Source organism: Sorangium sp. So ce321, from assembly GCF_051530195.1.
GTDB lineage: Bacteria > Myxococcota_A > Polyangia > Polyangiales > Polyangiaceae > Sorangium.
The window spans coordinates 2,818,334-2,874,115 of the sequence record NZ_CP150329.1 but is presented as its reverse complement, the minus strand read 5'-3'; the positions used below and the strand labels follow the sequence as shown (position 1 = coordinate 2,874,115).

The window sequence follows — 55,782 nt, the reverse complement described above, 5'->3', positions numbered from 1 at the left end:
GCGTCGTCGTGGCGAGCGAGACGTCCTCCGCGGGATCCGGCGCGATGAACTCGTGCAGGAGCGACCCCTGCGCATCGGCGAGCGGAGAGACGGCGCAGGCGAGCGCGAAGACGAGCAGGCTGCGCCCCCAGCCGCGCCGGCGCCAGGAGGCGGACACATCGGGCGAAGGAGCTGAGCGCTGGCGCGCGGCCGGAGGGGACATCGAGGGTGATTATGAAACCAGAAACCCCGGCGATGTTCCACGCCGGCCGGTCAATCGCCGGCGTTCCCCGCCATCCGCAGCCGTTCGCTCCATCCTCCATCCACCGCCGCGCACCGGTCAGCGCCGGTACTGCGCGGCGTCCGCGGGGCGTCGCGGCTGCGGGGCGGAGCGGAGCCGGTCGATGGCCTCGGTGGATTCACCGCGCGCGGTCAGCTCGGCGGCGAGCACGTCGAGGGCGGGCTGGAAGATGTCCGTCCGGGCGAAGCGGCCGGCGCGGCCGCCGGCCAGCCTCGGCAGGACGGCGACGATGCGCCGCATCCCGTCGGCGTAGCGGCGGGAGATGGCCAGCCGGTCGATGAGGGGCTCGAGGAAATCGGCGGCCGCCGCGGCCCGATCGCGGACGCCGTCGCAGGCCTCCTTCATCGGCTCGAGGAGCAGGAGCGTCCAGAGGACCGTGTCGTCGAGCGGCCGATCCGCGGCGGTGCGCCGGTCGACGTAGTCGAGCACGCGCCACAGGCGCTGGCCCGGCCCGTCGTCGCCGCGGTCGTCGTAGAGCAGCGCCGAGACCTCCGGCAGGAGGATGTCGAGCACCCCGGTCTCCCACGCGAGGTAGATGGTGCGGCGCGCCTGGCCGCCGCGCATGAGGCGCAGGATCTCCTCGGAGAGGCGCGGGCGCGCGGCGAGGGCGAGCGCGTCGCGGCAGTAGACGACCGCATCGTAGACGTCGGGGGTGATCGCGAAGCCCAGCCGGCCAGCGAACTTGAGCGCGCGCAGGATCCGGATCGGATCCTCGCGGAAGCGCGTCTCCGGATCGCCGATCGTGTGGACCACCTGGCGGCGCACGTCCTCCATGCCGCCGACCCAGTCGAGGATCTGCCGCGCCTCCACGTCGTAGAAGAGCGCGTTGATCCGGAAGTCGCGGCGGAGGGCGTCCTCGTGCGCGACGCCGAACGCGTTGTCGCTCCGGATGAGCAGCTCGCTCCCGTCGTCGGAGTCCTCCTTCGGGTTGCGGCGGAAGGTCGCCACCTCGATGACCTTCCCGCCCTGAAAGAGGACGTGCACCAGGCGAAACCGCCGGCCGATGATGCGCGAGTTGCGGAACAGCTCGCGGACCTCCTCCGGCCGGGCGCTGGTGGCGACGTCGAAGTCCTTGGGGCGCCGATCGAGCAGCAGATCGCGAACGCAGCCGCCGACCAGGTAGGCCTGAAAGCCGTGGCGGACGAGGCGCCGCACGACTTTCTGGACGTCCGGATCGATCCGCGCCTCGTCGAAGACGACCTGGTAGCGCCGCGGGGTGGGGATGTCCTCGGCGACGAACTCGACCCGGAACGGATCGTCGTCGAGGGCGCCTGTGTCCGTCGGCATGCGCTCGCCGTCGGACGCAGCGCGTAGCCCCGGGGCGTCGCGGGTCTCGTAAAGCGGGAGTTCGGCGTCGTGAAACGCCGCTGTGCCGTTGTCAGGAGATGGGGTCGTGCGACCCATAATCAGCAACCGAAAAAGCGGCCAGGCAGAGCCTGGAGGGAGTGGAGGACGACCGGCGCGCGGTAGTGGGATTCCAGTTTCTCCTGGAGAACCGACCCGCGCTGATGAGGCCCGCGCCCGCGGACCTCCGAACCATGCCGGATCGCTCGCCGTGCGTGAAACGGCCTGACGAGCGGATCCGGCGGTCGCCCGGAACAAGAGATGCTAACGGCCGTCTAGCAGGGCTTCGCCGTGAGAGCAAAGCCGAGGCGCAGGGAGGTCGACGGAAGCCTCCGGACCGAGCGGGCTTCACGGCTTGGCACCCCAGTGCCCGATGCCGGAAGGCGGTGCGGCGGCGTCTGGCTGGACGGCGAACGCCACGCCGGCGCCGGCCTCCGGCGTGGCGAGCAGCGCTTGCCGCAGCTCCGCCATCGAGGGGAACCGGCCGCGGGGATCTTTCACGAGCGCCTTGCGCACGACGGCGTCGAGCTCGCGCGACATGAGGAGCCCTGGGTGGACCCGGTGCAGCGGCGGCGGCGGCTCGCGCCCGTGCTGCTCTGCGATGGCCGGGTATGGGCCCTGAAATGGAACGCGGCCGGCGAGCATCTCGTAGAGCACGATGCCCAGGGAGTAGACGTCGACGGCGGGCGCCGCCGGAGCGCCCTGCGCCTGCTCGGGCGCCATGTACTCGGGCGTCCCCACGACGCGGGGGAGCAGCGAGCCCTCGGCGCCCGGCTCCTGGAGGGACGAGAGCCCGAAATCGAGCAGCTTGACGATCTCGCGCCCGTCGGCGGCGTGCACCAGGAACACGTTCTCCGGCTTCACGTCGCGGTGGATCACGCCGGCGCGGTGGGCTGCCTCGAGGCCCGCGGCGAGGTCGGCGGCGATCCGGACCGCGCGCGAGGGCACGAGCGAGCGGACGAAGGTCAGCGTGTCGGCGAGATCGAGCCCGACGAGCAGCTCCATCGCGAAGCACGGCGCGTCGCCGGCGCGCTCGAGCGCCTCGACGCAGAGGACGTTGGGGTGACGGACGCGCGAAGCCGCGGCGGCTTCCCGCTCGAACCGCGCGACGAGCAGCGGATCATCGCGGAGCTCTGCCCGGAGGACCTTGACCGCGAGGCGCGAGGGCGCGGCCTCGTGAGGCCTGCCGATGCGGTCCGCGAGGTAGACGTGCCCGACCCCACCGCTGCCGAGCAGCTGCACGACGCGGTACTTGTTGCAGAGGAGCTTGCCCACGAGCGCTTCTGCGGCGACGCGAGCGGGAGGCATGGGATCGATCGTAGCGCAGTCGCGCCCGCCGGAGGGCAGAGGCGCGCGGACGCGGCGCAGAAAGGGCGCGCGGACGAGAGCGCTGGCGGCCCGCGCAGCCCGGAAGGTTCGCGCCCGCACCGAGGGAGCCCGCTGCGCGCGAGCTCCTGGAGCGGGCCCTGACCGCGGCGACGGCGCTCACCGACGGGTCCGCTCACGGGAACCCGCGTCTGTCGGGGATGACGCGCAAAGTCATCACGGCCGCGCAGGGCCTGGCATGCCCGCCGGCGCTTCCCGGCAACGAGAGGAGGCGAGCGGCCCGCCCGGACCGCAAGAGCGCGCGGATGGCTTGAGCGGCGGCGAGGAGACGGCCACGCTTAGCGGCGCATGACCGATGATCGACTCTCCTCCCCGAGCACGCTTGACCTGGGGGCCGAGCTCGCGCCAGCGGCGACGAGCGCCGCGGGGCCGCGCGCTGCGGCCGCGCCGCAGCCGGCGCCGCTCCGCTGGAAGAAGAACCTCGCGCTCTTCTGCCTGACGGTCGTCTCCGTGTTCGTCGCTGGCACGCTGTGGGCCCCGATCACGACGGAGGACGACAGCGTGATCTCCCTCGTGAAGGCGCTGCCGCAGACGTGGCCGTTCGCCGTGCCGTTCCTGTCGATCTTGCTGGCGCACGAGTTCGGGCACTACTTCGCCGCGCGCGCGCACGGCGTCGAGGCGTCGCTCCCCTACTTCATCCCGCTCCCGGTCGTGAGCCCGCTCGGCACGATGGGCGCGGTGATCTCGATGAAGGGCACGATCAAGTCGCGCAACGCGCTGCTCGACATCGGCGCCTCCGGGCCGCTGGCGGGCCTCGCCGTGGCGCTCCCGGTCCTCTTCGTCGGCCTGATGTACTCGGAGGTGCACGCGACGTCGGGCCCCGCGCTGCAGGAGGGGCGGAGCCTGCTCTATCTCCTGCTGAGGCGGCTCGCGGTCGGCCCGATCCCGGAGAACCATGACGTCTTCCTGGGCCCCACCGCGATGGCGGGGTGGGCCGGGCTGCTCATCACGGCGTTCAACCTGTTCCCGGTCGGCCAGCTCGATGGAGGGCACGTCGCGTATGCGCTCTTCGGCAAGCAGCAGGACCGCTACAGCCGCGCCGCGCACTACCTGATGCTCGCGCTCTTCCTCGGCAACGTCGCCTACTTCACGCGGCACTTCATCGCCGAGGGCCTGTCCGAGGCGCTCCGCGCCGCGGTCGCGAACGGGATGCCGTGGCTCACGTGGTTCGGCGTGGTCTACGTGATGCTGCGCATCGGCGGGCGGGAGCACCCCCCCACCGAGCCCGGCGAGCTGTCGCCCGCGCGCAAGGCGATCGCGGTCGTGACGCTGCTCTTCTTCGTGCTGCTGCTGATGCCGACCCCGTTCGGGACCTACTGAGCGCGCGGGCGCTCAGGGCTTCGCGGCGGCGAACTTCGACCGGAGCGCGTCGCAGACGACGGCAGGGGCGTAGTGGCTGACGTCGCCCCCGTGGCTCGCGATCTCGCGGACGAGCGACGCGGAGACGAAGCCGTAGTGGGTGCGCGTCGGCAGGAAGACGGTGTCGACGCCGGGGAGCATGTCCGCGTTCGCGTGGGCGATCTGCAGCTCGTATTCGAAGTCGGTCGCCGCGCGCAGACCGCGGACGATCACGCGCGCGCCGACGCGCTGGCAGTACTGGATGAGCAGCCCCTCGAACGAGTCGATCCGCGCGTTCGTCACCTCGCTCGTGGTCTGGCGCAGCAGCTCCAGCCGCTCCGAGTAGGTGAAGAGCGGGTGCTTCGTCGGGTGCCGGCCGACGGCGATGATCACCTGATCGAACAGCTTCGACGCCCGCTGGATCAGGTCGAGGTGACCGAACGTGATCGGATCGAAGCTCCCTGCGTAAACGGCCAGCAGTTCCTTGGACATGGCGCTCACCGGTCCGGCGTCCGCTTGGGCGTGCCCGCGGACGGTGTCGCTCGGGGAGCGGCCGCGGGCGGCGCCGGCGCGGGGGCGGGCGGCGCCTGGATCGCGGGCGCCTGGGGTGCAGGCGCCTGGGGCGCAGCGGGCGCGCCGGGCGCGGGGCTGCTCCCGGCTGGAGGCGCGGCGGGCGCCTGCCCTTCGTCGGCCGGCGCTGGCGCGCCGCCCTGGAGCACCTTGTTCATGGCCGCGTCGTCCTCGATCCACATGAGCCGACCGCCGTCGCCGAAGGTGATGCGGAAGTAGGCGAGCAGCCCGGCGCCGATCACGCCGTCCAGATCCAGCTGGAGCTGCTTCTCGACCGCCTGGAGCGGCGCTCCGTACACGCCCGGGACCTTCGGGATCTCCAGCGTGCCGAGCCGCAGCATCGGCACGACGCCCTGCTTCAGCTTCTGCTCCGGATCCTGCTCGACCCGCTTCAGCCCGTCGGCATCGAAGCCGGCCTTCTTCCAGCCCTCCTTGTCGAGCGCGATCGGGAACGTCATCGACGTGTCGATGAGCATCGGGCCCTGCACCGTCTTGTCGGGGCCCACGCTGCTCCGCAGCACCATGCCGCCGCCCTTGATGAAGGCGAGGTCGACGCGCGTCGCGTCGGGCGGCGCCGGCGGGGAGAAGCTGCGCACCACGAACTGCCGGCCGCTGTAGTCGATCGTCGCGTTGAGGTGACGGAGCAGGTTCACACCGAGCAGCGCCTTGATCGGCGCGCCCATCTGCTTCGAGATGCCCGAGAGGTCCTGCGTGAGCGCGGGCACGTCGTTGATCTCGAGCTTCCTGTCGAACCGGAGGGAGACCCAGCTCGGCTCCTTGCGCGTGCTGCTGTCGAGGACCACCTCGCCCGTGCCGGTCGACACCATCGCGAGCGCCGACTCGCCGTCGATCTCGACCGGGACGACGAAGAACGGCGCAGCCGGGCTGACGTGGGGCATCTCGACCGCCGCCAGGAGCCCGCCCGAGATCGTGAACGGCACGCGCCCCGCCCCGCGCCGCGCCAGCTTGGCGATCGACTTCGCCCAGTCGTCGACCACATCGGGGTCGTCGAGCATCGCCTCGAGCTCATCGGCCGCCGCGTCGAGGTCGCCCTTGTACCAGAGCGCGCGCCCACGGAGCCCTGCCGCCTCGGACCCGGCGACGCCCTTGAGGAGGCGCAGCGCCTCGCCGTAGTCGAGCCGCGCCAGCGCGATGCGCCCTGCCAGCAGGCGGGCCTCGGTGTCGGCGGGGACAATCGTCAGCGCCTTCGCGACCGCGTCGCGCGCGTTGTCGAGGTCGGCGGACTGGAACTCCTGCCGAGCGCGGGCGAGCCACTTCTCCGCCGCCGGAGGGCGGGCGGAGCCCGGGCCCATCATGGTCGAGCACGAAGCGAGGAGTGTCGCGGCGAGCAAGCTGCCGAGGCGAGCAGCAAGGGAGCTCCTCGTCAGCGCGGTTCGGTTCGAGTGGATTCGCACGTGGATCTCAGGCCCTTCGCGCTGTGCCGTCGGGGTCGAGCTCTCCCGGCGAGACCGGCTCGATCGCCAGGATGCGATCGGCCCGTAGCTCGCGACGGCTGCGCGACGGGAGCAGATAGCCGAGAACCCGGGGTGGGTCGAGGTCCGTTCGCACCCCCGTTATCCGTACCACGAGCTCCTCCGGGCCCCGGCGCGCGGGCCGGTACCGCATGCGCACGGTGGCAGCCTGCTCCGCCGCGCGCACGGCCGCGGCGACCAGCGCCGGGCGAGCGTGGCGCTCGCCGATCCGGACGTGCCACAGGTCGCGCGGCGTGCGCGGCGCGAGGACCTCCACGATCTTGCGGAACACGGCGCGCAGGGCGTGGACGTCGTCCTCGGCGCGGTGGGCGCGCTCGCGCTGCACGCCGAGCTCCCGGCATAGCGAAGCGAGGCTGTGGCTCGGCAGGGCGAACGCCCGGCGCGAGAGGACGAGCGTGTCGAGGTAGTACGGGACGCGCCTCGCCCGGCCCGCCCGCGCGAGCTCGGCCTCGAGGAAGGCGACGTCCCACGCGGCCGCGTGGGCGACGAGCACCGCGCCCTCCGTCACCTGCTCGATGCGATCGCAGAGCTCGGGGAACGTGCGCGCGCCCGCGAGCTCCCGCGGATCGATGCCGTGCACGTGCGCGTTGCCGAACACGCCAGGCTCGGGCCGAACGAGCGCCGTGATCGCGTCCTCGCAGGTGTCCCCCCGCATCCGCTCGGCGCAGACCTCGATCACGCGGTCGCTCTCGGGGCGGAGGCCCGTCATCTCGAGATCGAGGAACACGAGCGGCGCGCGCTCGATCGGCTCGTCCCAGGGCGAGCCGGCGGGCGGCTCTGCGCCGGTCGTCCGCTCTGGCTCGGCTCCTTCGCGCTGCTCCGTCATCCGACCTGCTTCCCCACCACGGCGTCTCGACCCCGGAGGCGACCGTCCCTCGGCATGCATGCGTCTTAGCGAAACCCGCGCCCGACTGAAAGCGCTCCGCCGCGCGGCGTCGGGCGGCGCGCTCGGGAGGCGCGCACGCGCCCGTGGGCCAGCCTCCCGGTGTCGCGCTGGCCGCGCGACAGGGCGCCGGCGCCGGGCGTCGACGAAGTGGGGCCGGGTTTGAGGCGAGGCCCTAGGGGAGCGCGGCCCGTCGCGCGCGGACCGGGACCGCGCGCAGCGACAGCGGCAGCGGACAGCCAGCAGGATTTCTGCCGCGCGGCAGCGGATGTTCAAGGGAGCTTTCGTTGCTACACTCGTCGACGTGCCGAACGGGGTAGAGACAGTCCCGGGGGGCGCTCCTCACGAGGAGCCCGATCTCGGCGACGGGTTTTCTGGGTTCCGCCGCGACCGCAAGGCCGAGCCGCTCGATCTCCCGGTCCTCGTGGTCAACCGCTTTTTTCAGCCTGTGCAGATCACGACGGCGCGCCGCGCCTTCCTGCTGCTCTTCGGCGGCGCGGCCCTCGCCATCGATGAGGCTGGCGACCTTCACGATTTCTCAGCCTGGCGGAGCTTGCCGGTGCGAGAGAAGGACGATGGTCTCTCGGTGGTCGGCGGCTCGCTCCGCGTACCGCGCGTCCTGCACCTCCGCCGCTACGACCGCATGCGGCGCCCGACGATCCGGCTCACGCGGAAGAACGTGATGCTCCGCGACGCGCACCAGTGCCAGTACTGCGCGCGCCGCCCGCCCGTCCGTGATCTCAACATCGACCACGTGCTCCCTCGGTCGCGCGGGGGCGAGGATTCCTGGGAGAACCTCGTGACCGCCTGCCGCACGTGCAATCTCCGCAAGGGCTGGCGCACGCCGGACGAGGCCAGCATGCGGCTCATCCGGCAGCCGCTGCCGCCGCGATGGTCGGCGACCATGCAGATCCTGCTCGGCTTGCCGCACCCGTTCGACGAGTGGAGCCCCTTCCTCAAGGCTGGCTGACGCCCCCGCGCCGGGCTCACCGCGGCGCCGCGCCCGGCCGCCGGCAGCCGATGTCGGCGAGGCGGGCGCTCACGGCGCCACGGTGAGCTTCCCCTGCTCGTCGCAGTACGCGACGCCTCTCCACCCCTCGTCGGTGCAGAGGAAGAAATCGATACAGCCGGTCCGGCACGCGGTCTCCGCGCACGTCTCGGCGGCCTCCGCCGGGCAGTCCGGCTGCTGCAGCGCGGGCGTGCAGCGCGACGCCTCGCCGGTGTGATCGAGCGTCACCACCTCGCAGCCGCCGTCCGGACCGCCGCCCGCGCCTGCATCGGAGGAGGGCTCTCCAGGTCGATCGCAGCGCGTGACCGCCGTCCATGCTCCCTGGACGCAGTCATGAAGGGCGCGGCACACGGGATCGTCGCAGGTCCCCCCCCGGCCGATCGGGCACCCTCCCTCCGGGATCTCCCCGCAGAGCTGCGGCTCGGCCACAGGATCGCAGCCTGCCGGCGCGAGGGCGGCGCCTGCCATGAAAAGCAGCGGGATCTTCAAGACAGCCCCAAGGAGAGCTCGGATTGTCGTCACGAGGGGGAGAAAAACGCAAGGCGCCTCGCCTCCGCTCAGCCGAACCGTTTACTATGCGCGCCATGCGTCCTTGCGCCACCGCCAGCGCCGTGTTCACCGGAGTCCTCCTCGCCGCGACCCTGTTCGCGGCCTGCTCGAGCGGCACCACGCCGCCTTCGCCGCCGGAGAGCGCATCGCCAGGCGCGCCGCCTCCGCCTGCGTCGCAGCCGACCGGCGCGACCGAGTCGCAGCCGAGCGCCGCCGCCGCGCCGGGCGCCGCCGATCAGGGCACCGCCGCGCCGGGCGCCGCCACCCCCGCGCAGCCGGCGGCGGGCCGCAAGAAGGCCCCGGAGACGGTCGAGGACTGCAAGGCGATCGCCTCCGAGATCACGAACGAGCCGCCGGACGGCGGGGTCGTGATGAACAACGCGATGACCTCCGCCGACGCAGGCTCGAGCGATCGCTTGCAGCCGCTCGTCGACGCGATCAAGGCGAGGCGCGACGGCTTCCGCTGCTGCTTCGACCTGTACGCGCGCAAGAACCCGGGCGCGCAGGGCAGGATCACCTGGCAGCTCAAGCTGAAGCCCGACGGGACCTTCGAGGACGCCACCATCGTGCGCGACAAGAGCGACGTGACCGCGCCGCAGGTGGAGTCCTGCATGGAGGAGCTCGCGAGGTCGATCACCTGGGCGCGCTCGCCGAGCGGCAAGGAGACCGTGCTGACCTACCCGTTCGATTTCAAGCGACGCAACTAGCAGCGCATCGCTGGCGAGGAGCACGTCTGTGTCGAGCGACGCTTCGGGGATCCTGCGCGGCTCGGGCTACCCCGGCCGCAACGCCTACGCCGAGCTGCTCCGCGACACGCGCGGCCTGCGGCGCGAGCAGCAGCAAGCCCGCGAGGCGTGGTTCGCGCGCCTCGCGGCGGACAAGAAGGAAGAGACGCTCTTCGAGCTCGAGATCCTCCTGAAGGGGGTCGCCTGCTTCGCCAACCCGCGGAACCACCCTGGCGCGGGGCGTCGCCAGACGATCGTCAGCCACGACTTCCACGAGCACCTGCAGCACGCCCGCGATGGCATGGCGCGCGTCGTTCAGCTGACGCGCACCATGCTCGGCGATCGCGACCGCGCCCTGGTCTTCCAGCGCTACCTCGAGACGGTGCTCCCGGAGGACACCGCGCGCACGCGCCTGCTCCACGCGACGATGGCGCAGGAGTCGCCGGAGTCGAGCCTGTTCGTGCTGCGGCACGGCTTCACGAACCTCATCGAGGTCGCCGGCGGCCTGCTCCGGCTGCCGCGGGTCAGCTTCAGGCTCTTCTACGCCCACCTCGCGACGGCGATGCGCGAGATCGCCCAGAGCACGTTCTTCAACCCGCTCCACGCGCTCGAGTTTCGCCCGGAGTTCGATCGCATCGCCTCGACGCAGGTGCTCGAGCTGATCCACCGCGTGCCCGGCGAGCACGCGCACCGCCTCGTGGCGCTCACGTTCCTCGCGCTCTTCAGGATGCTCCGATACCTCCGGCTGCTCGACGCGATCGCGCTCGATCACTCGGATCACCGCGTCGCCGGCCGCGCGTACCTGGTGCTCGCGGTCCTTCGCAGCGACGCGCGCGCGCTCTCGAACTACCTCCGCCGCCGCGCGGGCGCGCTGCTCGCGGACAGCTTCGAGCGCGATCTCCTGCGCGTGCCCGCGAGCGACATCGTCGCGCGCCACGACGAGCTCGCCGCCGAGGGCCACCGCCTCCTGTCCACGAAGGCCGCGCTGACCGGCCTCGCCGCGAACCTGCGGCTCGAGATGCGCCGCGCGTTCGAGCACGACCTCCCGCCCGCCGACGCGCTGGTGAGCGAGTCCGAGTACCGCGTCCGCCTCCGCGCCGTCTCGCACGGCCTCCGCCCCGCGCTGCAGAACGCGATCCTGTTCCTCGGCCGGTCGCTCGGCGCGAAGCTCGAGGAGGGCCGCGTCTTCGACGACCAAGCGGCGCGGCGGGCGACGAGCGATCGCCTCCGGCGCGACGTCTGGATGTTCGCCCAGATAGCGCGCGCGTTCGCCAGCAAGGCGCGCACCACCGGCCCAGCGCCCGATCGATGGACGGGCATCGCGAGCTTCGCGTTCGTGCGCGAGTTCCTCTCGTACTTCCGGGCGATGGGCTACCCGCTGCTCCGCGTGGGCGACTATCCCCGCGTCGACGCGTTCATCTCGGCGATGACGGCGCTCGAGGACAGCGATCTACTCGACCCCCAGCGGCTCGACGCCGCCATCCGCGAGTGCGAGGCGTTCTTCGAGTTCCTGATGAAGCTGTTCGAGCAGATCTCGAAGCGCGAGGACCTCGCCGGCGTCCCGTTCGATCGCAAGGGCGCCGCCCGCGCCCTCCGGCTCTACCTCGGCGAGCGCACCTGAGCGCCCTTCCGGGCGCGGCGCCGGCCCTCTCGGCGCCGCGCCGCAGCCCCATCGCGGGGGCAAGGCAGGCGCCAGCGCCGCTCGCAGCGCGCGAGGTCCGGCTGCGCCGAGCGAGCGCACGCGCGTCGCGCGGCGGTCCAGCGTCGCGTTGATCCAGCGCGGTGAGCCGCGCGCCTGGGCCGGCCACCGCGGTCCTCGCGCGGCGGCGCCGTCGCGGGGACGTCATCAACCCGCGCGCGTCATCGGCCTGGACCAGCGCGCCGGAGCCGCGGCGTGCTCACCCTCGAGCATGCTGTGGAACAGATTGTCTCTTCGCGGCCGGCGAGCCCGGGCGCGGCGCCTCACCTGTCGAGAGGCGCGAGGCGCGCCCTCTGCGCCTTATTCCGACTCGTCGGACGGCCCGGTGCTCGCGGGCGCCGGGGCCGGCGTGCTCTTGCGCGCGCCGCGGGTGCTCGCGCCCTTGGACGGCGCGCGCTTGGCAGCGGCCCGCCCGCCGCGCGGAGCGGCCGCCTTCTTCGGCGCAGCCGCCCGCTTGCCGGCGGCCTTCGCCTTGCGCTTCGGAGCCGCCTTCTTGGCGGCGGGCTTCTTGGCGGCGGCGCGCTTCGGCGTCTTCTTGGCGACGGCGCGCTTCGGGGCGGCCTTCTTCGCTGCCTTCCGCGCCGGCTTCTTCGCGACCTTACCGGCCTTCGCGGCGGCCGGCTTCTTGGCCGACTTCGTCACCTTCTTCGCAGGCTTCTTCGCGGTCTTCTTAGCAGCCATTGGAAATCCTCCTGCATTCGCCCCGGCCCGGCGGACATCGCTCGACGTCCTCGCCACTACAATTTCCTAACCGAGGCAACAGATGTTGCACGACGTATATTGCCACGCATGGTGATGGTCAAGGAAAATCTTGCAGGCCCTAAACCGATGTATCCCGTGTGTTCCAGGCAAACTGGTCCGCAAGCGTTGCGAGGGTAAACGCCGGATCAGGCCGTGGTGAAAGAACCAGACCGAACCGGGCGCCAGATTTTCGTTGACAACCTCCGGAATGTCTGTCTTGGCCCTCTGCGCTTCTTCCCGGCGATCGCGCGCCTGCACGGCGCGGCGGACAGCGCCGGAGAGCTCATGGTCGCATGGAGCACCAGCGTTGCGCAGGCTCTAGAGAGCCTTGTGCGGCGCCATTCGCCTCGCTACGGTCGCGCCGCCCGCGCGGCCGCCGCCCCTCATGGGTCGAGCGCCGCGCCGCTCTAGGAGGAAAGGTATGTTGGTTCGTCGCTCGACGTCGTGGTTGTTGCTGGGCGCAACGCTCCTTGCCGGCTCGGGGGCGCTCGGATGCGGCTACTCGGAGGAGGAGATGCAGGCGAAGGTCCGCGAGATCGAGGGCCTGAAGACCCAGCTGAGCGCCGAGCAGGCGCAGAACAAGAAGGCCAGGAGCGAGCTCGACGAGGCGGCGGCCCGGATCGAGCAGCTCAAGTCCCAGCTCAAGGCAGCGGGCGTGGACATCTCCAACCTGAACGCGAACCTCGAGCAGCAGGCCCGCGCGCTCGAGGACTTCCGCCGCCGCGCCCAGCAGCTCGAGGACATCAAGAAGCGCTTCGAGGTCCTGCGCGACAAGCTCCAGGCCCTGACGAAGCTCGGGCTCAACGTGACCGTCCGCAACAACCGGATGGTCATCCAGCTGCCCGGCGACGTCCTCTTCGACTCGGGCCGGGAGACGCTCAAGAAGGAAGGCCAGGACATCCTGCTCAAGGTGGCCGAGGTCATCCGCAACGACGCCGGGCTGTCGACGCGCTCGTTCCAGGTCGCCGGGCACACGGACAACGCGCCGCTGGCCGGCGGTCGGTTCAAGGACAACTGGGGGCTCAGCGTCATGCGCGCCCGCGAGGTGCTCGCCTTCCTGCTCCAGCCCCAGGACAAGGGGGGCGGCGGCCTCAAGCCCGAGCGGTGGAGCGCCTCCGGCTACGGGGATACCGACCCGGTGAAGGCCAACGACACCCCGGAGAACAAGCAGGCCAACCGGCGCTGCGAGCTCGTGGTGCTGCCGAACGTCGAGGAGATGCTCGACCTGAAGACGCTCACCCAGTAAGGCCTGCCAGCATGAGCGTCGCGGCCATCGACATCGGGACGAACTCGGTCCTCCTGCTCATCGCCGAGCGCCGCGGCGGTGAGCTCGTCGCGCTCGTCGAGCGCGCGACGATCACCCGGCTCGGCCAGGGGGTCGACGCGTCCCGCGCGCTCGCCCCCGAGGCCGTGGAGCGCACGCTCGCCTGCCTCGCCCGTTACGGCGAGGAGATCAGGTCTCGGGGGGTCGAGCGTGTGGATGCCGTCGGGACCAGCGCGATGCGCGACGCCGCCGGCGGCGAGGCCTTCATCGCCCGCGCCCGCGAGCTGATCGGCGTCGCCCCGCGCGTGATCTCCGGGCCGGAGGAGGCGGAGCTCACGTACGCCGGGGCGCTGACGGGGCTCGACCTGCCGGCCCACGGTCCCAGGATCGTGTTCGACGTGGGCGGCGGCAGCACGGAGATCATCGTCGGCGGCGCCGGCGGCGCGGTGGAGCAGGCGGTGAGCCTCGACGTCGGGAGCGTCCGGCTGACCGAGCGTCACATCCGCGCGGACCCACCGGTCGGCGCGGAGATCGAGGCCGTCCGCGCGGACGCCCGGGCCGCCCTGGCGACGGTGCCTGTCGCGCCCCTGCCCGCCGTGCCCACCCTGGTCGGCGTCGCGGGGACGGTGACGACCCTCGCCGCGCTCGTGCGCGACGTGGACCCCTACGACGGCGCCCGCGTTCACGGGGCGCGCGTATCCGGGGCAGAGGTCGTGGAGATCACGTCCCGGCTCGCGTCCCTGCCGCTCGCCGCGCGCAGACAGCTGCGAGCCCTGGATCCAGCGCGCGCCGACGTCATCGTGGCGGGCAGCGTGCTGATCGAGGAGATCCTCGCGTGGGCCTCGCGGCTCGCCGGAGCGCAAGTCGATCTCATCGCGTCGGACCGCGGCGTGCGCTGGGGGCTGGCCGAGCGCCTCTGCGACGCCTGAGCCCCCTCCCTCCCCGAGCGCCTGTTGAAGCAGGGACGGACAGAACGGCTACCGTGCCGTTGTGTCCGTCATATTTTTACATCATCCCACCCAGGTCAGGTCCGCCACCTCTCCCGGAGAGGCCTGCTCTGCCCTAAGCTAGGCGGGTGGGCCGGCGTGCATCTACGCTGATGCCTCCACTGGTACACACTGTGACCCCGCCCGATCCTGAGAAAAAAGCAGAATGATCACGCGAGCATGGGTCAACCTCGGGGATTTTCGTTGACGTATCTGGGCGGGCTCACTAGAGTGCGCGCGCCTGGCGCAAACCGGCCCTTTTTCGAGAGGGCCGTTCCCCCAACCTCAATCCCTTCCGCCCGGAACCGTCCGCTTCTACCGCTGCTGCTCAAGATTCCACTGTGCACGCCCGAGCACCGACCCCTCGCGGGTCATGGTGGTGGTGCTCGCGCCTCTTCCCGCACAGCGGTCTCGAGTTGCGGCTCATGGCTCTTTTCTCGGAATGCGCGACGGTGTGTGTCGGTTCTGCGGGTCCAGGTTCAACCGCATGTTCAACGTACGCTTCCCGGAGAGGATTTCGGGAAGCAGACGAAAAAATAAAGAGACGGCGGGGTGGAAGGCAAAGGAGACGATATGCAGGCTCGTTCGGAGATCCAGTTCAAGGTGGGCGACAAAGCCGTCTACCCGGCCCAGGGCGTGGCCGAGGTGGTCAACATCGAGGAGAAGGACATCGCTGGCAACCGTCAGCGATTCTACGTTCTCCGCATCTTGGACACGGATCGAAAGATCATGGTTCCAGTCAGCAACGCGAGCGCGGTCGGCCTTCGCCAGGTCATCTCTGAACAGGAAATCAGGGAAATCTTTGATATTCTCCGCGAGCGCACCATCGCGTTCGACAACCAGACGTGGAACCGCCGTTACCGCGGGTTCATGGACAAGATCAAGACGGGCTCGATTTACGACGTCGCGGAGGTGCTCCGCGATCTGTATCGCTTGAAGACGGACAAGCAACTCTCGTTCGGTGAGCGCCGCATGCTTGACACCGCCCGGACGCTGATCGTCAAGGAGATCGCGATCGCCCGGGGCCAGACGGAAGAGCAGGTGAAGACCGAGATCGAGGCGATCTTTCTCGCCAACTGAGGCGTTACCTCATGGTTAGCGGCCCCTGAGGCCGCTGCCGATGGAGGCCGGCACCGCCGGCCTCCGGGCTTTTGTGGGTCCGAGCTTCCGAGACCCAGCCCGGGGTCCGCGGCTCCGAGGGCTTGGCCAGCGCCGCCGTGGCCAGGCTCGTTCAGAGCTCGCTGCCCGGCCGCTTCTGCACGGGAGGGAGCGGGGGCAACGCCAGATCGACACGCCACCCGGCATCCTCGTACACGCAGGGGACCTGGACGCGCTCCCCCGGGAGCAGGCCGGCGACATCCACCAGGGCGTGCGCGCCGGCGATCTGGGCGACGTAGCGCTGCGGCTCGAAGCGCAGGAGGAAACGGGACGGCGTGATCATCGCCTCCGGGGCGATCGCCTTGCCGGTCGCGGCGCTGTAGCGCTGCGCGCGCGACGCCAGGTTGTCCCGCGCGCGCCGGGACAGGAGCTCGAAGGCGACCTTGGCGTCGGCCGGATCGCCGTGCAGCTGGCGCAGGCGCGCGACGAGCTCCTTGACGGCGCCGTCGGGCGTGCCGCTCGGAGGGCGCCGGCTGCATCCGACCGACGCGAGCGCCGCGAGCGAGAGCGCGAGCGCCACGCCGGCCCAGGCCGGGCGCGCGGCCGCGGGTCCGCCGTGTCGCGCGCGATGCCGGTGCGTGGCCATGCCTCCGTCCCTTAGAACGAGCCCTCGCCGGCGTCCACAGCGCGCGGCCTCCTCCTCCGCCGGATGCCGCGGGGCATCGCGCGGTCACGCCGGCGCTGCACCCGAGAGCGCGCCCACCTGGCGGAGCGCCTCGTACAGGACGATGGACACCGCGTTGGCGAGGTTGAGGGAGCGCACGGGACCCAGCGTGGGGATGCCGAAGACGTCGTCCGGCATGCGGGCGAGGAGGTCGGGGTCGAGGCCGACGCTCTCCTTGCCGAAGACCAGGGCGTCGCCCGGCCGGAAGTCCGCGTCGAGGTAGCTCCGCGACGCCACTGCGCTGAACAGACGCAGCCGCGCGTTCGGGTGCCGGTGGCGGAAGTGGGCGATGTCGAGGTGCTGCTCGAGCGTCACCAGGTGCCAGTAGTCGAGCCCCGCCCGGCGGACGCTCCGCTCGTCGATGCGGAACCCCAGCCTCCCGAGCAGGTGCAAGGGGCTCTGCGTCGCCGCCGCGAGCCGCGCGATGTTGCCTGTATTCTGCGGGATCTCGGGCTCCACCAGCACGATCCGGAACGGCGGATCGAGCGGGGCCGCGCGGAGCCGGGGGCGACCGTCTTTGAGCACGCCCCCTCTTTCCGCGACGCGCCCGGCGCTGCAACCCCCGAGCGGGGGGATCGTCCGCGCGGCCTGGCTGATGGCCAGCGCACCGCCGCCTCGTCGGGCAGCCGGCCCACGCGGAGCGCGCAAAACGTGATCGGAACCGGCGGAGGCGCCTCTGCCCGCTTGACGGCTGTACGAGCGGACACGTAGCCTCCCGCCTCGGAGACACTGAATGCGCGCATCGTGCTGGATCGCCTCGGCAATTGCCCTCGCAGGGGTGGCCTCGTCCTCGCTGGCGGCCGCCGACACCATGGATCCGGCGCTCGCGCGCCTCGTGCGCGACCCGGCCTCGATCGCCGGCGCCGTGCCCTGCCGCATCACCGGGCCGGAGAACGGTCTCTATTACAACCCCGCGTCGCGCTATCAGCGCTGCCAGACCGACGACGCTGCGTTCGCGAAGCTCATCGCGCAGTACGGCTTCGCGGTCGCGCCGTCGGCGATGCACTCGGCGCGGACCACGGGATACGGCGGGTTCGAGATCGGCATCGAGGCCGACTACACGAAGATTGACAGCGACGCGGACTACTGGCAGCGCGGCACGCAGGGTCCGCAAGATCCAACGACCGGGGACTTCTCCATCGAGAACCGGACCCCGGACTCCTTCCTGCAGCACTACTCGCTCAAGGTGCGCAAGGGCTTCCCGTTCGGGTTCGAGCTCACCGGCGCCGTCGGGTTCCTCGCCAACACCAACCTCGTCAGCGGGGGCGCCGACGTGCGCTGGGCGCTGTTCGAGGGGTTCCGCAGAGGGATCCCCGCGATCTTCCCGGAGGTGGCCGTCGGCGGCAGCGTCCGGACGGTCACCGGCACCGAGGAGTTCCAGCTGACGGTCGCCGGCTTCGACGCGCAGATCTCGAAGCCTCTGCCGATCGGCGGCACGGTGGTCGTCACCCCCTACGCCGGGTACCAGTGGCTCCGGATCTTCGGCGACTCGGGGCTGATCGATCTCACCCCGAACACCGATGCCGTGAGCTACTGCAATTTCCGCGGGTTGAACTCGCCGGCGAACCCCGTGGAGGGACAGAGCGGCGAGACGCTCCCCCACGACGGCCAGCCGGTGTGCTCGGGCGGCTCCCAGGCCGACTTCAACAACACCGTCGTGTTCGACGCCGTGCGGATGACGCGCCACCGGCTCCACTTCGGCGCGCAGCTGCGGTTCCAGATGGTCAAGCTCGGCGCGCACTTCATCACCGACGTCGTGAGCCCCGAGGAGGCGAACCAGGACGCGGACAACCAGATCAACGGCGAGAACAAGTTCGCCGGGATGGGGTCCCAGTGGACCCTCGCGATCGATCTCGGCGCCGTGTTCTGAGGCGGGGAGCGCCGGGGCGCGCGGCACGCGCCTCCGGCGCTGGCCCGCATCGACCGGCGCGCACCGGAGGCCTTCGCGGCCTCGCCGGTCGCCTCAGCGCTTCGAGCTCAGATCGGGCAGCGCGTAGCCGAGCTCGGCGAGGAGGGCGCGGAACGCGCGGTCCTCGTTCCGGGCCACGGTGAGGTGCTCCATGAACTTCTTGAAGTTGCCCTGCGCGGCGGCGTCGGCGGCGCGCTCGCTGTTCTCGAGCACGAGCAGGAGGTGCGGGTGCGCCTTGGTGACGGAGGCAGGGCACTCCATCTTGCTCGCCACCTTGGCGCGCGCCTCGGCGAGCGCGTGCACCACCATGATGAGCTCCTTGTCGTGCGTCCGCGGCAGGAGCATGTCGCCTTCCCTGCGCGCCTCGTCGAGGAGCAAGCTCGCCCTGTCCAGGTAGCTCCCGGCCCAGGCGGGCAGCGCGACGAAGAGCGAGCAGAGCGCGAAGGTGAAGGCAATCAACAGGTGACGGATCATCGACTGGGTCCTCGGTCGTTCACGGGTCGCTGGGAGGATGCCCCGCCGGCCGGCGGGGCGCCTCTGCTTTCGGGCGCGCCTTCGAGGGGCTCGGCGGCCGCCCGTTCATCGGATGCGGTCGCGGGCTCCGGCGCCGCGCACGCCACGAGCGCGGCGCGCGCGGCCGCCTGCTCCGCGAGCTTCTTCGATCGGCCCCGGCCGGTGCCGATGACCTTGCCATCGACCTCGACGGCGACGAGGAACGCGCGGTCATGGTCCGGGCCCTCCGTGCCCATCAGCCGGTAGCGCGGCGAGGCCGCGCCGCGCGCCTGCACGCGCTCCTGCAGCTCGCTCTTCGCGTCGCGCCCGAGCATGCTGCCGCTCGCGAGCTGGGCGAGCGGGCTCGCGACGATCTTCCGGCTCAGCGCTCGCGCGCTCTCGAAGCCGCGATCCAGGTACAGGGCGGCGACGAGCGCCTCGGTGGCGTCGGCGAGCACGTTCGTCTGATCGCGCTCCCCGGCGACCTCCGCGCCGCGCCCGACCCGGAGCGCCGCGCCGAGCTCGACCCCTCGCGCCCACGCCGCGAGCGCGTCCGTGTTGACCAGCGCCGAGCGCATCATCGAGAGTTCCCCCTCGCGCGCCCCCGGAAAGCGCTCCATGAGGAGCTCCGTCACGCACAGGCCGAGCACCGCGTCCCCCAGGAACTCGAGGCGCTGGTTGTCGACACGCCGGCCGCCTCGCTGCTCGTTCGAGAAGCTCGGGTGTGTCAGCGCCTCCTCGAGGTGCGGCAGGTCCCCCTCCAGCCCCAGATCCAGACGCTGCAGCAGCTCGCTCGGGAGCATTGTCAGGACCTTGCCCACGGCGCGGGGTCAGCCTGCGTTGAGGCGGTCGGTCAGCCCGGCCAGCTCGAGGTCAAGCGCGGTCAGGCCGCCGGCGTCATGCGTGGACCACGCGACGCGCACCTTGCCCCACGACAGCGCGATGTCCGGGTGGTGATCGCGCCGCTCGGCCAGGAGGGCGACCCGCATCACGAAGCCCACACAGGTCCCGTAATCTGGAAAAGAATAGCTCCGCTCAATCCGCTCGCCCGCTCGCACCCAGCCGGGGTGAGCAGCGATGAACCCGGCGATCTCGTCGTCCGGGAGCCGATCACGCTTGCCCATGGGGAGCAACTATGAGCTAAGCCCCGCCCCGGTGGAACCCCGGAATGAGGCTCCCGACGGCGCGCGCCGCTCGCCGCGCGCCCGTCCGCCGTGCGCTATCCTCCCGCCGCGATGACCGGGCTCACCGCCTGCCCTTTTTGCCGGGAGATGTTCGAGGCGAAGGAGGCACATACGTGCCCCGCCTGCGGCCTCCGGCTGGAGGCGCTCTCGAAGCTGCCTCCCTCGTACGACGCGCTCCTCGAGGAGCCTGACGAGCCGCTCCCGCCGCACATGGAGCCGCTCCCGTGGACCTACGCCGGTCGCGGCAGGGGGCCTTTGCTCGCGCTCGCGGTCCTCGGGCTCGCGGCGTTCTTCGCGCCCTGGGTCCACGAGACGGCGCCCGAGCTCCGCGATCTCAGCGGCTTCGGGCTCGCGCGCAGGCTCGGGTGGACGTGGGCCCCCGCGGTCGCGTTCTTCGTGATGATCCCGCTCGTGCTGACGCGGCGATCCATCCACACGATGCGCGGCGCCCGCGTGGCCGTCGCGTTCCTCGCCGCGGTCGCCCTCACCACCGTCGCGATGCGCCTGCTGTTCACGCCGGCAAGCTCGCTGCTCCGTCCGGTCCGCTTCACGTGGGGCTACGGGCTCTACGCGACCGGGGCGATCGCGCTCCTCGCGTTGATCGCCGCTGCGTTCTTCGGAGGCAAGGTCGACGACCTGCCCACGGGACAGCAGCGGCGGGGAGACGAGGTGCTGCACTGATCGCGCCGTCTCCGTCGGCCGATGGCCGTCCTCCGGCGTCGCGCAGCGATCTGATCCACGGGCGGCGACGATCCACGATCCGCGAGGACGAAGCACCGCGTCCAGCGCGCGGGACGCCAGCGCGCTGCGCACTGGACGCGCTGCGCGCCGAAGGAACCGACGAACGATGAACGATCAACGATGAACGGCAGGGCGATGAGGACGATGAGCGCGCTCAGGGGCATCTCGGGTCGACAGGCCCGCTGGTGCGACGTAACCTTGGTAGGAGTGGCCTTTGTCCGCTGCTCGGAGGTGCGCCATGGCCCGGAGATCTGCCAGCGTACGCCGTGAGCTCGTGCGGGATGACGAGGCGTTCGACGTTCCCGCAGCGGTCCTCTGCGCTTGCTGCGGCCAGCCGGATTGCGCCGGGTGCGCCGCGGCGAGCGACGAGGGGTCGGGGGTCGTCGCGATCATCCCGTGGGAGCGCCCGTTCGGCGGCGTCTGGTCGCGGCTCTGGGCCACCTCGAAGGCCACCACGCTGGGGGCCGAGACATTCTTCGCGACCATACCCGACGGCGCGCTCCCGGCGGCCATGCGGTTCGCCCTGCTGGCGGAGACGCTCGCGATCCTCTCGATGGTCGTCGCCCTCCTGCCGTTCATCGCGCTCGCGCTGCCGAGCCTGACGCTGGAGCTCGCCCGGAACCCGGTCGCGCGCGCGAGCGCCCTCCAGTGGCTCGCGATCGGCATTCCAGCGCTCACCGTGTGGATGGTGCTCGCGCACGCGGTGCACGGGGCCGCCCTCGAGCTCGGCGCACGCCGCCAGGGCGCGCGGCCGGAGCGCCGGCGCGCGCTCCGCTTCGGCCTCTACGCATGCGGCTGGGATCTCATGGCCGGCCCGCTCGGCGCGCTGGTCATGCTCATCACGGGCGGCATCAAGGGCGCCGAGCAGATCGTGTCGGCGTCGCTCCGGGTACCGGGCAGGGCCTCCACGGCGCTGCTCCTCGGCGTCTACGCCCTCTCCCCCGACGCGGCCGAGCGCGCTCGCCGCGCTGGAAGCATCGCCGCGCTCGCGGTCACCATCGCCTCCGGCTTCGCCGCCGTCGCGCTCGTCGTCGCGCTCAGCTGACGTCGCGCCTGACGCCGCGACCGTCGATGGGCAGCGGCGACCTGACCGCGTCAGAGCCGGCGGGCGCCGGCCTCAGCGCATGTCCTGGCGCGGCACGGGCGAAGGCGGGGGCGCGCCCGGGCGACGGCTGCTCGCGAGGGTGCCCGGGCGCCTCAGGGGCTGGAGATCGCCCGTCGAGGTGATGTCGATGAGGTCGACGAGCTCGGGCGCATGACCCGATACGTCCTGCGCCCGCAGGCGCTCGAGGAGCTGCTTCACCTGCGCCTCTGCCTTGCCGTGCGCGAGGATCTGGCGGATGGACGCGGCCTCCTGCTCCAGCGAGCGGCTCACGGGCCTCCGGCTCTGCCGCCGCCACAGCACGGCGAAGCGGTCGCCCTCCGGCACCGGCTCGGGCACGAGCTCCGCGTCCTTCACGCGGGCGGCAGCCTCCATGAGCCCCGGAGCGATCTTCAGCCCCGGCTCGGCCGTCGTGCCGTCGGGCGCCACGAAGCCGAGATCGCCGCCGCGCATGCTGGTCGCCTTGTCGAGCGATCTCTCGCGCGCGATGTCCTTGAAGCGCTGGGGCGACGGGTCCTTCTTGAGCTCGGCCAGGATCGCCTCGGCCTCCTCGCGCGTGGCCACGAGGATGCGCCAGAGCGCCACCATGGGCGGCGCGCTGAACTTGTCCCGGTTCGCCTCGTAGTAAGCGCGGACCTCGTCGTCCGTCACCGGGGAGCTCGCCACCGCCTCCGCCTGGGTCCTCTGCAGCAGCGCGGCGCGCAGGACGCCGCGGATGCGATCCTGCACGTCGGCGCGCTCGGTGAGCTTCTGCGCGGCCGCCCCCTGGGCGAGGAGCAGCTCGCGCACGAGGACCTGGCTCACGAAGTTCTTCCGGATCTCCTCCGGCGTGCGGCCGAAGCTCTGGAGCTGAAACGGCGGGATCTGCGCGATCCTGCGCCCGACCTCCGATGCCGTGATGACCTTGTCGCCGACGCGCGCCACCACCGCGTCCGCAGCGGCCGCGGCCGCCGGCTGGGCCTCAGCGCGGAGCGACAGGCCGGCCGACGCCGCGCACACGACCACCGTCGTGGCAGCGGCGATGAGGAGCTTCACCGTTCTCGCGCGCATCGGAGCGGGTTATCCCCGCGCCGGCAGGCAAGGTCAAGCCGCGCCGCGGCGCGCGGCCTCGGCAGAAGCGCCGCCCTGGTCCCCTCGCTCGCCGCCCCGCAGCACCCCCGCCTTCCGCAGCGCGTGCGCGTCGAGCCCGACGAAGCGGTATACGTCCGCGGAGAAGCCGTAGGCGCGGTGGAGGTGCCTCAGGCCCTCCACGAGCTCGGCGGTCACCTCGACTGGAGGCGGGGGTGGGTACGCCTTACGGATCGAGGCGAGCGGCTCGCCCAGCTCGAGGAGCTCCTCGACGCGCGACAGCACGTCGATCGGCTTGAGCGCTCGCTTGCCGCGCCGCGCGACGCCTTCGGCCAGCTCCGTGAGCAGGCGCCGGCGGCGGCGCTCGGTACGTCCGTCGCCGGCGCGGCCCCCGCCGCCCAGGAGCAGCTCGTTGAACCGACGCGCGGCCCGGCGCTTCTCGACCGCATCCGGACTTCCCCGGCGGTTCTGCGCATCACCGCCCCGCTTGGCTGGACGTGGCGCCTTGGTGGACCCGGCCGTGGTGGCCGGCGAGCTCTTCGTCTTCACGATCCTCGGCAGGAGCACAGCGGCGCTCGAGGAGCCGGTATTCCCCGGCACATCTTCTGGCTGTCGACGCAGTATAGACAGCTCATCCTCCGGCTTCGAAGAAAGCGGCGGCCGCACGGTCGCGCTCGCGCCTCGCGGCGCCGGACCTCAGCGTCCGCCCTCACACCACGCGAGCGCTGTCGCGACGGCCGCGATCAACCAGGCCGGCCACGTTGCCCGAACGAAGCCGCCGAGATCCGACAGGGCGCCGCGCCGCGCGCGCCGCAAGGCTTCGGCGTGCCCGATCCGGCGCCGCTGCTCGCGCTCGATGTGCTCGTGCTCCTCGTCGTCGAGCGGATCGCTCCCGGCGAGGTGGTGCAGGTGGTGGGTCACCTCGTGATCGATGGTCTCGACGATCTCCGCGTCGACGTCGAACCCGGGATCTTCGCGGGCCTCCGTTCGAAACGTCCGATAGAAGATCCGGATCTCCGGGGGACGGGCGATCCCGAGCTCGTCCGCGGGCGTCCCGGGCGTGTAGCAGCCGAGCAGCGGCTCGCCTCCGTCGTCGCAGGCCGGCACCCCCGCGTCGATGAAGAGGTCGATGTTCCGCACGCCGCGCGCCTCGTAGACGCGCTCGGCCGCCGCGCGGACGCGCGCCTCGAAAGCGTCGAGATCCGGAAAGGCGCCCCCGGCGCCCGCCGTGGCCCCCGGCGCCGCGGGACCGTCCGGGTCGGCTCCGTGAGCTCGGAGCGGCGCGCGCTCGAGCTCTCGCTCGAGAGGCACGTCGAGGTCGTTGCGGGCGCCGCAGCCCTGACAGCGGTGGACCGCGACGAGCCGCGCGGGGTAACGCGCCTCGTGGTAGAGGTCGACGATCGCCGCCCACGCCTCGTCTGGCGCCCTGGCGAGCGCGTCGGCGATCACCGGGGCGCGCCGCTCCCGGCCCAGCGCCGCGATCCCCATGGCCGCTACCAGCGACGGCGTGATCCGGAGCGCGCCGGCGGCGGGCAGGCGGAGCAGCGGCAGCGCCTCGTCGACGGTCCGCTCCACGAGCCGCACGCCGCGACAGACGGCGCGGCCCACGCGCAGCGCAGGGATCGGGTGCGAGGCGTGGAAGTCGAACGGGCGATCGAGCTCGGGATCGTCGAGCTCGCCGTCGGTGAACGGGCCGATCTCCAGCAGGCTCGACGGGGCCACCTCGAACGGGGCGCCGCAGTTCTCGCATGTGTATGTGCCAGGCTCCTCCGGGACGACGCCTGCGAACGCGAGGAGCGCGCGCAGGACATGGGCGTCGGGGAGCGGGAGGCCGAGCGGATCCAGCGGCGCGCCGCGCGCATCCGCCAGGACCGACGGGCCCGCGAGGACCTGCACGTCGCGGGCGCACCTGCCGACCACGGCGTGCCCGTCGCCGCCGCGGCCTTCGGCAGCCCCGAAGACGGCCGGCGCGTGGGCGCGGGCGGCGGCATCCGACAGGCGCACCACGCTGCCGGAGGGGAGGTGGACCTGCGCGGGGAGGAGGCGTTGCGCGGAGCTCGGCATCGCTCGGCGGCCTATAAGGGAGCGTGCGCGCGTCTTCCAGCGCGGCGCGGCCTCGTCTGGGCTCTTGCCCCGCCGCCGCGCGCGGTCGTCAGGGCTCCTCGGGGCTCGACGAGCCGCCAGAGGTGCCGTCGTCGGCCGGAGCGGGCGAGCTCCACGCGTCGCGATCCCTGTCGGTGCCGGAGGACTCGCGCGGCGCGCGACCGCCGTCGATGCCGGCGGCGCTGGCGAGCTCGGCCGCGACAGCGGCGGAGAGCGAGCCTCCGCTGAGCGGAGACACCCGCGCGACGGTCGACGTGGGCGACGGCGCCGAGGACACGCGGTCGCGGCGGCGACCTCGCCCGATCACCGGCGCACGCTCGCCGTCGCCCGCTGGATCGGGCGCGGCGGCGCCTTCACGGTGCAGGGTCGCGCGGAGCTGCATGCGCCCGAGCGACAGGCTCGCGGCGCTGGCAGGCGGCACGCTCGACGAAGGCTCCGCGCCGAGCGGCATGCCTTTCCCGAAATCGAGGTACCGGGTGAGGGCCAGCGCATAGATGAGCTTGCGCACGGTCGGCTCGGACGCGACCCCGGACCTGATGAGCGCCGCGAGCGTGGGTGCGGAGCTCTGGAGCATGTCGATCACGGCGAGCTCGCCCTCGCCGAGGCCGAAGCGACCCGGCTCGAGGGCAGGGTGCACGCGGAGCGGCACCCCCTCGATCCGCTCGAGGGTCCGCTCGAGCCGCGTCGAGCGCTCGCCGTGCTCGCGCATCCCCGCCCAGAGGAGCGCGAGGGGATCGACCCTCGCGGGATCGCCGCCCCAGTCGGCCAGCACGTCCAGGCCGTCGAAGTAGCGGTACCTGGTCTCGGGGGGCAGCTCGAAGAGGTGCACTATCCGCCGCACGAACTGGACCTGGGCGAGCCAGTCGAGCGTCGCGGCGTCGAGGTACCCCGAGAGCAGGAGCACGTCGCCCAGGAGGCCCCTCGTCGCGAGCGCATCCGCCAGGACCTCGGCGGTGATCAATCCCTCCTCGAGCAGGAGCTCACCGAACCGCGCGTAGCCGTCGCTCGGGCGGACCTTGACCGGGAACCCGCGGACGATCCGCACCGTGTGCTGGGCGCCCGTGGGCTCCAGCAGGATGAGCGCGCCGGTCAGCCGGTGCTCGACGGCATAGACAAAGAGATGAGCGAACGGCGTGCGCTCCAGATCTCCTTCCGCCGTCGCGGGACCGTCGGCAGACATTCTACGCCAAGCTACCATAGCGCCCGCGCGCCGGAGCCCCTTTCTCCACGCGTCTCCCACGCATGGGTGCGCCGAGACGGCGCTGACGTCGCGCTGTCACGAGGCGGCGGGCGCCATGAGAGGCCGCATCGGCTCGTTGCCATCGTTTGTTGCCCCTGCCGACGCCAGCCCGACGCATTCGCATCGGCCACCGGGTCCGCGCCTCGACGTCTGGCGAGGAGGCGCGGCCCGCGGTCAGCGGCCTCCGCCGCGGCGGTTCCGCGCTACGGTGGCAGACATGCCGCGCGGACATGTGCTGGTGCTCGACGACGAGCGGGCGATCTTGACGACCCTGCAGAAGGCCCTGTCGCTCGAGGGCTACACGGTCGACGTCGCCGGCGGCGTCGGGGTGGCCGAGGAGAAGCTCGCGAAGCGGAGCTACGACATCGCGCTCTTCGACGTCTCGCTGCCCGACGGCGACGGCGTCGAGCTGCTGCAGCGGATACGCACCGCTGGGTCGGAGCTGCCGGTCGTGATGATGAGCGGTCATGCGACCATCGACGCCGCCGTCCGGGCGACGCGGCTCGGCGCGATCGATTTCCTGGAGAAGCCGCTCTCGACCGACCGGCTGCTGCTCGTGCTCGACAACACCCTGCGCCTCGTCCGGGCCGAGGCCGAGGCGAAGGCGCTCCGGACGCAGACCGGCCAGGTAGGTGAGCTCATCGGGGAGAGCCGGGCGATGCTCGATCTGCGCGAGCAGATCGCGCGCGCGGCGAAGGCGACCGCGACGGTGTTCGTGACGGGCGAGCGCGGCACCGGCAAGGAGCTGGTCGCGCGCGCGATCCACGGCGCGTCGAAGCGGGCGCGCGGGCCGCTGGAGAAGATGAACTGCGCCGCGGTCCCGAGCGAGCTCATCGAGAGCGAGATGTTCGGCCACGAGGCGGGCGCGTTCACGGGCGCGACGAAGCAGCGACGGGGGAAGTTCGAGCGCGCGAGCGGCGGCACGCTGTTCCTCGACGAGGTCGGGGACATGCCGCTCGCGATGCAGGCGAAGCTGCTCCGGGTGCTGCAGGAGCGGGAGATCGAGCGCGTGGGCGGGAACGAGACGATCAAGGTCGACGTGCGCGTCGTGGCGGCGACGAACCGCGACATCGAGGCGGCGTGCCGCGAGGGGCAGTTCCGGCCGGACCTGTACGATCGGCTGAACGTGCTGCCGCTGTCGCTGCCGCCGCTCCGCGCGCGGCGCGAGGACGTACCGCTGCTGGCGCGGCACTTCCTCGCGCTCGCGACGCAGGCGAACGACCGGCCCGGGATGGCGTTCACGAGCGGCGGGATGGGGATGCTCGTCGCGTACAGCTTTCCGGGCAACGTGCGCGAGCTGCGCAACATCATCGAGCGGCTGGTGATCTTGACGCCGGACGAGACCATCGACGAGGGCGACGTGAAGGTGTGCCTCGGGGGGCAGCAGGCCGCGATGAAGGGAGGGATCTTCCGGCCGGGCGTGCCGTTCCGGGTGCTCGCCGAGGAGGCGGAGCGGACCATCCTGGAGGAGGCGCTCGGCCACCACGGAGGTCAGATGGCCGCGACGGCGCGGGGGCTCGGGCTCGAGCGGAGCCACCTCTACAAGAAGTGCAAGGCGCTCGGGCTGCGCGGGGACAAGGTGGAGGCCGAGGACGAGTAGCCGAGGCCTGGCACCGATCGAGGTGCCATAAGGTCTCGGGGGCTCCACGTCTCAGGCGCGCCTTGTGTGGCGCGCAACGAAACGTCCCAGGCGGCAATGCCCGAAGGGAGACATGCCGGGCGGTGGTGCATGCGCAAGCTCCCCCGTCCCAGCCTCGGCGGATGGCCGAGCGCCCACCCGCGCCCTGCCGCGCGGAGACCCCCTCCGGCGCGTGCAGCCGGGATGTCCGCCCTCCCCCTCCCCGTCGCCCCTCGCCGTCAGTCCGGCATCGCCCGCGGCGCCGGCGGCGACGCGCCCTTCATCGCCTTCTGGTACGCCAGCGCCTGCTTCGCGTAGTCGTCCCGCTTCATCTTCGCGTACGCCTTGGCGAGCTCCCCGTAGATCTCCGCCGCGTCCCCGGGCCTCGGCCCGGATAGCAGCGCGCTGTTCAGCTCGTAGATGGCCGACACGTGCCGCCCCGTGCGCGCCAGCGCCCGCGCGTAGAGCCGGTGGATCTCCGGGTTCGCCACGTCGACGAAGATCGCGCTCTCGCCGACCTTTCGCGCCTCCTCCCACGCGCCACGCTCCACGAGCAGCCGGAGGAGCCGCCGCCAGACCCGGCGGTCGTGCTGATCGAGCAGCGCCAGCCGGCGCAGCGCCGACAGCTCGCCCGCCGCGTCCTTCTGCCGGCGCGCGAGGTCGTAGAGCCCCTGGAGCGGCTCGGCCTGCGAGGGATCCAGGCGGGACGCCGCCTCGAGGTTCGCCTTCATCCTCGCCGCGTCCTTCTTCAGCTCGGCGAGGTCGGCGAGCTTCATCCGCACGACGTAGCCGTCGTGGCCGTCGGCGACCATCTTGCTCAGCAGCCTCGCCGCCTCGTCGGGCTTCTTCTCGGCGAACGCCGCCCGCACCTTGAGGTAGGCCGCGTCGGGCTGCTTCGGGTCGACCCGGAGCGCCTCGGCGAGCACCGCCTCGCCCTCCTGCCGCTGCCCGTCCTCGAACAGCGCGAGCGCGAGCTCGACCAGCCGCTTCGCGTCCTTCGGGGCGCGCGCCGCCGCCTTGCGCGCGTCGTCGAGCGGCGGCGCGTGCAGATCGGGGACGTACTGCTTCTCGTAGCGGTCGAGGCGCGGCTTCAGCCACGCGCGGAAGCGCCGATCCAGCTCGTCGGCGCTGATGCCGAGCGACTCCTTCACGACCTCCGGCGTCCGCTTGCCCGCGGCCCACCGGGGCAGCATCGAGACCACCTTCGGGAAGCCGAACTCGTCCACCATGAAGACGACGATCTGGCTCGCCGCGAAGTAGGCCATCGTGACGTCCTCGATGTCGTCGACGTGCGTGAAGGCCCGGTTGAACCCCTCGACCGCCGGGATCCTCCCGCCCTTCAGCGCGGCGAACAGCGCCGGATCCTCCTCACGGTGCCACTCCGGCCGCCGCACGATCGTCTCGTACTCGCTGAGCCCCTCGGTGAACCAGCGCGGGACGTGGTTCTTCGAGAGCTGGATCGCGAAGACGTGCCCGAGCTCGTGCCACAGCACGTTCCCCCAGTTGAACTCCGCCGCCGCCGGGCTCAGCGCCGCCAGCGTCTGGCCGAAGCAGACGCCCTGGATGCCCACGTTGGGCAGGCCGCTCGTCCTGACGCTGAAGTTCTCCGTCGACGCGTACAGCTCGATCGAGACCGGGACCTTCGGCGTGAAGCCGTAACGCTTCACCATCGAGCCCCACGCCTCATCGAGCATGCGCGGCACGTACCGCTCGAGGATCGGCTTCTCCTGCTTGTGGTAACGGACGCGGAACGTCTGCCCCTCCACGGTCACGTACTGGGTGGAGATGTCCTTCTCGTAGAGGTTCAGCGTGTTGAAGACCCGCACGTTGAAGCGGTCCTTGTCCCACGCCTTCTGGAGCGCGAGCACGCCGTTCTTCTCGTCGCCGGCGCGGATCAGGTTCATCCCGAGCGTGGCGTACGCCTTGGCGTCGTTCGGATCGACCTGCGTCGCCGCCTCCATCATCTTGATGATGTCGTCGTAGCGGTGCTCCCACTCCGCGAACTCGCCGACGATCTGGAAGAAGCGCGAGAACTCCGGGTTGAGCCCGAGCACCTTCGCCCTGAGCGCGTCGAAGCCGGCCGCGTCGTCGGCGAGGAAGCGGGCCGCCGCCTTGATCGAGAGCAGCTCCAGGTCGTTCGGGTTGACCTTGAGCCCGCGGTCCGCCGCTGCGTCCGCGGCGTCGATGTCCATGTCGCGGAGCGCGAGCCCGGCGCGCACGAAGTAGGCCTCGGCGAGGTTCGGGTTCACGGCGAGCGCCTGCGCGATCTCGCTGTCGGCGTCGCCGAAGTCCATCGTGCTGTCCAGCGTGACGCGCGCCATCGCGACGCGGACCAGCGGGTCCTTCGGGGCGAGCTTGAGCGCCTCCTTCACCACCTGCCCGGCGTGGCCGGGGTCGTACTTGTCGAGGAAAAGCTCGGCTCGCCAGAGCAACGTCTCCACCCGCTGCTTGCCGCCGACCTTCTCGGCCGCGTTGAACGCGTCGTTCGCGTCGCGCGCGCTCCGGAGCAGGTGCGCCGCGCGCCCCACGAGGGACAGCCCCTCCGGGTCGCTCGCGGTGATCTTGTCGTCGTTGTAGTCGTCGATGATCGTCATCAGCGGCGCGCGCGCCTCGCCCCGCTTGCCCGACTGGATCAGGAGCTCGCCGAGCACGAGCCGCGCGCGGCGGGCCTCGTCCTCCCGCTCGACCTCGCGCGCCGCCGCGATCGCCTCGGCCATCTTCCCGCGGCGCGCGAGCGCCTCGGCCCGGAGCGGCGCGGCGGCGATCCTCGCCTCCTTGCCGAGCGCGGCGGCCGCCTTCGCCGTCTTCGCGGCCTCGTCGTAGCGGCCCGTGAGCAGCTCGATCCGCGCCTTCGCGAGCTGCGCCGCGGCGCGCTCCGCCCCGCCCTGGATCGAGAGGAGCACCTTCTCTGCGCCCGCGTAATCGCCTTGCGCGAGCAGCGCCTCGGCGCGCGCGAGCGAGGACGGCGGCTCGGCGGAAGCGGGAGCCTGGACCGCGAAGGCGGCGGCCACGAGGAGAGCGGCGAGAGAGCGGCGGATCGAGTGGCTTCGCATGACACCCCGTGCGCGAGCGTACGCAACCATACGTGACCGTACTTGCCCACGTGACGTACGTGGGCACAGCGGCGCCCGGTCGAGCCGGGCAAGGCAATCCTAGCCGAGCGAGGAAGGGCCGAGCATGAGCGAGCGCCCAGGGGCGCGCCAGCGCTCGCTCGCGCGCGGTCGTGGTATGCGGGAGGCCATGGCAAGCCGGCTCGCAGGGCAGGTCGTTCTCATCACGGGCGCGTCGTCGGGCATCGGCGAGGCGCTCGCCCGGGAGGTCGCCCGGCGCGGCGGCCGCCTCGTCCTCGCGGCACGGCGGACCGAGCGGCTCGAGGCGCTCGCGGCGGAGCTCGGTGCGTCCGGCGGCGAGGCGCTCGCCACCCCGTGCGACGTCACGCGCGACGGCGACGTGGAGCGGGCTGTCGAAAAGGCCCGCGAGGCGTTCGGTCGCCTCGACATCGCCATCGCGAACGCGGGGTTCGGCGTGGCGGGCCGGGTCGAGGAGCTCTCGCTCGACGACTTCCGGCGGCAGTTCGAGACCAACGTCTTCGGCGCGCTGCGCACCGTGAAGGCCGCGCTGCCGGAGCTGAAGCGATCGCGCGGCGGCGTCGCGCTCATCGGCAGCGCGAGCGGCTACCTCGCGTTTCCCACCATGGGCGCCTACTCCATGAGCAAGTTCGCGGTGCGCGCCCTCGCCGAGACGCTGCGCGGCGAGCTCCACGGCGACGGCGTCGCGGTGACGCACGTCGCTCCTGGGTTCGTGGCGAGCGAGATCCGCCGGATCGACAACGCGGGCAAGCTGCGCGACGGCGCCCGGGAGCCGGTGCCTCCCTGGCTCATCATGCCGACGTCGAAGGCGGCGCGGCAGATCATGGACGCCATCGTCGCGCGCCGCGCCGAGGCCGTCATCACCGGGCACGCGAAGCTCGGGGTGTCGCTCTCGAGGCACGCGCCCGGGCTCGTCCAGGCGGCCGTGTCGAGGCTTGCGCGCAGGCCCAGCGGCGCGGGTCGCTGAGCCGGCCGCCTGCGGCGCGGGTCGTGGAGCCGGCCGCCTGCGACGCGGCCGTCGCCGCGCCCACCTAGGGCGCGGCCGTCCCGAGCTCGCGGCGGACGAGCGCCTCCAGGGCGTCGATGAAGCGCGGCCGCGTGTTGACGGCCGGCGTCCGCTCCAGCCGCGCGAGGCCCGCGTCCCGCGCGAGGACATGCGCCTCCACGTCGAGATCGTAGAGCGTCTCGACGTGGTCCGCGACGAAGCCGATCGGCGCGATCAGCGCCTCGCGCGCGCCGCCCGCGGCGAGCCGCTCGAACGTCGACCGGAGATCCGGCCCGAGCCACGCGTCGCCGGTCATCCCCTGGCTCTGGAACGCGACGAGCACCGGGTTCCCCCGCGGCGCGACGCGGCGCTCGACCTCGGCGGCCATCGCGCGGAACTGGCGCTCGTACGGGTCACCCGCGTCGATGATCCGCTGCGGGAGGCTGTGGGCCGAGAGGATCACCGCCACCTTCGCCCGGACCTCCTCGGGGAAGCGCGCGAGCGCCTCGTCGATCACCTCGACGAACGCGTCGAGCAGCGCCGGCTCCAGCCCCCACGCTGGCACGCACCGGACCTCCATGCCGTCTTGCCTCCCGGCCGCCTCGCGCACCACGGCGTGGTAGACGTCGACGGACTGCGGCGCGAGCGGCAGCGAGATGACGCACCGCACGCCGCGCTCGTGGAGGGCGCCGAGGACCTCCGCCGGGTACGGGTGCCAGAGCCGCCCCGAGATCGCGACAGGGAGACCGAGCCGCTCGGCGAGCGCATCCGCCTGGGCCTGCGTGATCCGCAGGAGCGGCGAGCCGCCGATCGTCTGGAAGCGGCGCCGCACCTCCTCGATCAGCTCCGGCGGGGCGGGCCGACCGCGGCGGATGTTCGAGAGGAAGGCGGGCAGGTCATCGAGCCGCTCGACGGTACCGTGGCAGCTGAGGAGGACGGCGGTGGTCACGGCGCCACTCTACAACGCCTCCGCGCAAAGCAGCGCCGCCCTCGCCTGCGCACAGGGGCGCGACGCCGAGCGACGCCGGCTCACTCCGCGTCCCAGACGACCGCGATCCGGTCATGGACGATGAGGCCGTTTTTCTTGCGGGCGAGGTGCTGGGCGACGACCCGATCGCCCGCGGCGTAGACCCGCACCTCCATGAACGCCAGCCCGTCGTCGGTCTCGATACCGTCCAGGATCTCCGTCGAATCGAGCTGTCGCGCCCACCCCGAGACCGGATCGTGGAAGAGGTCGTTCTTGAGCCGCTCCATGATCGCGTGCCTTCCGCTGGTGACGCTGGGATGGGCCGGAGGATTGCGGCTGCTCATCTCCTCGATCACCGCGTCCTCGGCGTAGATCCGGGAGAGCGCCTCGATATCCCTCCCCTTCAGGGCGCGGTCGATCTCCGCGAGCAGTCCATCGCCCCCCCGCTGCGCCAAAGGTCGCGTCCGCGCCGAGCCTTCCATACATGGTTGCATGGGACGCAGCGGTGCGCGCGTCGAGCCCGGGGCCGACGGCACCCACGGCGCCAGTACAAAGAAACCGAGCTCTGCAGGCTGCTCTCCTCTGTCCCCCCGCGATCGTCCGGCCGGCGGCGTCCCGCCGCGATCGCGCGGCCGGCGGCGAGTTGCAGCGCCCGGACGGACGTGATGAATATGGTGGGTTATGACGCAGCGCCGCACGGTCGTGCTCGCCGATCTCCATCTCGTGCGCCAGACGCCGCGCGACGTGACCACCGACCTGGCGCGTTTCGTGACGGCCCACCAGGGCGCGCGCATCGTGGTGGCGGGCGATCTGTTCGACCTCTCCTCCGAGTCGCCCTGGATGCCCCGGCCCATCGCGCTTCGCGAGGCGCTGTCCGCTCACCCGACCGCGCGGGCGGCGCTCGCCGAGCACGTCGACCGGGGAGGAGAGCTCTGGCTCGCGGGAGGCAACCACGACGCCGAGGTCGGAGCGCCCGATTTCTCACTGGCGCTGGCCGAGGCGCTCGGGGCCGGCGGTGACGCCCGGGCCCGGATCCGGACGACGCCCTGGTTCTTTCGCGAGGGGGCGATCCACATCGAGCACGGGCACCTGTACGACCCCGACAACGCCCCCGCTCACCCGCTCGTGGTCGGCGAGCGCAGCCTCGGCGTTCACTTCGTCGAGGAGTTCATCGCGCCGACCGGGGCGCACCGCTACCTGCAGGCGAACGACCAGACACCGCTTCACCTGTTCCTTTCCGCGTTCACCTGGTACGGCCCCCGCGCTCCCTACGTCATCTACCGCTACTTCCACGCGGCGATCGGCGCGATGCTGAAGAGCGGGCCGCTCTACCGCGCGCGAGGCGAAGCGACCGTGGGCGCCGCGATCGTCGAGCGCTTCGCGCACGAGCTCGGCGTGCCCCGCGCGATGGCGGACGAGCTGCTCGGGCTCGCGGCCACGCCGACGCTCGAGAGCGCGGCGAGCACGTTCACGCGCCTGTACTTCGATCGCGTGATCGCGACCCTGTCGATGGGCGCAGGGATCGCGGCGCTCGGGCTCGGCGCGCGCGAGACAGGCGCCGCGGCGCTCGGGCTCGGAGCGCTGCTGATGGGCGTTAGCTGGGCGAACGGACACAACCGCTACGCCGGCACGGTCGCGGACCGGCTGGCCGAGAGCGCCAGCCACGTGGCGAAGACGACCGGCGCGAAGCTCGTCGTCTTCGGCCACACGCACCGCGAGGCGCTCGGCGACGGCTACGCGAACACGGGCAGCTTCTCCTTCCCGCGCAACGCGCCGGGCAGGCCGTACGTGGAGATCGAGGGGTCTGCGGAGGCGCCGCGCGCGGTGAGCCGCTTCTGGAAAGCCGTGGCGTGAGGCGACGCGGAGCCCGCCCGCGCTAGCTTCCGCTCGCGTGCGCGGTGCTAGCTCCCGCTCGCGTGCGCGGTGAGCGCGCCCTCCACGAGATCGAGCGCGGTCGGGACGTCCTCTTCCGGGATCTCCGGCGCATCCCCGAGCATCGCGGCGAGCAGGCGCGCCCTCGGCTCCGGCCGCAGGAAGAGGGGCCCACCGCCGCACGCCCGGCACACGAGGCCGCCGCGCGCCGGGTCGACATAGGCCGACTGCGTCGCGTCACAGGCGCGCCCGCACCGGACGCACTGCATGAGCTCGAGGCCCCAGCCGAAGGCGACCAGCAGACGCAGGCCAGCCTCCGCGAGCAACGCCTGCGGGGACACCGAGGAGGCCTCGTCGAGGCGGTCGAGGAGCCCGTTCAGCTCGCGCCACGCCGCGTGCTCCGCTGTGTGCGCCGGGGCGATCTCGCGCACCCAGCGCAGCGCGCGTCCGGCGACCTCGAGGCGCCCGAGATCCCCCGCGAGCCGCAGGCGCGGGCGCTCGATCGCAGCCTCGGTGAGCTGGGCGAGCTCGGCGCCCGGGCGGATCTCCAGGGTCACGCGCAGCAGGTGCATCGGCTCGAGCGACGGGAAGCGCTTGGCCGAGCGGCGCCCGCCGCGCGCCGTGGCAGAGATGATCCCGCCCTGCTCGGTGAAGAGCCCGACCAGCAGGTCGGCCTCACCGAACGGGACACGACGGACCAGGAGCGCCGCGGTGCGGAGTCGCTCCGTCCGCGGGCGAACGGATCGAGGCATGGGCAGCGAGAAAGGGGTTACAGCGCGAGCCGCGGCGAGCGCGCGGTGAAAACTTGGCCCTCAGGTCGAGAGGGAGGTACGAGCCCTCACAAGGGTGCCCTCCGACAGCTCCGGCGGCATGTCGTGGCCGCGGGGCCGGAGCACGATGCTGAGCGCCAGCGTGAACAGGATGAGCAGCAACACGAACGCGATCGCGACCCCGAAGCGCCTGCTCTGCTGCGTGCGGCGCGCGGGCGCCGCGATGGGCAGCGGCGTCACCAGCGCGATCCGGCGGCTCGCCGTGTACCGGGCCAGCACCTCCTCCATCGGGAGCGAGACGGCGCGGGCATACGCCTTCAAGAACCCGCGGACGAACACCTCGCCCGGCAGGTCATCGAAGTGATCTGCCTCGATCCGCTCGATGGAGATCACGGGGATGCGCGTGGCGCGGGCGACCTCCTCCACGCTCATGGCTCGGGCCTCACGCGTGCGTCTCAGGTAGCGTCCGATCGACTCCATCCCATTCCACCCATCGTCATTCGGTCGTCACTCTACTCACCCCGAGAACCGTTGCTCAAGCCCTAGCGTGCCCCGAAGTCCCTCTCGGACAGAGAGGCGCTGCGGGCTTACTGCAACGTCTGTAACTGTGCGGCGCAGCGCTGCCCTACCGGCGTCGTCGCGGCAATCTCGCGACACCGCTCGAGGTCGGCACGCGCCTCATCCAGAAGCCCCCTCTTCTCGGCGACGCGGGCGCGAGCATCGAACGCGTCCTGTAGCCGCCTGCACTCGGGCTGGTCGGTCTCGACCGCCCTGGTGAACGCCTCGCGCGCCAGATCGAGCTCGCCCCGCTTCTCGTAGGCGAGGCCGAGCCGGTACTGCCCCACGCAGAAGAGCGGCTGCGCGGCGACGGCGCGGCGGAGCGCGTCGATCGCCTCGTCGTTGCTGCCCTTGAGCAGGTACGCCCAGCCGAGGTTGCCCCACGACTTCTCCGGCGAGGCGTAGAGGATGTCCTCGGTGAGCGGCTTGAGCACCGCGATCGCCTCGTCGTAGCGGCCCTGATGCACGAGGATGACACCGAGCGTGTTCTTTGCGTCCCGCATCTCGGGGTTCGCGTCGAGCGCCCGCCGCGCCATCTTCTCGGCGCTGTCAAAGCGGCAGTCGCTCGAGCGCACGTCGCCCGCGCAGAAGCCGAGCAGGATCACCGCGCCGAGATAGGCCGCCTCCGCGTTGTCGTCGTCGAGCGACAGCGCCTCCTCGATGTGCGCGAGCGCCTCGCGCAGGCGGCCGTGCTGGAACGCGTCGCGCGCGAGATCGTACTCCGCGACCGACCGCGTCTCGTCCGCCTGCGCCGCAGGCTGCGCGCCGCCGCACGCAGCAAGCGAGAGCGGAGCGAACGGCAGAAGCGACCAGAGCGACAGGACAACAGCCGCGCCGCGGATGCACCCCGCGCGGGTCGCTGCTGTCATGTGTCGCTGCGATGTCATGTGCGATCTTGAGTCCGCTGCTGAGCAATGCCGCAGCGCGGCAACACGTCAGGGCGGGATGTCACCTGCCCTGCGGGGACCCCTGAGTAAACCAGGCTGCTGGTCACGTCAACCCGCGAATCTGGCGAGAAGACGCGGCGCGTCCTCGCGATCTCCATCCGGCTTCCCGCAGGAGTCAGGTCGGCGTAGGATAGAGGAGCAGGCGCTTCCTGCTCATGACTGTTCGCCGCGGATCTCGTCCTTGAGGCCGAGCAGGCTGAACAGCCTCCGCAGCGCGTCGATGTCGGGGATCTCGAGGCGCTCGTCGGCGACGCGCAGGTACTGGCCCTCGCGGAGCTGCTGCACGGCGCGCTTCACCGTGTCGACGTCGAGGCCGACGCGCGTGGACAGCTCCATCGGCGAGATCGCGAACGAGGCGCCGTTCGAGGAGGAGCCGCTCGCGGCGCGCGACTGCTGCGCGAGCTTGAGGAGCGCGTTCACCACCTTCGACTGCGTGTCGTTGAGCATCATGATCTCGATCTGGTCCTCCGCGTCGCGGAGCCGACCCACGAGCTGCTTGATGATGCGAAGGGCGACGGCCGGGTTGCGCTCGACGAGGTTCTGCAGCGTGCCCTGATCGAGCGCGAGCGCGACGCCGCGAGACAGCGCGATCGCCGTCGACCAGCGCGCCGCGCCGCCGAGGAGCGCGGACTCGCCGAACAGATCGCCCGGCTTCAGGACCATCAGGCTGCGCTCGGCGCCGCGGACCTTCTTGATGAGGCGGACCCGCCCCTCCTCGAGGAGGTACGCCTCCGTCCCGGGCTCGCCCTCGCGGAAGATGACGTCCCCCGCCTCGAAGGGGCGGCCGAACCTGGCGCGGAGCCGCTCGGGATCGGGCCCTGACTCGACCGGCTCGGCGCCGGCGGCGGCCTCGTCGGGCTCGGCGGGCGCTCCGGCGATCGTGGCGGGAAAGCGCGCAGGCGCCGCTGCCGCGGAGGGCAGCGGCGCGCGCTCCGCGTCGCTGGCGCTCGGGGCCTCGCGCTCGGCGTCCGGTGAGACGCCGTCCCCTTCAGACGAGCTGGTCATCGGGGCGGAGTGTATCCCAGCTCGGCTGGCTTCGCGTCCGGCGCGCGCACGTAGAGCGGCTCGAGGAGCGCCGGATCGTGCTCGGCTGCCCCTCGCCCGCGCTCGCCGCCCGCGAGGGCGGCCCGGAGCCGGCCGATGGCGACGCGACCGATCCAGACAGCGTCGGGAAAATCCAGCGCCTCGCCGCGCGCGGCGAGCGGCCGGAGCGCCTCGATCTCGTCGGCGACCGCGCCGATGACGACGACGCGGCGCCCGGCGGCGAGCGCGGCGATGGCCTCGAACGCCGCGTCGCGCGGCACGTGCCGCGGCGGCGCCTCGGGCGGGGCCGCGGGCCTGTCGAAGGCGGCGAGGAAGACCTCCCCCTTCTTGGCGTCGATCAGCGGGACCAGCAGATCGCCGGGGCTGGCCGCGCCGCCGGCGAAGGCGGCGGCGGCCATCGCCTCGAGCGAGGTGACGCCGGCGACCAGGACGTCGAGCGCGAGCGCGACGCCCTTCGCCGCCGCGACCGCCACCCGGACCCCGGTGAACGAGCCGGGCCCCACGTCGCAGCCGAGCGCCCCCACCGCGGCGGCCGGGATGCCTGCCGCGGCGAGGACCTCGTCGATGGCCCCGAAGATGCGCTCCGCATGCCCGTGCAGATCGGCGTAGGTCGTCGACGCGAGCAAGCGCGCGCCGGCGTCCGGCGCCGCCGCGGCATCGGCGGCAGGGAGGCCGCTGCTCGACGGGGCGTCGCCGTCCAGATCCGCGGCGTCGAAGAGCGCCGCGCTGCCGCGCGGGGTCGAGGTGGAGAGGGCGAGGAGCTTCAAGGCGCGCTCGGGAACGTTGCAGCCGCGGTGCTGTCTGGCAGAACCACAGGCGCCGGGCAACGAGCTTCAGCGAAAGGCCAGGGGCCGAGGCCCCTTCGACCGGGTTCCAGGGCGGAGTGCGAGCCGATGCGCGATGCGATACGCGATGAACGAGCGATGTTGCCGGCGCTCCTCGTCTCGGGGCTCGTCCACCTGGGCGCGTGGGGGTCCGCGGGGCTGTCGGGGCGAGAGGCCGCTCCCCCTCCCGCCGCGCCCGCGGAGGAGCGCGAGCCCATCGATCTCTGGACCGGGACCACGGCGGCGCTGCCAGGGAGCGGCGGCTCCTCACGCCCGGCCGATGACCGCGTCGGATCCGAGAGCGCCGCGGCCGCGCCCGCTCCACCCGCGCACGCCCCCGCAGATACCGCCCGGCCGCGAGCGCCCGAGGGCGCAGAAGCCGGCCGCGAGCCAGCGCCGCCAGCGACCGCCGCGCCGCGCAGGGCGGCGGCGCCTCGGCCCAGGGCGGCGCCTCGGCCGGCAGCGCACGCGGAGCCCGAGGCCAGCGAGCAGCCCGGCGACAGGGCGCGCACCGCCGCCGCGCGGACGAGCGCTGGCGCGGGCGAAGGCGGCGAGGGCGACTTCGGGGCGGCCGGCGTCAGCGCGGTGCGTAGCCTCGGGCGCGCCTTCACGAGGGCCATTCCGCCTGCGTGCCAGGCGGATCCGAGCTGGGCGACGCTCCCGCTGGGGAGCGCCGGCAAGGCGCGCTTCGTCATCGACATCGACGACGCCGGGCACATCGCGTCGTGGCGTCCGGAGGGGGAAGAGCCGCTCGCGCGACACCTCGGCAACCTGGCGAAGCGGACCATCGCGCTGCTCGGGAGCGGGACGTTCGCCGTGGCGCGCGGGGCCGTGACGGCGGGGAAGCAGACGCTGGAGGTCAGCGCCGTCATCCGCGCTGGCGCCGAGGACGGGGAGACGGGCGCTCCGGCCGATCTGGCGTGGCGCTTCGAGGGCGGCCGCGGCAAGGCGTCGTTCGCCCAGCCTGGCGGCCGCCTCGTGGAGATCGTCGTCCAGGTGGTGCGCACGGAGGTCGCGCGAGGCGCGCCGCCCGGCTGACCGCCCGGCGCGCCGCCTCGTCCAGGCCAGGCCGCCGCGTCGACCTCGCGGACGAGGCGCCCTCGAGGCGCGTGTCCCGCGCTCCTTGCGATCCCGCCTCGAAGCTCTACGTCCGGCGCGTGGGACGGCTCCACGCTGCCGCATGGGCGTGCGTCGGGCTCCTCGGGGCCGCACCGCTCGCTGCCTGCGACGACCGGGCGGCCGCGCTCTCACCGCCCGCGACGCCGCGCCGCGAGGCGGGCGCGCCGTGCTCGCTCCAGCGCGCAGAGCAGCCGCCCGCGCCTCGATCTGCTCCGGCCCCTGGCGGCGCGATGCCCCTGCCTGCGCTGCCTCTGGCTGCGCTGCCTCTGCCTGTGCTGATCGAGCAGGTGCAGCCCGTGGTGGTGACCGTCGCCACCCTGCGGGCGCCCTCGCTGCCGGACGGGCGCGCGAGCCCGAGATACCCCTTCGGCGGCGGCGCGCCGCGGGTGGAGCGGGCGCTCGGATCAGGGCTCGTCATCGCCGCGGAGGGGCTCGTGCTGACGAGCGACCACGTGGTCGGCGACGCGCTCGGCATCGAGGTGCAGCTCTCGGACGAGCGCGCCTTCGATGCGACCGTGGTCGGGCGGGATCCGATGCTCGACGTCGCGTTGCTGAAGCTGCTCGGGGCAGAGCCGCTGAGGGTCGCGTCCCTCGGCTCGAGCGCCGCGGTCCGGCCCGGCGACGAGGTCATCGTCGTCGGCAACCCGTTCGGCCTCGGGCCGACGGTGACCCGGGGCATCATCAGCGCGACCTCGAGGCCCATGGGCGCGGGGAGCCTCGACGGCTTCCTCCAGACCGACGCCGCCATCAACCCGGGGAACAGCGGCGGGCCGCTCTTCAACGCGGCGGGACAGGTGATCGGCATCGCGACGGCGATCCACGCCGACGGCCGCGGCATCAGCTTCGCCCTGCCGATCGACGAGGTCCTGGAGGTCCTCCCCGAGCTGCGGGAGACGGGCCGCGTGGACCGCGGTCGCCTCGGGATCAGCTTCCAGGAGGTGACCACGCCGCTGGCGCGGGTGCTCCGGCTGCCAGGCCGGATGGGCGCGCTCATCACGGAGGTCGAGCCGGAGAGCCCTGGCTCGCGGCTGGGCTTCAAGCCCGGCGACGTGATCACGTCGCTGGGGGGGCGCCGGGTCGAGCACGCCCGCGAGCTCGCGCGCGCGCTCCGGCGTTCCAAGCCCGGGGACGAGGTGACGCTCACGTACAAGCGCGGCGGCGCGGACCGGCGCGCCACGGTGAGGCTCGAGCGGCCGGCCGGGCACGAGCCCTCGCCGAGACCGCGCCCGCCAGACGATCGCGGAGGCGGGGAGGCCGAACAGCCGCCGCTCGGCGTGCTGGCGAGCGACGCGCTGGAAGGGGCGCGCATCGAGTCGATCGCGCCGCAGAGCCCGGCGGCGGGCCGCCTCGAGGCGGGCGATGTGGTGCTCGACCTGAACGGCGTGCCGGTGCGCAACGGCGCCGACCTGGCCGAGCGCCTGCGCGCCGCGGGGCGCCAGGACCTGCTGTTCCGGGTCCGGCGCAACGGATCGGCCCGATACGTCGCTGTCCCGGCGCGCTGAGCGAGCGTCGCCCTCGCGCGGGCGGCTCGCGCGCCGAGCGCGGGCTACATGCCCGCGAAGGACGCTGCTACGTTACGCCGCATGGGAGCTTTGGCAGGCGCGAGGTGCCCGATTTGCCGCAAGGCGGCGGGGCCCAGGCCCGAGAACCCGGCCTTTCCGTTCTGCTCGCCGCAGTGCAAGCTGGTGGACCTCGGCCGCTGGCTCGAGGGCAGCTACCGGGTGCCTGGCCCACCGGTCTCCTCGACAGACGCCGAGACCCTGGAGTCGATGGGACGGGTGGACGGGTTCGACGGGAATACCCAGGAAGAGGACGAATGATCGCTCGCCGCGCGCTTTGCCTGCTCACGGCCCTCACGTCAGCCGCCGCGGCGTCCAGCGCCGCGGCGCAGCCGGCCCCGGGGGCGACGCCCTACGGCGCCAGCGACCCCTCGACCTCCGGCGCCGCGCCCGCGCAGACGAACCCGTACGATCCATCGATGCAGGCCGGAGGACTGGCGCCGCCCCCTCCGATGACGACGCCTGAGCCGGAGCCCGTCTCACCTGACGACACGGAGCAGCGCCTCGAAGAAGCCAAGAAAGAGGACTCGGGGCGAGGGCTCGAGCTCGTCTGGTTGAACGTCGAGGGAGGCTACGAGAACGTCGGCCTCCAGACGTTCAACATCGACGAGGAAGAGCTCACGGCCGGGTTCATCTCGAGCTCGGCCAACGGCGGCGTCGTCGGCGCCGGGGTCGGAGTCCGCCTGCTGTTCCTCACGCTGGGCGCGCGCGGACGGGTGGGCTTCTTCCACGACTGGCAGCTCTTCAGCGCCGGCGGTGAGGTCGGGATGCACCTGCCGCTCGGCAAGCTCGATCCACACCTCGATCTGGGCTTCGGCTACGCCGGCCTCGGGAGCTTCAAGAGCGCCGTGAGCGGCGCGGCCGACGCGATCGCCATCCGCGGCTTCTACGGGAGGATCTCCGGCGGGCTCGATCTGTACCTGTCGCCGGTCTTCTCGATCGGCGCGAGCGCGAGCTGGGAGCTCCTGGCGCTGACCAGGCCGGGGCTCACCTCGGCAGAGATCGATCGGATCAAGGGCGAGGCTGCCACCACGCCCCAGCAGGCCAAGGCCGATCTGCTCGCGGCCGAGGGCTCCAGCGTCGGCTCGGCGCTCGCCCTGACCGCTGTCGCCGGGCTCCACTTCTAGGGGCCGCGAGGCGAGCTCCGCCGCCCCTGCCCTCGCGCCCATGAACGCCGCCGCCGCGCTCATCTGGATCGCCACGATCGCCGCGCCGCTCGGGGGCCTGGCCGCGCTCCTCCTCGGGTCGCAGCGCCTCTACGGCAGGCGCCGGTTCATGGTGGGGACCGCGCTGCTCGGCGCGCTCGCGTTCGTGCCAGCGCTGCTGCTCGAGAGCTTCCTCCAGCGCTGGCAAGGGCTCGACAAGGCCGCCAGCACGCTGGATGCCGTCACGCTCATCTACCTCTTCGTGGTCGTGGCGCCGCTCGAGCAGGGGCTCAAGGTGGCGGCGGTCGCGCCGATGGCCCGGCTGCGCGCCGTGGACGAGCCGTTCGATGGCCTGGTCTACGCCGCCGCCGCGGCGCTCGGGTTCGTGTCGGCCCACAATGCCGTGTACCTGTGGGGCCGGTCGCTGTCGTCGATCGACGTCGTGCGGGCCTTGCTCGCCGTGCCAGCGCACCTCTTCTTCGCCTCGCTCTGGGGATACGCGCTGGGCCGCGAGCGCAAGCGGCCGCTCGGAGGCCGTCGCTTCAACGCGGCGTGGCTCGTCGCGATGCTGCTCAACGGCGCCTACGACTACATCGTCTTCGCGTGCCGCCCGGTGGCGCTCTTCATCGCGGCGCCGATGCTCCTCGGCATCGGCTCCCTGACGTTCCTGGCCGCGCGCGACCTGCTCCGCCGGAGCGCGTCGCCGCACAGCTCGCAGCGCAGGGAGCGCCGGTTCCTCCCCCACATCGCCCCGCCGTCGCTCGGCACGATGCGCGAGGCGCTGCGGCGCACGGAGCGACCGCTGATGTTCACCTGGATCGCCTTCGGCGCGCTCGTCACGGTCGGGGTCATGACGACAACGCTCGCCCTGGCTGTCGCGCTCGGCCACCGCTTCGGCGTCGACTTCGCGGCGGTGGACCGGGGCGACGCCTCGACCGCCGCGGCGGCGCCGCTCCTGCTGCTCGTCGCGGCGGCCATCGCGGCCTTCCCGTTCGCCGGCTACCTCGTCGCCCGCGCCTCGTCGACGGGCAGCGTGCTGGAGCCGGCGGCCTCCGCGGCGCTCGCCATCCTGGGCTCCCTGGTCCTGCTCGGCCTCGCAGCGCCCGTCGCGGTCGTGTTCGCGACCGCGCTCGCCCCCATCGCCTTCAGCCTCGCGTGCGCGGGCGCCTGGATCGGCACGACGCGCTGAGCGCGACGCGCTCTGGCGTCACGCTGCAGCGCTCGTCCATCAGCCCTACGCCGTCGCCGCCTTCGCCGCCGGCTGGTGCTTCGCTACCTCGTCCTGGAACCTGCGGAGCAGCTCTTGCGCCGCGGGAGAGAGGTTCCGCGGCACCTCGACCTGGATGATCACCTGGAGCGAGCCGCGGCCGCGGCCATCGATCCGGGGCGCGCCCTTGCCCTTGACCGAGATCACCTCGCCGGGCTGCACGCCCGCCGGGATCTCGACGTCCACCGCCGTGTCGTCCGGCAGGTCGATCTTCACCGTGCTGCCGAGCGCCGCGTCGACGAAGGAGACCGGCGCCCGCGTGATGAGGTCGAGGCCATCGCGCTCGAAGCGCTCGTCCGCGGCGAGATCGACGTCGACGTACAGATCGCCGGGCGGCGCGCCCTGGGCGCCCGGCATCCCCTGCCCCGGGACCCGCAGCCGCTGGCCTCCGTCGATGCCGGCCGGGAAGTTCACCACGACCTTCCGCGTCTTCTCGACCGCGCCGAACCCCTTGCAGGTGGCGCACGGCGTCTTGATGACGGACCCCTCGCCCGAGCATTCCGGGCAGGTCTGGGTGAACATCACGAAGCCGCGCGAGGTCGAGACCTGACCGGCGCCGCCGCACGTGCTGCACGGCTTGCGCTTGGTCCCCGGCTTGGCGCCCGAGCCGGAGCACTCCTCGCACGCGACCGGCGTGCGCAGGACCACCTCCCGCTTGCAGCCGAGCAGGGCGTCGCGCAGCGAGAGCCGCTGCTGAACCCGGATGTCCTGGCCGCGCGCCGGGCCTCGCCGCCGGCGCTGCCCGCCGCCGAAGCCGCCGAAGAACTCCGAAAAGATGTCCTGGAAGTGGGAGAAGATGTCGCTATCGGCCCCGGCGCCCATCCCCTCGAGGCCGGCGTGCCCGAACTGATCGTACCGGCGGCGCTTCTCCTCGTCGGAGAGGACCTGGTACGCCTCGGTGGCCTCCTTGAAGCGAGACTCCGCCGACGCATCGCCGGGGTTTCGGTCCGGGTGGTACTTCAACGCAGCCTGACGATAGGCCTTGCGAATGTCGTCAGGCGTCGCGTCTCGCGCGAGGCCAAGAACTTCGTAGAAGTCGCGCTTTTCACTCATGAATCGTGGACCGCCGCGTCGATCCTGCCCGACAGGGGGCATAGGCGCCGGCTGACCATAAGTCCTCGCCCGCGCCTGTCAACGCGCAATACAGCGTGAACGCCCATCGAGGGCTGTGCGTCGCGAGGTCTTCCGTGCAGGCTGAGACGCTGCTACTGGCCCCGGCGCTGGAACGCGGGCGTGTCCCAGTCGGAGTCGAGCGGAGGGACGAAGCTCGCGCGGTCACGCGGGCCGTTGCCGCCGCCCGCAGACTGCGCCTGCGGCGCGGGTCGGCGGGTGGTCGGGTACGCGACCTCTTCATGACGGTGCGGCTGGCGCTGCGTCATGGGAGGAGCGCTCGGGGCGGAGCGGGCCGACATCGGCCCGGCCGCGGCGGCGAGCGACGCGCCGATGGAGTGCGCCGTCGCGCGGGGCTGCGCGGCGCTCGCGAGGTGCTGGGGGACCTCGGCGACGAGGTGGTCGAAGCCGGTCGCGATGACCGTGACCTTGATCATCTCGCCCATGTTCTCGTCGATGGTCGCGCCGAAGATGATGTTCGCGTCCTCGTGCGCCTGCTCCTGCACGAGCGTCGCGGCCTCCTCGATCTCGCGCATCCGCATGTCGGGGCCGCCCACGATGTTGATGAGCACGCCCGTCGCGCCCTCGACCGAGATGTCGTCGAGCAGCGGCGAGCTGACGGCCATCTCGGCGGCGAGCCGCGCGCGGCCCTGCCCCTTCGCGCAGCCGGTGCCCATGAGCGCGCGGCCCATGTTGGACATGACCGTCTTCACGTCCGCGAAGTCGACGTTCACGATCCCGTTCTGCGTGATGAGATCGCTGATGCCCTTGATCGCCTGGTAGAGGACCTCGTCCGCCTTGCGGAACGCCTCGACGAACGAGAGGTCCTCGTCGCCCAGCGAGAGGAGCTTCTGGTTCGGGATCGTGATGAGCGTGTCGACGTGCTCCGCGAGCATCGCGAGGCCGAGCTCGGCGCGGCGCGAGCGCTGCTTGCCCTCGAAGAAGAACGGCTTCGTCACGACGCCGACGGTGAGGCAGCCCTCCTCGCGCGCGAGCTGCGCGATGACCGGCGCGGCGCCCGTGCCGGTGCCGCCGCCCATCCCCGCGGTGACGAACACCATGTCCGCGCCCTGGATGCACTCCTTCACCCGGGTCACGTCCTCGAGCGCCGCCTTGCGCCCCTTCTCGGGATCGGCGCCGGCGCCGAGACCGCGCGTGACGCTCGCGCCGATGTGGAGCTTCGTCGGAGCAAGGCTCGCGCCGAGCGCCTGGGCGTCCGTGTTGACGACGATGAACTCCACGCCCTCGAGGCCGAAGTTGATCATCGTGTTGACTGCATTGCCGCCAGAACCGCCACAACCGATGACCTTGATCCGGGCGTCATACCCGGTGTGCTCGTCGGCAAACTCGATGGAGAAACTCATGAACTCCTCCCGGGGAAATTCAGCTAGCCGCTCGGCCCGGCGCCGACCCCCGCGAAGGTCGAGCGGCACGGAACCCTAAATGCGCGAGGACGTCCTCGCTCCGGACGGTGCTCAGAGGGGCGCCTCTTCCCCTTTGAACGCCATTTTTCAAACCCTCTTGACTTCGCCTTCAAGAGGCTTCGCCGGTGCGTTCTTCGATCCTCTCAAACCCAATTCTCTAACAACTTTCTCTTACTACGTCATGCTTAGAATGCTGCTCGAAGCCAGTTCCAGAACCTCCCGCTCGACCGCTTTTCAATCGACATTTCTTCAACGATTTCTCGGCGCAACTCGCGCTCGCGGACCTTCTCGCGGCGGCTCTCCCCGCGCGCGGCGTGGCCGACGTCGAGCGCGACCGGAGTGAGCGCGCGCGCCTGCGCGAGGGCGTTGGCGCCGTACTGAACAAGGCCCACGCCGGTCGCGTACTGCGGGCCAGCGACGAGCTGCGTGATGCCGCGCACGCCCACGGGTACGCCGAGGCGCACCGGCATCCCCAGGATCTCCTCCGCGAACTCGGTCATGCCCTCCATCAGCACGCCGCCGCCGGTGAGCACCGCGCCGGCCGAGAGCTGCTCGAGCATCCCGGTGTCCTCGATCCGCTTGCGGATGACCGCGAAGATCTCCTCGACGCGCGGCTCGATGATGTCCGACAGGACGCGGCGCGCCGCCTTGCGCGGCATGTGCCCGCCGACGCCGGGGACCTCGATCTCCTCCTCGTCGCCGACCATGCGGCCGAGGGCGCAACCGGCGTTGCGCTTCAGGCGCTCGGCCTCGCCCATCGGCGTGCGCAGCCCGGCGGCGATGTCGGCGGTCACGTTGTTGCCGCCCGCCGGGATCACGCTGGCGTGCGCGATGCCGCCGTCCACGTAGAGGAGCAGGTCGGTCGTGCCGCCGCCGATGTCGATGATGGCGACGCCGATCTCCTTCTCGTCCTCGGAGAGCACCGCCTCGGCGCTGGCGAGCGGCTCGAGCACCACGTCGGCCACGGTGAGGCCGCAGCGCTCCGCGCAGCGGACCACGTTCTGCACGCACGAGGTCGCGGCGGTGATCAGGTTCACCTTCACACCGAGCCGGACGCCGCTCATGCCGACCGGGTCGCGGATGCCGTCCTGGTTGTCGACCGTGAACTCGCGCGGCAGGACGTGCAGGATCTGCCGATCGGCGTCGACCGGGATCGCCCGGGCGCCCTCGAGGACCCGCTCGACGTCCACCCGCGTGACCTCGCCGCCCGAGACCGCGGCGACGCCGTCGGACTGCTGGCACCGGATGTGGCTGCCCGCGACGCCGGCATAGACGGTGCGGATCTCGACGCCCGCCATCGTCTGCGCAGCCTCGATCGCCTCGGAGATGGAGCGCACCGTCCAGTCGATGTTGCTCACCACGCCCTTGCGCAGGCCGCGGCACGGGACGTTGCCCACCCCGAGGATGGTGATCCCATCAGCGTCGATCTCGCCCACGACCGCCGAGACCTTGGTCGTCCCGATGTCCAGGCCGACGACGATCTCAGAAGTCTCCATCCGGCTCTTCATTGCGTGCACCACCTCATGAGGGGACGACCCCCCTACGCGTGTCAGGCGGGCACGACGCTGCCATGAGCCAGCGGAAGCGGCCAAGTTTTGCTCGGCGAACGCCGGCGCTAACAGCGAGCGCGACGGCGCTCATTTCATCCTCACCACGACGCGCTCGGGGTGCGCGTCGTTGTCGAGGAAGATCACCGACGCGCTCGCCTTCCGCTGGGCGAGCTCGGTGAGCACCCGCGCTGCCTGGCCGACCTTGTCGCGGTAGGGCGGCTGCCCGAGGTGGAGCGCGATCGCCTCCTTGCCGATGGTAACGACGATCGACCCGTCCCGCTCGACGTGGAGCTCCTGAATCGGATAGCGGCGGGCGACGCCCGCGCGCCCCATGTCCTCGACCACGTCGAGCAGGCGCCGGACCGCGATGATGACGCCGGCGCGATCCCGCGCGACCTGGTCGCCGGTGATCCCCGTGACGATCGGGAGGTCGACCGGGTCGTCCTCGGCGAGCTCCTTGAAGAGCTCGCCGTCGCGCGTCGCGAGGTAGAGATCGCCGCCGATCGCCACCAGGGCCTGCGCCTCCCGCTCGACGACGTTGACCTGGATGGTCGACGGGAGCTTGCGGGTGACCGTCGCCTTCTCGATCCAGGGATCGGTGGAGATGGAGGCGCCGGCGAGCTCCAGGTCGAGCGTGAAGATGTTCTTGCCCACCTCGATGCCGCCGGCGCTGGCCACCTGCTCGGCCGTGCGGCGCTGAACGCCGTCGACGAGCACCGTGCGCACGGCGAAGCGCGGGCTCGACACGATGTAGCGGCGCGCGCCCCACGCGACCGCGGTCGAGGCGACGAGCACGACGGCGGCGCCCGCGAGGAGCTGCAGCGCGCGGAAATGGCGCGACAGCGGCCGCGCGGGGCGCGCCTCGCCGGGCGCGCCGCCCTTCCTCGGCGGGCGCGGCGGGCGCACCGAGACGCTCGTCGCGGGCGGGGCCGGCGACTCGTGGGACGATGGGGTCGCGGCCCGCACGCGCTCGTTCTTCGGCGCCGGCGCCGCGGCCACGGGCTCCGGCTTCGACCCGCGCGCGGGCCGCGCGCTGCCCGACCCGGCCGGGAGCGAGGCCGTCGCGCGCCGGCGGTTCGGCGGCGGCGGGGCGCTCGGACGCTCGGTCATGAGCTGCCCTCCTGCGACGGCAGCGCCTTCGCCTCGAGCCGCGCCTTGAGCTCCCGCACGCAGGCGTTCACGTCGCCCGCGCCGAGCGCGATGACCACATCGCCCGGCCGGACGATCTGCTCGAGGGCCTCGGGGAGGTCGGCCTTGTCCGCGACGTAGCGCGCGTCGTGGTGGCCGTGCTCGCGGATCGACTGCACGAGGCGCTCGGCGGTGACGCCGGGGATCGGCGGCTCGCCCGCGGCGTAGATGTCCGTCACGAGCAGCACGTCGGCCTGGTTGAAGGCGCGCGTGAACTCGTCGAACAGATCGCGCGTGCGGGTGTGGCGGTGCGGCTGGAAGGCCACGACGATGCGGTGGTCCTCGCCCGGGAACGCGCGCCTGGCCGCGTCGACGGTGGCGCGGATCTCGGCCGGGTGGTGGCCGTAGTCGTCGACCAGCGTGATGCCGCCGAGCGAGCCGACGATGGTGAAGCGGCGAGCGACGCCGCCGAACGTGGCCAGCGCCTGCTTCGTGACGTCGAGCGGCACCTCGAGCTCGTCCGCGACCGCGATCGTGGCGAGGCAGTTCAGGACGTTGTGCGCGCCCGGCATCTTCACCGTGAACCCGCCGAGCGGCTCGCCCCGGCGGTACGCGTTGAAGCTCGTCTCGAGGCCGCGGAACTGGATGCCGCGCGCGGAGTAGTCCGACTGCGGCGAGACGCCGTACGTCACGTGCCGGCGCGGGATGCGCGGGAGCAGGTCCTGGACGTGCGGGTGGTCGAGGCAGAGCACGGCGAGCCCGTAGAACGGGACGCGCGCGGCGAACTCGACGAAGGCGTCCTTGATGCGCTCGTGCGTGCCGTAGTGATCGAGGTGCTCGGGATCGATGTTGGTGACCACCGCGATCGTCGGCGTGAGCCGCAGGAACGAGCCGTCGCTCTCGTCGGCCTCGGCGACGAGCAAGTCGCCGGCGCCGAGCCGGGCGTTCGTGCCGAGGGCCGCCATCTTGCCGCCGACGACGACCGTGGGGTCGAGGCCAGCGGCGCGCAGGACCGTGGCCACCAGCGAGGTCGTGGTGGTCTTGCCATGCGAGCCCGCGATCGCGACGCCGTACTTCACGCGCATCAGCTCGGCGAGCATCTCCGCGCGTCCGATCGCCGGGATCCCGAGCGCGCGCGACTCGGTGAGCTCGGGGTTGTCGGGCCGGATCGCGCTCGAGTAGACGACGACGTCGACGCCGCGGACGTTCTCGGCGCGGTGGCCGACGTCGATCCGGACGCCGAGCGACGTGAGCCGCCGCGTCGTCGAGCTCTCCTTGAGATCCGAGCCGGAGACCTCGAACTCGAGCGAGCGCAGGATCTCGGCGAGGCCGCTCATCCCGACGCCCCCGACGCCGACGAAGTGCACGTGGCGAACGCGACCGCGGAACATCAGCCTGCCTCCTCCTGACCGAGGGCAGCGCCGGGCGGCGCGGTCCCCCTCATCGCGGCGCGACGCGGCGCCTCGTCTGCGCGCGCCGCGCGACCGCCGATGGGGAAGCGCAGCGCGCGGTGGCGCGGGGCTCGCGCGAGCTCCAGCAGATCGGCGGCGACGCGCGCGGCGGCGTCGGGCGTGGCCAGGGCCGCCGCGGCGTCCGCCATGCGGGCGCGGAGCGCCGGGGCGGCTGCGAGCCGGGCGATCTCGCTCGCGAGGCGCGCCTCGGTGGCGTCTGCCTGGGCGATGGCCACCGCGGCGGAGGCCCGCTCCAGGGACTGCGCGTTCTTCAGCTGGTGGTCGTCGGCCGCGAACGGGTAAGGAATCAGGATTGAAGGGCGGCCCACGGCGCAGAGCTCGGCGAGCGTCGACGCGCCCGCGCGGGCGATCACCACGTCGGCCGCGGCGAGCGCCTCGGCCACGTCGTCGATGAACGGGACGACGCGCGCGCGGTCGGCGAGGCCGAGCTCGGCGTAGAGCGACCGGACGGCGGCCTCGCGATCCCTGCCCGTCTGGTGCACCACGTCGAGGTCGACGCCGCGCTCGCGCCCCTGCGCGAGCTGCGCGATCGCGCGCGGGACGATGTCGTTCAGCGCCAGCGCGCCCTGGCTGCCGCCGAGCACGAGCAGGCTGAGCTTGCCCTCGCGCGGCGCGTACGGCGCGCGCGCGAACGCGCGCCGGAGCGGGACGCCGAAGAGGCGCACGGAGCTCGGGCGCAGCGCGCGCGTCGCCTCAGGGAAGGCGACGTACGCCCGGTCGACGAGCGGCGAGAGGAGGCGGTTCGAGAGCCCGAGGACGCTGTTCGGCTCCAGGATCGCGACCGGCACGCCGAGCGAGCGCGCCGCGAGGGACACCGGGCCGCCGGCGTACCCGCCGAGCGAGAGCACCACGCGCGCGTCGAGCCGCTCGACGAGCCGCCTCGCCTCAGGGAGGACGCGGCCAGCGCGGGCGGCTCCGCGCACGAAGCCGGAGAGCCCGCCTCCGCGCAGCGGCAGGACGTGGAGCAGCTCGAGGCTGTCGCCGCGCTCGCCCATCACGCGCACCTCGATGCCGCGCGCGGTGCCGACGTAGACGACGCGCGCGTCGGGCGCCGCGGCGCGGACGGCGTCGCCCACCGCGATCATCGGGAAGACATGGCCGCCGGTGCCGCCGCCGGCGATCAGTACGGTCACCATGCGCCGCCCTCCTCGGCCGACGTCGCGACGACGGCTGACGCGCTCGGCGCGTGCGGCACGGACGAAGCGCCCGCCTCGCCGCGCTGTTCGGGGGCGACCACGGTCCGCGACCGGCTGATGCTGAGCAGGATGCCGGCGGCCGCGGCGTTCACGAGCAGCGACGAGCCGCCGTAGCTGAGGAACGGCAGCGTGAGCCCCTTCGTGGGGAGGATCGCCATCGCGACGGCGAGGTTCGTCATCGCCTGCACGCCGAAGAGCGTCGCGATGCCGAAGGCCATGAAGCTGCCGTAATCGTCGGCAGCCTCGAGGGCGATCTTCACGCCGCGCGAGACGATGGCGAGGTACGCCGCGCACAGGCCGAGGATGCCGATGAAGCCGAGCTCCTCGCCGACGATCGCGGAGACGAAGTCGGTGTGCGCCTCCGGCAGGTAGAGCACCTGCAGCCCCCGCCCGAGACCCAGCCCGAAGACCCCGCCGGAGCCGAAGCTCATGACCGACTGGAACGGCTGGTACGCGAGGTCGGCGCGGTTGTTGTCCATGTCGATCCACGCGAGGTAGCGCGCGTAGCGGTAGCCGCTGAACCGGACGAGCGCGGCGCCGGCGAGGGCGAGCAGCATGGAGAACGCGGCGATGTACGGGACGCGCGCGCCCGCCACGAACAGCAGCGTGAACGTCAGGAAGAGCAGCACGACCGCGCTGCCGAAGTCGGGCTGCTTGAGGCAGAGGAGCATCAGCATCCCGACCACGATGAGGTGCGGGAGGAAGCCGACGGAGAACGACTTGATGCGATCGGCCTTCTTGGAGAGCGAGTAGGCGAGCCAGAGGACGATGCCGAGCTTCGCCACCTCGGCCGGCTGCACGTGGACCGGGCCGAGCGCGATCCAGCGGTAGGCGTTGCCCGCCTTGTGGCCGAGGCCCGCCACGCAGGCGAGGAGCATCCCGGTCACGACGATGAGCACCGGGTACGTGAGGACCTTGAGCCGGCGATAATCGATGCGGCTCGTGACCCACATCGTGGCGATCGACAGGACGGCGTAGACGGCCTGGCGCTTGAGGAAGAACTGGGCGTCCTTGTAGCGAACCGTCGCCTCGACCGCGCTCGCGCTGTAGACCATCACCACGCCGAAGCCGATGAGCGCCGTGACGATGGCCGCGAGGAGGGCGTCGACCGGACCCGAGGGGCTCGATCGCACCTTCCAGAACGCCTCGGCGGCCGCCGCGACCCCGCCCGGCTCCGGCTTGTCCTGCTCCGAGGGACCGATGTGCCGGTTCCTGGGTGCATCGGCGCCCGCGCCGGCCCCTCCGCGCCACGACATCACGACGCCACCTCCCCGGCGGACCCGCCGGTCGACCTCTGGAGCTCACGGACCGCGCGGACGAAGGCGTCGCCGCGGTCCTTGTAGTCGCGGAACATATCGAAGCTGGAGCACGCAGGGCTGAGCAGCACCGCGTCGCCGGGCCGCGCGAGCGAGCGCGCAGCGAGGACCGCCTCGGCCATCGAGGCCGCCCGCGCGATCGGCAGGACGCCGCTCGCCGCGGCGGCGATTCGGTCGGCGGCCTCGCCGAGGACGACCAGCGCGCGCCCCCGGTCGCGCAGCGCGGCCACGAGCGGCGCGTAGTCGCCGAGCTTGTCGCGCCCGCCTGCGATCAGGACGGCCTTCTCCTCGCGCAATCCGGAGAGCGCGGCGACGGAGGCGCCGACGTTGGTCCCCTTGGAGTCGTCGTAGTAGCGGACGCCGTCGACGTCGGCGACGAGCGCGGTGCGGTGCGGGAGCCCCTCGAAGCGCGCGAGCGCCTCGGCGATCGCCCCGGCGGGCGCGCCGAGCGCCGCGGCGAGCGCCACCGACGCGCAGGCGTTCGCGAGGTTGTGCGCGCCCGTGAGCCGGACGCGCTCCAGCGGGTAGCTCGCGCCCGCGACGCGATCGACGAGGGCGCCGCCCGCCACGGTGACGTCGGCGCGGGCGTCGCTCGCGCTGAACGTCACGACGCGCGCGCGTCCCCGCGCCGCCTGGCGCGCCACGAGCGCGTCGCCGAGCGGGACGACCGCGACGTCGTCCGGCGTCATGCGCACGAACGGGTTGCCCTTCGCGTCGGCGTACGCCGCGAAGCTCGGGTAGCGGTCGAGGTGATCGTCCGTGATGTTCAGCAGGGCGTGGGCCCGGGCGTGCAGCGTCGGGACGCGCTCCGCCTGGAAGCTCGAGATCTCCAGGACAAGGACGTCCCACGCCTCGCGGACGACCTCGGCGAGGGGCGTCCCGAAGTTGCCGCCGACGAAGGTGCGCAGGCCGGCGCGCTCGAGCATCGCGCCCGTGAGCGCCGTCGTCGTGCTCTTGCCGTTGGTGCCGCCGATGAGCGCGATGGGCGCGGACACGAAGCGCGACGCGAGCTCGAGCTCGCCGATGACCTCGCGCCCGGCGCGCTCGAAGGCGTCGAGGGCGGGGAACGACGGCACGCCCGGCGAGACGACCACGAGATCGGCGCCCTCGAAGAGCGCCGGGTCGTGCCCGCCCACGGCGAGCGCGGCGCCCTCCGCCTCGAGCGACGCGGCCGCGGCGGAGAGCCGCTCGCGCGGGGCGCCGTCGTTCGCGATGACGCGCGCCCCGCGCTCGATCAGGAGGCGCGCGGCCGCGACACCGCTCCGGCCGAGACCGACGACGATCACTGTTCGTCCGCGGACGTCCATCATGCCCTCATCGCAGCTTCATCGACGCCAGCGACACCAGCGCCAGGAGGATGGAGATGATCCAGAAGCGAACGATGATCTTGGGCTCCGCCCACCCCTTCTTCTCGTAGTGGTGGTGGATCGGCGCCATCAAGAAGACGCGCTTGCCGGTGAGCTTGAACGAGAGGACCTGCGTGATGACGCTGACCGTCTCGATGAAGAAGATCCCCCCGAGGATGATCGACAGGAGCTCGTTCTTGGTGAAGACGGCGAGCATCCCGAGCCCGCCCCCGAGGGCGAGCGACCCGACGTCCCCCATGAAGACCTGGGCGGGGTACGTGTTGTACCAGAGGAAGCCGATCCCGGCGCCGATGACCGAGCCGCAGTACACCGAGAGCTCGCCGGCGGACGCGATCGCCGGGATGTCGAGGTAGGTCGCGAGCGAGAAGTTCGCGATCGACGCGCCCACGATGTACGCGAGGATGAGGTACGTCCCCGCGTTGATGATCACCGGACCGATCGCGAGCCCGTCGAGGCCGTCGGTGAGGTTCACGGCGTTCGACGTCGCGACGACGACGAAGACGGCGAACGGGACGTAGGCGTAGAGCGGCAGCTCGATCGGGTACTTCGAGAACGCGACGAACGGGATCGAGAGGCGCGTCCTGATCTCCGCCCAGTCCGGCGGGAGCTTCGAGGCGAGCAGGAACGTGTAGGCCACGGCCGCGCCGCCGATGAGCACCTGGCCGATGAGCTTGTAGCGCCCCGGCAGGCCGCCGCTGTTCCTCCGCTTGATCTTGAGGAAGTCGTCCAGGTAGCCGATGACGCCGTAGCCCGCGGTGACGGCGGTCGTCGCGAGTACGAAGGGGTTCCGGAGGTCGGCCCACAGCACGGTGGGGAGCAGCAGCGAGAGCAGGATGAGCGCGCCGCCCATCGTCGGCGTGCCCGCCTTGATCTTGTGCGTCTCCGGCCCCTCGGCGCGGACCACCTGCCCGATCTGCTTGCGCCGGAGCTCGCGGATGAACCACGGCGCGAGCACGAACGTCAGCACCATGGCGGTGATCGTCGCCATGATCGTGCGGAACGGGATGTACCGGAGGACGTTGAGCCAGCTCAGCCAGCCGTAGTGGAACTTGAGCGGGTAGAAGAGCTCGTAGATCACGCCGCGCCTCCGTGCGATCGCTGGTCGACCATGGACCGCGCGCGGCGAGCGGCGAGCGCGCGGCGCGCCTCGTCGCGATCGTCGAACGGCAGCGTGACATCGCCGATGATCTGGTACGGCTCGTGGCCCTTGCCGGCGATGAGGACGAGGTCCCCCGGCTCGGCCTCGAGCACCGCGCGCTCGATCGCGCGCGCCCGGTCGAGCTCGACGACGACGCGCGCGCGCCCCGCGGCGAGGCCCGGCAGGATGGCGTCGGCGATCGCGCGCGGGTCCTCGCTCCGCGGGTTGTCGTTGGTGACGAGGGCGACGTCGGCGGCGCGGCCGACCGCCTCGCCCATCTGCGGCCGCTTCAGCGGATCGCGGTCGCCGCCGCACCCGAAGACGCAGAGGATGCGCCCCTGGCTGAGCGCGCGGACGCTCGCGAGCACGCGAGCGAGGGCGTCGGGCGT

At 72.4% G+C, this 55,782-nt stretch carries 53 protein-coding genes (2 of these 53 only partly in view); 18 read left to right on the top strand and 35 right to left on the bottom strand.

The features are described 5' to 3' along the window. The 3 genes from WME89_RS11195 to WME89_RS11185 form a co-directional block, all read right to left on the bottom strand. On the bottom strand, positions 1–157 hold the beginning of the coding sequence (locus WME89_RS11195; protein WP_438009189.1) for a transglutaminase-like domain-containing protein. 1,454 nt of this gene lie to the left of the window's left edge; 157 of the gene's 1,611 nt are visible here — the first part of the coding sequence; it begins with the start codon at positions 155–157; its stop codon lies off the left edge, out of view. Between the two features lie 162 nt (positions 158–319). Continuing rightward, positions 320–1,567, bottom strand: coding sequence for a polynucleotide adenylyltransferase PcnB (gene pcnB / locus WME89_RS11190; protein ID WP_438009188.1), 1,248 nt, complete (start codon positions 1,565–1,567; stop codon positions 320–322). A gap of 405 nt (positions 1,568–1,972) precedes the next feature. Then, a complete protein-coding gene (locus WME89_RS11185) occupies positions 1,973–2,932 on the bottom strand; it encodes a serine/threonine-protein kinase (protein WP_438009187.1) in 960 nt (319 codons plus the stop codon). Positions 2,933–3,298: 366 nt separating this feature from the next. Between WME89_RS11185 and WME89_RS11180 the strand changes: the two genes are divergently transcribed. Further along, positions 3,299–4,330, top strand: coding sequence for a site-2 protease family protein (locus WME89_RS11180; RefSeq protein ID WP_438009186.1), 1,032 nt, complete (start codon positions 3,299–3,301; stop codon positions 4,328–4,330). Positions 4,331–4,342: 12 nt separating this feature from the next. Here WME89_RS11180 and coaD read toward each other — a convergent pair whose 3' ends face one another. The 3 genes from coaD to WME89_RS11165 form a co-directional block, all read right to left on the bottom strand. Further along, the gene (gene coaD, locus WME89_RS11175; protein ID WP_436626533.1) at positions 4,343–4,840 is read right to left on the bottom strand and encodes a pantetheine-phosphate adenylyltransferase; all 498 of its coding nucleotides are present in this window, start codon (positions 4,838–4,840) and stop codon (positions 4,343–4,345) included. Between the two features lie 5 nt (positions 4,841–4,845). Then, positions 4,846–6,234, bottom strand: a complete 1,389-nt coding sequence (locus WME89_RS11170) for a tetratricopeptide repeat protein (protein ID WP_438009185.1) — start codon at positions 6,232–6,234, stop codon at positions 4,846–4,848. 106 nt (positions 6,235–6,340) lie between these two features. Further along, on the bottom strand, positions 6,341–7,237 hold the full coding sequence (locus tag WME89_RS11165; RefSeq protein WP_437652230.1) for a 3'-5' exonuclease: 897 nt from the start codon (positions 7,235–7,237) through the stop codon (positions 6,341–6,343). A gap of 361 nt (positions 7,238–7,598) precedes the next feature. Between WME89_RS11165 and WME89_RS11160 the strand changes: the two genes are divergently transcribed. Next, positions 7,599–8,264: an HNH endonuclease gene (locus tag WME89_RS11160; RefSeq protein WP_436626530.1), complete on the top strand. Its 666-nt coding sequence runs from the start codon at positions 7,599–7,601 to the stop codon at positions 8,262–8,264. A gap of 69 nt (positions 8,265–8,333) precedes the next feature. On the opposite strand, the gene WME89_RS11155 is transcribed toward WME89_RS11160, so the two are convergent. Next, on the bottom strand, positions 8,334–8,771 hold the full coding sequence (locus tag WME89_RS11155; protein ID WP_438009184.1) for a hypothetical protein: 438 nt from the start codon (positions 8,769–8,771) through the stop codon (positions 8,334–8,336). A gap of 116 nt (positions 8,772–8,887) precedes the next feature. On the opposite strand from WME89_RS11155, the gene WME89_RS11150 reads away from it, so the two are divergent. Then, a complete protein-coding gene (locus tag WME89_RS11150) occupies positions 8,888–9,559 on the top strand; it encodes an AgmX/PglI C-terminal domain-containing protein (RefSeq protein ID WP_438009183.1) in 672 nt (223 codons plus the stop codon). A gap of 28 nt (positions 9,560–9,587) precedes the next feature. Then, on the top strand, positions 9,588–11,198 hold the full coding sequence (locus WME89_RS11145) for a hypothetical protein (RefSeq protein ID WP_438009182.1): 1,611 nt from the start codon (positions 9,588–9,590) through the stop codon (positions 11,196–11,198). Between the two features lie 378 nt (positions 11,199–11,576). Here the strand turns inward: WME89_RS11145 and WME89_RS11140 are convergent, their stop codons facing one another. Then, positions 11,577–11,957: a histone H1 gene (locus WME89_RS11140; RefSeq protein WP_438009181.1), complete on the bottom strand. Its 381-nt coding sequence runs from the start codon at positions 11,955–11,957 to the stop codon at positions 11,577–11,579. A gap of 481 nt (positions 11,958–12,438) precedes the next feature. On the opposite strand from WME89_RS11140, the gene WME89_RS11135 reads away from it, so the two are divergent. The 3 genes from WME89_RS11135 to WME89_RS11125 all read left to right on the top strand — a co-directional run bounded on the left by WME89_RS11135 (position 12,439) and on the right by WME89_RS11125 (position 15,347). Next, positions 12,439–13,263, top strand: a complete 825-nt coding sequence (locus tag WME89_RS11135; RefSeq protein WP_061608688.1) for an OmpA/MotB family protein — start codon at positions 12,439–12,441, stop codon at positions 13,261–13,263. 11 nt (positions 13,264–13,274) lie between these two features. After that, complete coding sequence (locus WME89_RS11130) at positions 13,275–14,210, top strand: Ppx/GppA phosphatase family protein (RefSeq protein WP_438009180.1); 936 nt, start codon at positions 13,275–13,277, stop codon at positions 14,208–14,210. A 630-nt stretch (positions 14,211–14,840) separates the two neighbouring features. Continuing rightward, the gene (locus WME89_RS11125) at positions 14,841–15,347 is read left to right on the top strand and encodes a CarD family transcriptional regulator (protein WP_012234339.1); all 507 of its coding nucleotides are present in this window, start codon (positions 14,841–14,843) and stop codon (positions 15,345–15,347) included. 151 nt (positions 15,348–15,498) lie between these two features. On the opposite strand, the gene WME89_RS11120 is transcribed toward WME89_RS11125, so the two are convergent. Then, the gene (locus WME89_RS11120) at positions 15,499–16,011 is read right to left on the bottom strand and encodes a hypothetical protein (RefSeq protein ID WP_438009179.1); all 513 of its coding nucleotides are present in this window, start codon (positions 16,009–16,011) and stop codon (positions 15,499–15,501) included. Positions 16,012–16,095: 84 nt separating this feature from the next. Next, positions 16,096–16,614, bottom strand: a complete 519-nt coding sequence (locus WME89_RS11115) for a tRNA (cytidine(34)-2'-O)-methyltransferase (RefSeq protein WP_436626522.1) — start codon at positions 16,612–16,614, stop codon at positions 16,096–16,098. Between the two features lie 208 nt (positions 16,615–16,822). On the opposite strand from WME89_RS11115, the gene WME89_RS11110 reads away from it, so the two are divergent. After that, positions 16,823–17,959 (top strand): hypothetical protein, encoded by a 1,137-nt coding sequence (locus WME89_RS11110; protein WP_438009178.1) that lies wholly within the window; start codon positions 16,823–16,825, stop codon positions 17,957–17,959. Between the two features lie 93 nt (positions 17,960–18,052). Here the strand turns inward: WME89_RS11110 and WME89_RS11105 are convergent, their stop codons facing one another. The 3 genes from WME89_RS11105 to WME89_RS11095 are packed head-to-tail and all read right to left on the bottom strand — an operon-like array spanning position 18,053 to position 19,614. Continuing rightward, a complete protein-coding gene (locus tag WME89_RS11105; protein WP_438009177.1) occupies positions 18,053–18,472 on the bottom strand; it encodes a hypothetical protein in 420 nt (139 codons plus the stop codon). Further along, on the bottom strand, positions 18,469–19,293 hold the full coding sequence (rnc, locus tag WME89_RS11100) for a ribonuclease III (protein WP_438009176.1): 825 nt from the start codon (positions 19,291–19,293) through the stop codon (positions 18,469–18,471). The genes WME89_RS11105 and rnc overlap by 4 nt, the downstream gene beginning before the upstream one ends. 27 nt (positions 19,294–19,320) lie before the next feature. Next, entirely contained in the window at positions 19,321–19,614 is a 294-nt protein-coding gene (locus WME89_RS11095; RefSeq protein ID WP_437309106.1) for a 4a-hydroxytetrahydrobiopterin dehydratase, read from the bottom strand. A 111-nt stretch (positions 19,615–19,725) separates the two neighbouring features. Here WME89_RS11095 and WME89_RS11090 point away from each other — a divergent pair, with 111 nt between their 5' ends. Then, on the top strand, positions 19,726–20,355 hold the full coding sequence (locus WME89_RS11090) for a hypothetical protein (protein WP_438009175.1): 630 nt from the start codon (positions 19,726–19,728) through the stop codon (positions 20,353–20,355). A gap of 298 nt (positions 20,356–20,653) precedes the next feature. Beyond that, positions 20,654–21,460, top strand: coding sequence for a hypothetical protein (locus WME89_RS11085; RefSeq protein ID WP_438009174.1), 807 nt, complete (start codon positions 20,654–20,656; stop codon positions 21,458–21,460). Positions 21,461–21,532: 72 nt separating this feature from the next. Here WME89_RS11085 and WME89_RS11080 read toward each other — a convergent pair whose 3' ends face one another. The 4 genes from WME89_RS11080 to WME89_RS11065 all read right to left on the bottom strand — a co-directional run bounded on the left by WME89_RS11080 (position 21,533) and on the right by WME89_RS11065 (position 25,868). Further along, positions 21,533–22,567: a peptidyl-prolyl cis-trans isomerase gene (locus WME89_RS11080; protein WP_438009173.1), complete on the bottom strand. Its 1,035-nt coding sequence runs from the start codon at positions 22,565–22,567 to the stop codon at positions 21,533–21,535. Between the two features lie 33 nt (positions 22,568–22,600). Then, a complete protein-coding gene (locus tag WME89_RS11075) occupies positions 22,601–23,134 on the bottom strand; it encodes a hypothetical protein (protein ID WP_438009172.1) in 534 nt (177 codons plus the stop codon). A gap of 147 nt (positions 23,135–23,281) precedes the next feature. Continuing rightward, on the bottom strand, positions 23,282–24,649 hold the full coding sequence (locus WME89_RS11070) for a metallopeptidase family protein (RefSeq protein ID WP_438009171.1): 1,368 nt from the start codon (positions 24,647–24,649) through the stop codon (positions 23,282–23,284). Between the two features lie 88 nt (positions 24,650–24,737). Next, entirely contained in the window at positions 24,738–25,868 is a 1,131-nt protein-coding gene (locus WME89_RS11065; protein ID WP_438009170.1) for a hypothetical protein, read from the bottom strand. Positions 25,869–26,145: 277 nt separating this feature from the next. Here WME89_RS11065 and WME89_RS11060 point away from each other — a divergent pair, with 277 nt between their 5' ends. Then, positions 26,146–27,528: a sigma-54-dependent transcriptional regulator gene (locus WME89_RS11060; protein ID WP_438009169.1), complete on the top strand. Its 1,383-nt coding sequence runs from the start codon at positions 26,146–26,148 to the stop codon at positions 27,526–27,528. Between the two features lie 257 nt (positions 27,529–27,785). Here the strand turns inward: WME89_RS11060 and WME89_RS11055 are convergent, their stop codons facing one another. Further along, complete coding sequence (locus tag WME89_RS11055) at positions 27,786–30,599, bottom strand: tetratricopeptide repeat protein (protein ID WP_438009168.1); 2,814 nt, start codon at positions 30,597–30,599, stop codon at positions 27,786–27,788. 187 nt (positions 30,600–30,786) lie between these two features. Here WME89_RS11055 and WME89_RS11050 point away from each other — a divergent pair, with 187 nt between their 5' ends. Further along, positions 30,787–31,602: an SDR family oxidoreductase gene (locus WME89_RS11050; RefSeq protein WP_438009167.1), complete on the top strand. Its 816-nt coding sequence runs from the start codon at positions 30,787–30,789 to the stop codon at positions 31,600–31,602. A 64-nt stretch (positions 31,603–31,666) separates the two neighbouring features. On the opposite strand, the gene hemH is transcribed toward WME89_RS11050, so the two are convergent. Both hemH and WME89_RS11040 read right to left on the bottom strand, forming a co-directional pair. Continuing rightward, the gene (hemH, locus tag WME89_RS11045) at positions 31,667–32,569 is read right to left on the bottom strand and encodes a ferrochelatase (protein WP_438009166.1); all 903 of its coding nucleotides are present in this window, start codon (positions 32,567–32,569) and stop codon (positions 31,667–31,669) included. Between the two features lie 80 nt (positions 32,570–32,649). Continuing rightward, the gene (locus tag WME89_RS11040) at positions 32,650–33,042 is read right to left on the bottom strand and encodes a hypothetical protein (protein WP_438009165.1); all 393 of its coding nucleotides are present in this window, start codon (positions 33,040–33,042) and stop codon (positions 32,650–32,652) included. Between the two features lie 226 nt (positions 33,043–33,268). Between WME89_RS11040 and WME89_RS11035 the strand changes: the two genes are divergently transcribed. Further along, positions 33,269–34,441: a hypothetical protein gene (locus WME89_RS11035; RefSeq protein WP_438009164.1), complete on the top strand. Its 1,173-nt coding sequence runs from the start codon at positions 33,269–33,271 to the stop codon at positions 34,439–34,441. Positions 34,442–34,488: 47 nt separating this feature from the next. Here WME89_RS11035 and recO read toward each other — a convergent pair whose 3' ends face one another. The 5 genes from recO to tsaB form a co-directional block, all read right to left on the bottom strand. Further along, positions 34,489–35,211: a DNA repair protein RecO gene (gene recO, locus WME89_RS11030; RefSeq protein WP_437625107.1), complete on the bottom strand. Its 723-nt coding sequence runs from the start codon at positions 35,209–35,211 to the stop codon at positions 34,489–34,491. Between the two features lie 60 nt (positions 35,212–35,271). Then, the gene (locus WME89_RS11025) at positions 35,272–35,709 is read right to left on the bottom strand and encodes a helix-turn-helix domain-containing protein (protein WP_438009163.1); all 438 of its coding nucleotides are present in this window, start codon (positions 35,707–35,709) and stop codon (positions 35,272–35,274) included. A 107-nt stretch (positions 35,710–35,816) separates the two neighbouring features. After that, the gene (locus WME89_RS11020; protein WP_438009162.1) at positions 35,817–36,656 is read right to left on the bottom strand and encodes a tetratricopeptide repeat protein; all 840 of its coding nucleotides are present in this window, start codon (positions 36,654–36,656) and stop codon (positions 35,817–35,819) included. Positions 36,657–36,887: 231 nt separating this feature from the next. Further along, positions 36,888–37,739: a Crp/Fnr family transcriptional regulator gene (locus WME89_RS11015; protein ID WP_438009161.1), complete on the bottom strand. Its 852-nt coding sequence runs from the start codon at positions 37,737–37,739 to the stop codon at positions 36,888–36,890. Next, a complete protein-coding gene (tsaB, locus tag WME89_RS11010; RefSeq protein ID WP_438009160.1) occupies positions 37,736–38,545 on the bottom strand; it encodes a tRNA (adenosine(37)-N6)-threonylcarbamoyltransferase complex dimerization subunit type 1 TsaB in 810 nt (269 codons plus the stop codon). Before tsaB ends, WME89_RS11015 begins: the two co-directional genes overlap by 4 nt. 156 nt (positions 38,546–38,701) lie before the next feature. On the opposite strand from tsaB, the gene WME89_RS11005 reads away from it, so the two are divergent. From WME89_RS11005 to WME89_RS10985, 5 genes are all read left to right on the top strand, one after another. Then, the gene (locus WME89_RS11005) at positions 38,702–39,640 is read left to right on the top strand and encodes a hypothetical protein (protein ID WP_438009159.1); all 939 of its coding nucleotides are present in this window, start codon (positions 38,702–38,704) and stop codon (positions 39,638–39,640) included. A gap of 353 nt (positions 39,641–39,993) precedes the next feature. Next, complete coding sequence (locus WME89_RS11000) at positions 39,994–41,223, top strand: trypsin-like peptidase domain-containing protein (RefSeq protein ID WP_438009158.1); 1,230 nt, start codon at positions 39,994–39,996, stop codon at positions 41,221–41,223. Positions 41,224–41,304: 81 nt separating this feature from the next. Then, complete coding sequence (locus WME89_RS10995) at positions 41,305–41,541, top strand: DNA gyrase inhibitor YacG (RefSeq protein ID WP_438009157.1); 237 nt, start codon at positions 41,305–41,307, stop codon at positions 41,539–41,541. Next, a complete protein-coding gene (locus tag WME89_RS10990) occupies positions 41,538–42,407 on the top strand; it encodes a hypothetical protein (RefSeq protein WP_438009156.1) in 870 nt (289 codons plus the stop codon). The genes WME89_RS10995 and WME89_RS10990 overlap by 4 nt, the downstream gene beginning before the upstream one ends. A gap of 40 nt (positions 42,408–42,447) precedes the next feature. Continuing rightward, on the top strand, positions 42,448–43,614 hold the full coding sequence (locus WME89_RS10985; protein ID WP_438009155.1) for a PrsW family intramembrane metalloprotease: 1,167 nt from the start codon (positions 42,448–42,450) through the stop codon (positions 43,612–43,614). Between the two features lie 45 nt (positions 43,615–43,659). Here WME89_RS10985 and dnaJ read toward each other — a convergent pair whose 3' ends face one another. The 10 genes from dnaJ to WME89_RS10935 form a co-directional block, all read right to left on the bottom strand. After that, the gene (dnaJ, locus tag WME89_RS10980; RefSeq protein ID WP_438009154.1) at positions 43,660–44,745 is read right to left on the bottom strand and encodes a molecular chaperone DnaJ; all 1,086 of its coding nucleotides are present in this window, start codon (positions 44,743–44,745) and stop codon (positions 43,660–43,662) included. A gap of 152 nt (positions 44,746–44,897) precedes the next feature. Then, on the bottom strand, positions 44,898–46,166 hold the full coding sequence (gene ftsZ / locus WME89_RS10975) for a cell division protein FtsZ (RefSeq protein WP_436626493.1): 1,269 nt from the start codon (positions 46,164–46,166) through the stop codon (positions 44,898–44,900). A gap of 245 nt (positions 46,167–46,411) precedes the next feature. Continuing rightward, complete coding sequence (gene ftsA, locus WME89_RS10970) at positions 46,412–47,734, bottom strand: cell division protein FtsA (protein ID WP_438009153.1); 1,323 nt, start codon at positions 47,732–47,734, stop codon at positions 46,412–46,414. A gap of 129 nt (positions 47,735–47,863) precedes the next feature. Further along, positions 47,864–48,886 (bottom strand): FtsQ-type POTRA domain-containing protein, encoded by a 1,023-nt coding sequence (locus WME89_RS10965; RefSeq protein WP_438009152.1) that lies wholly within the window; start codon positions 48,884–48,886, stop codon positions 47,864–47,866. Beyond that, on the bottom strand, positions 48,883–50,295 hold the full coding sequence (murC, locus tag WME89_RS10960; protein WP_437309080.1) for a UDP-N-acetylmuramate--L-alanine ligase: 1,413 nt from the start codon (positions 50,293–50,295) through the stop codon (positions 48,883–48,885). The genes WME89_RS10965 and murC overlap by 4 nt, the downstream gene beginning before the upstream one ends. Continuing rightward, positions 50,295–51,512, bottom strand: coding sequence for an undecaprenyldiphospho-muramoylpentapeptide beta-N-acetylglucosaminyltransferase (gene murG / locus WME89_RS10955; protein WP_438009151.1), 1,218 nt, complete (start codon positions 51,510–51,512; stop codon positions 50,295–50,297). Before murG ends, murC begins: the two co-directional genes overlap by 1 nt. Next, positions 51,506–52,828, bottom strand: coding sequence for a putative lipid II flippase FtsW (gene ftsW, locus WME89_RS10950; RefSeq protein ID WP_438009150.1), 1,323 nt, complete (start codon positions 52,826–52,828; stop codon positions 51,506–51,508). The genes murG and ftsW overlap by 7 nt, the downstream gene beginning before the upstream one ends. After that, complete coding sequence (gene murD / locus WME89_RS10945) at positions 52,828–54,198, bottom strand: UDP-N-acetylmuramoyl-L-alanine--D-glutamate ligase (RefSeq protein WP_438009149.1); 1,371 nt, start codon at positions 54,196–54,198, stop codon at positions 52,828–52,830. The genes ftsW and murD overlap by 1 nt, the downstream gene beginning before the upstream one ends. Positions 54,199–54,202: 4 nt before the next feature. Beyond that, complete coding sequence (gene mraY / locus WME89_RS10940) at positions 54,203–55,333, bottom strand: phospho-N-acetylmuramoyl-pentapeptide-transferase (protein WP_437625090.1); 1,131 nt, start codon at positions 55,331–55,333, stop codon at positions 54,203–54,205. Then, positions 55,330–55,782, bottom strand: partial view of a UDP-N-acetylmuramoyl-L-alanyl-D-glutamate--2,6-diaminopimelate ligase gene (locus tag WME89_RS10935; RefSeq protein ID WP_438009148.1) — the 3' portion only. The gene runs 1,152 nt beyond the window's last position; only the last 453 of its 1,605 coding nucleotides appear in the window; the start codon falls outside the window, past its right edge — the gene reads right to left on this strand; the stop codon is at positions 55,330–55,332. The genes mraY and WME89_RS10935 overlap by 4 nt, the downstream gene beginning before the upstream one ends.

Bases quoted from the DNA above. Each gene is read 5' to 3' on its own strand.
- WME89_RS11070 (WP_438009171.1), bottom strand. From the start codon at position 24,649: ATGCCGAGCTCCGCGCAACGCCTCCTCCCCGCGCAGGTCCACCTCCCC.
- WME89_RS11005 (WP_438009159.1), top strand. From the start codon at position 38,702: ATGTTGCCGGCGCTCCTCGTCTCGGGGCTCGTCCACCTGGGCGCGTGG.
- WME89_RS11020 (WP_438009162.1), bottom strand. From the start codon at position 36,656: ATGACAGCAGCGACCCGCGCGGGGTGCATCCGCGGCGCGGCTGTTGTC.
- murG (WP_438009151.1), bottom strand. From the start codon at position 51,512: ATGGTGACCGTACTGATCGCCGGCGGCGGCACCGGCGGCCATGTCTTC.
- WME89_RS11065 (WP_438009170.1), bottom strand. From the start codon at position 25,868: ATGTCTGCCGACGGTCCCGCGACGGCGGAAGGAGATCTGGAGCGCACG.
- WME89_RS10965 (WP_438009152.1), bottom strand. From the start codon at position 48,886: ATGACCGAGCGTCCGAGCGCCCCGCCGCCGCCGAACCGCCGGCGCGCG.
- murD (WP_438009149.1), bottom strand. From the start codon at position 54,198: ATGATGGACGTCCGCGGACGAACAGTGATCGTCGTCGGTCTCGGCCGG.
- pcnB (WP_438009188.1), bottom strand. From the start codon at position 1,567: ATGCCGACGGACACAGGCGCCCTCGACGACGATCCGTTCCGGGTCGAG.
- WME89_RS11165 (WP_437652230.1), bottom strand. From the start codon at position 7,237: ATGACGGAGCAGCGCGAAGGAGCCGAGCCAGAGCGGACGACCGGCGCA.
- WME89_RS11080 (WP_438009173.1), bottom strand. From the start codon at position 22,567: ATGCGCGCGAGAACGGTGAAGCTCCTCATCGCCGCTGCCACGACGGTG.
- WME89_RS11150 (WP_438009183.1), top strand. From the start codon at position 8,888: ATGCGTCCTTGCGCCACCGCCAGCGCCGTGTTCACCGGAGTCCTCCTC.
- ftsA (WP_438009153.1), bottom strand. From the start codon at position 47,734: ATGAAGAGCCGGATGGAGACTTCTGAGATCGTCGTCGGCCTGGACATC.
- WME89_RS11140 (WP_438009181.1), bottom strand. From the start codon at position 11,957: ATGGCTGCTAAGAAGACCGCGAAGAAGCCTGCGAAGAAGGTGACGAAG.
- WME89_RS11035 (WP_438009164.1), top strand. From the start codon at position 33,269: ATGACGCAGCGCCGCACGGTCGTGCTCGCCGATCTCCATCTCGTGCGC.
- WME89_RS10990 (WP_438009156.1), top strand. From the start codon at position 41,538: ATGATCGCTCGCCGCGCGCTTTGCCTGCTCACGGCCCTCACGTCAGCC.
- WME89_RS10995 (WP_438009157.1), top strand. From the start codon at position 41,305: ATGGGAGCTTTGGCAGGCGCGAGGTGCCCGATTTGCCGCAAGGCGGCG.
- WME89_RS11120 (WP_438009179.1), bottom strand. From the start codon at position 16,011: ATGGCCACGCACCGGCATCGCGCGCGACACGGCGGACCCGCGGCCGCG.
- WME89_RS11015 (WP_438009161.1), bottom strand. From the start codon at position 37,739: ATGACCAGCTCGTCTGAAGGGGACGGCGTCTCACCGGACGCCGAGCGC.
- WME89_RS11185 (WP_438009187.1), bottom strand. From the start codon at position 2,932: ATGCCTCCCGCTCGCGTCGCCGCAGAAGCGCTCGTGGGCAAGCTCCTC.
- WME89_RS11025 (WP_438009163.1), bottom strand. From the start codon at position 35,709: ATGGAGTCGATCGGACGCTACCTGAGACGCACGCGTGAGGCCCGAGCC.
- WME89_RS11110 (WP_438009178.1), top strand. From the start codon at position 16,823: ATGCGCGCATCGTGCTGGATCGCCTCGGCAATTGCCCTCGCAGGGGTG.
- rnc (WP_438009176.1), bottom strand. From the start codon at position 19,293: ATGCTCCCGAGCGAGCTGCTGCAGCGTCTGGATCTGGGGCTGGAGGGG.
- WME89_RS11055 (WP_438009168.1), bottom strand. From the start codon at position 30,599: ATGCGAAGCCACTCGATCCGCCGCTCTCTCGCCGCTCTCCTCGTGGCC.
- WME89_RS11085 (WP_438009174.1), top strand. From the start codon at position 20,654: ATGGCCCGGAGATCTGCCAGCGTACGCCGTGAGCTCGTGCGGGATGAC.
- WME89_RS11095 (WP_437309106.1), bottom strand. From the start codon at position 19,614: ATGGGCAAGCGTGATCGGCTCCCGGACGACGAGATCGCCGGGTTCATC.
- dnaJ (WP_438009154.1), bottom strand. From the start codon at position 44,745: ATGAGTGAAAAGCGCGACTTCTACGAAGTTCTTGGCCTCGCGCGAGAC.
- WME89_RS11170 (WP_438009185.1), bottom strand. From the start codon at position 6,234: ATGATGGGCCCGGGCTCCGCCCGCCCTCCGGCGGCGGAGAAGTGGCTC.
- ftsZ (WP_436626493.1), bottom strand. From the start codon at position 46,166: ATGAGTTTCTCCATCGAGTTTGCCGACGAGCACACCGGGTATGACGCC.
- WME89_RS11135 (WP_061608688.1), top strand. From the start codon at position 12,439: ATGTTGGTTCGTCGCTCGACGTCGTGGTTGTTGCTGGGCGCAACGCTC.
- WME89_RS11125 (WP_012234339.1), top strand. From the start codon at position 14,841: ATGCAGGCTCGTTCGGAGATCCAGTTCAAGGTGGGCGACAAAGCCGTC.
- murC (WP_437309080.1), bottom strand. From the start codon at position 50,295: ATGTTCCGCGGTCGCGTTCGCCACGTGCACTTCGTCGGCGTCGGGGGC.
- coaD (WP_436626533.1), bottom strand. From the start codon at position 4,840: ATGTCCAAGGAACTGCTGGCCGTTTACGCAGGGAGCTTCGATCCGATC.
- WME89_RS11180 (WP_438009186.1), top strand. From the start codon at position 3,299: ATGACCGATGATCGACTCTCCTCCCCGAGCACGCTTGACCTGGGGGCC.
- WME89_RS11060 (WP_438009169.1), top strand. From the start codon at position 26,146: ATGCCGCGCGGACATGTGCTGGTGCTCGACGACGAGCGGGCGATCTTG.
- WME89_RS11105 (WP_438009177.1), bottom strand. From the start codon at position 18,472: ATGATCCGTCACCTGTTGATTGCCTTCACCTTCGCGCTCTGCTCGCTC.
- WME89_RS11050 (WP_438009167.1), top strand. From the start codon at position 30,787: ATGGCAAGCCGGCTCGCAGGGCAGGTCGTTCTCATCACGGGCGCGTCG.
- recO (WP_437625107.1), bottom strand. From the start codon at position 35,211: ATGCCTCGATCCGTTCGCCCGCGGACGGAGCGACTCCGCACCGCGGCG.
- WME89_RS11155 (WP_438009184.1), bottom strand. From the start codon at position 8,771: ATGGCAGGCGCCGCCCTCGCGCCGGCAGGCTGCGATCCTGTGGCCGAG.
- WME89_RS10985 (WP_438009155.1), top strand. From the start codon at position 42,448: ATGAACGCCGCCGCCGCGCTCATCTGGATCGCCACGATCGCCGCGCCG.
- WME89_RS11130 (WP_438009180.1), top strand. From the start codon at position 13,275: ATGAGCGTCGCGGCCATCGACATCGGGACGAACTCGGTCCTCCTGCTC.
- ftsW (WP_438009150.1), bottom strand. From the start codon at position 52,828: ATGTCGTGGCGCGGAGGGGCCGGCGCGGGCGCCGATGCACCCAGGAAC.
- WME89_RS11090 (WP_438009175.1), top strand. From the start codon at position 19,726: ATGACCGGGCTCACCGCCTGCCCTTTTTGCCGGGAGATGTTCGAGGCG.